This is a genomic window from Streptomyces albipurpureus (assembly GCF_023701525.1).
GTDB lineage: Bacteria > Actinomycetota > Actinomycetes > Streptomycetales > Streptomycetaceae > Streptomyces > Streptomyces albipurpureus.
Map to the genome: position 1 here is coordinate 190,274 of NZ_JAMQAW010000007.1, position 57,072 is coordinate 247,345.

Annotated in this window: 52 protein-coding genes, 4 pseudogenes and 1 riboswitch (1 of these 57 running past the window's edge); of the genes and pseudogenes, 31 read left to right on the top strand and 25 right to left on the bottom strand. The window is 67.8% G+C overall.

Annotation, left to right across the window (positions count from 1 at the left end; genetic code table 11):
• Window positions 1-243, top strand: a 243-nt coding sequence (locus NBG84_RS07950) for a tectonin domain-containing protein (protein ID WP_308312030.1), incomplete at its 5' end; no start/stop codon positions are given.
• Window positions 244-545: 302 nt separating this feature from the next.
• Window positions 546-1,010 (top strand): SRPBCC family protein, encoded by a 465-nt coding sequence (locus NBG84_RS07955; protein ID WP_250918582.1) that lies wholly within the window; start codon window positions 546-548, stop codon window positions 1,008-1,010.
• A 41-nt stretch (window positions 1,011-1,051) separates the two neighbouring features.
• Here the strand turns inward: NBG84_RS07955 and NBG84_RS07960 are convergent, their stop codons facing one another.
• Both NBG84_RS07960 and NBG84_RS07965 read right to left on the bottom strand, forming a co-directional pair.
• On the bottom strand, window positions 1,052-1,396 hold the full coding sequence (locus tag NBG84_RS07960; RefSeq protein WP_250918583.1) for a hypothetical protein: 345 nt from the start codon (window positions 1,394-1,396) through the stop codon (window positions 1,052-1,054).
• 545 nt (window positions 1,397-1,941) lie between these two features.
• The gene (locus NBG84_RS07965) at window positions 1,942-3,474 is read right to left on the bottom strand and encodes an alpha/beta hydrolase (protein WP_250918584.1); all 1,533 of its coding nucleotides are present in this window, start codon (window positions 3,472-3,474) and stop codon (window positions 1,942-1,944) included.
• A 1,032-nt stretch (window positions 3,475-4,506) separates the two neighbouring features.
• On the opposite strand from NBG84_RS07965, the gene NBG84_RS07970 reads away from it, so the two are divergent.
• Window positions 4,507-5,382: a hypothetical protein gene (locus NBG84_RS07970; protein WP_250918585.1), complete on the top strand. Its 876-nt coding sequence runs from the start codon at window positions 4,507-4,509 to the stop codon at window positions 5,380-5,382.
• Between the two features lie 815 nt (window positions 5,383-6,197).
• Here NBG84_RS07970 and gap read toward each other — a convergent pair.
• A complete protein-coding gene (gene gap / locus NBG84_RS07975; RefSeq protein ID WP_250918586.1) occupies window positions 6,198-7,196 on the bottom strand; it encodes a type I glyceraldehyde-3-phosphate dehydrogenase in 999 nt (332 codons plus the stop codon).
• 604 nt (window positions 7,197-7,800) lie between these two features.
• Window positions 7,801-8,187 (bottom strand): VOC family protein, encoded by a 387-nt coding sequence (locus NBG84_RS07980; protein WP_250918587.1) that lies wholly within the window; start codon window positions 8,185-8,187, stop codon window positions 7,801-7,803.
• 63 nt (window positions 8,188-8,250) lie between these two features.
• On the opposite strand from NBG84_RS07980, the gene NBG84_RS07985 reads away from it, so the two are divergent.
• Window positions 8,251-9,237: a helix-turn-helix transcriptional regulator gene (locus NBG84_RS07985; RefSeq protein WP_250918588.1), complete on the top strand. Its 987-nt coding sequence runs from the start codon at window positions 8,251-8,253 to the stop codon at window positions 9,235-9,237.
• Window positions 9,238-9,564: 327 nt separating this feature from the next.
• On the opposite strand, the gene NBG84_RS07990 is transcribed toward NBG84_RS07985, so the two are convergent.
• Window positions 9,565-10,521: a GlxA family transcriptional regulator gene (locus NBG84_RS07990; protein ID WP_250918589.1), complete on the bottom strand. Its 957-nt coding sequence runs from the start codon at window positions 10,519-10,521 to the stop codon at window positions 9,565-9,567.
• Between the two features lie 207 nt (window positions 10,522-10,728).
• Window positions 10,729-10,851 (bottom strand): LacI family DNA-binding transcriptional regulator, encoded by a 123-nt coding sequence (locus NBG84_RS41490; RefSeq protein WP_425608589.1) that lies wholly within the window; start codon window positions 10,849-10,851, stop codon window positions 10,729-10,731.
• Between the two features lie 122 nt (window positions 10,852-10,973).
• Here NBG84_RS41490 and NBG84_RS07995 point away from each other — a divergent pair, with 122 nt between their 5' ends.
• Window positions 10,974-11,837 (top strand): PhzF family phenazine biosynthesis isomerase, encoded by an 864-nt coding sequence (locus NBG84_RS07995; protein WP_250918590.1) that lies wholly within the window; start codon window positions 10,974-10,976, stop codon window positions 11,835-11,837.
• Between the two features lie 745 nt (window positions 11,838-12,582).
• Here the strand turns inward: NBG84_RS07995 and NBG84_RS08000 are convergent.
• Window positions 12,583-13,740 (bottom strand): N(5)-(carboxyethyl)ornithine synthase, encoded by a 1,158-nt coding sequence (locus NBG84_RS08000; protein ID WP_250918591.1) that lies wholly within the window; start codon window positions 13,738-13,740, stop codon window positions 12,583-12,585.
• 490 nt (window positions 13,741-14,230) lie between these two features.
• Between NBG84_RS08000 and NBG84_RS08005 the strand changes: the two genes are divergently transcribed.
• The 4 genes from NBG84_RS08005 (at window position 14,231) to NBG84_RS08020 (ending at window position 17,105) form a co-directional block, all read left to right on the top strand.
• Complete coding sequence (locus tag NBG84_RS08005) at window positions 14,231-14,704, top strand: NUDIX hydrolase (protein WP_250918592.1); 474 nt, start codon at window positions 14,231-14,233, stop codon at window positions 14,702-14,704.
• Between the two features lie 279 nt (window positions 14,705-14,983).
• Window positions 14,984-15,283 carry a DegT/DnrJ/EryC1/StrS family aminotransferase gene (locus NBG84_RS08010; RefSeq protein WP_250918793.1) on the top strand — a complete coding sequence of 100 codons (300 nt, stop codon included), beginning with the start codon at window positions 14,984-14,986 and terminating at the stop codon, window positions 15,281-15,283.
• The gene (locus NBG84_RS08015; protein ID WP_250918593.1) at window positions 15,276-16,283 is read left to right on the top strand and encodes a PP2C family protein-serine/threonine phosphatase; all 1,008 of its coding nucleotides are present in this window, start codon (window positions 15,276-15,278) and stop codon (window positions 16,281-16,283) included. Before NBG84_RS08010 ends, NBG84_RS08015 begins: the two co-directional genes overlap by 8 nt.
• Before the next feature lie 285 nt (window positions 16,284-16,568).
• Complete coding sequence (locus tag NBG84_RS08020; protein WP_250918594.1) at window positions 16,569-17,105, top strand: EF-hand domain-containing protein; 537 nt, start codon at window positions 16,569-16,571, stop codon at window positions 17,103-17,105.
• Window positions 17,106-17,233: 128 nt separating this feature from the next.
• Here the strand turns inward: NBG84_RS08020 and NBG84_RS08025 are convergent, their stop codons facing one another.
• The 5 genes from NBG84_RS08025 to NBG84_RS08045 all read right to left on the bottom strand — a co-directional run bounded on the left by NBG84_RS08025 (window position 17,234) and on the right by NBG84_RS08045 (window position 21,842).
• The gene (locus NBG84_RS08025; protein WP_250918595.1) at window positions 17,234-18,049 is read right to left on the bottom strand and encodes an alpha/beta fold hydrolase; all 816 of its coding nucleotides are present in this window, start codon (window positions 18,047-18,049) and stop codon (window positions 17,234-17,236) included.
• On the bottom strand, window positions 18,046-19,032 hold the full coding sequence (locus NBG84_RS08030) for a condensation domain-containing protein (RefSeq protein ID WP_250918596.1): 987 nt from the start codon (window positions 19,030-19,032) through the stop codon (window positions 18,046-18,048). The genes NBG84_RS08025 and NBG84_RS08030 overlap by 4 nt, the downstream gene beginning before the upstream one ends.
• Before the next feature lie 60 nt (window positions 19,033-19,092).
• Entirely contained in the window at window positions 19,093-19,320 is a 228-nt protein-coding gene (locus NBG84_RS08035; protein ID WP_250918597.1) for an MbtH family protein, read from the bottom strand.
• Window positions 19,321-19,389: 69 nt separating this feature from the next.
• The gene (locus tag NBG84_RS08040) at window positions 19,390-20,484 is read right to left on the bottom strand and encodes an ATP-binding cassette domain-containing protein (protein WP_250918598.1); all 1,095 of its coding nucleotides are present in this window, start codon (window positions 20,482-20,484) and stop codon (window positions 19,390-19,392) included.
• Entirely contained in the window at window positions 20,481-21,842 is a 1,362-nt protein-coding gene (locus NBG84_RS08045; protein WP_250918599.1) for a lysine N(6)-hydroxylase/L-ornithine N(5)-oxygenase family protein, read from the bottom strand. Before NBG84_RS08045 ends, NBG84_RS08040 begins: the two co-directional genes overlap by 4 nt.
• A 285-nt stretch (window positions 21,843-22,127) precedes the next feature.
• Between NBG84_RS08045 and NBG84_RS08050 the strand changes: the two genes are divergently transcribed.
• Together NBG84_RS08050 and NBG84_RS08055 are read left to right on the top strand one after the other, a co-directional pair.
• Window positions 22,128-22,856, top strand: a complete 729-nt coding sequence (locus NBG84_RS08050; protein WP_250918600.1) for a hypothetical protein — start codon at window positions 22,128-22,130, stop codon at window positions 22,854-22,856.
• A 160-nt stretch (window positions 22,857-23,016) separates the two neighbouring features.
• Window positions 23,017-23,238 carry a hypothetical protein gene (locus NBG84_RS08055; RefSeq protein WP_250918601.1) on the top strand — a complete coding sequence of 74 codons (222 nt, stop codon included), beginning with the start codon at window positions 23,017-23,019 and terminating at the stop codon, window positions 23,236-23,238.
• 269 nt (window positions 23,239-23,507) lie between these two features.
• Here the strand turns inward: NBG84_RS08055 and NBG84_RS08060 are convergent.
• Window positions 23,508-23,898: pseudogene (locus NBG84_RS08060) on the bottom strand (transposase); the annotation flags it as partial.
• 166 nt (window positions 23,899-24,064) lie between these two features.
• Here NBG84_RS08060 and NBG84_RS08065 point away from each other — a divergent pair.
• Window positions 24,065-24,469 (top strand): type II toxin-antitoxin system PemK/MazF family toxin, encoded by a 405-nt coding sequence (locus tag NBG84_RS08065; RefSeq protein ID WP_250918602.1) that lies wholly within the window; start codon window positions 24,065-24,067, stop codon window positions 24,467-24,469.
• 96 nt (window positions 24,470-24,565) lie between these two features.
• On the opposite strand, the gene NBG84_RS08070 is transcribed toward NBG84_RS08065, so the two are convergent.
• Window positions 24,566-24,811: a hypothetical protein gene (locus NBG84_RS08070; protein ID WP_250918603.1), complete on the bottom strand. Its 246-nt coding sequence runs from the start codon at window positions 24,809-24,811 to the stop codon at window positions 24,566-24,568.
• Window positions 24,812-25,110: 299 nt separating this feature from the next.
• On the opposite strand from NBG84_RS08070, the gene NBG84_RS08075 reads away from it, so the two are divergent.
• Complete coding sequence (locus NBG84_RS08075; protein ID WP_250918604.1) at window positions 25,111-26,013, top strand: hypothetical protein; 903 nt, start codon at window positions 25,111-25,113, stop codon at window positions 26,011-26,013.
• A 483-nt stretch (window positions 26,014-26,496) separates the two neighbouring features.
• On the opposite strand, the gene NBG84_RS08080 is transcribed toward NBG84_RS08075, so the two are convergent.
• Complete coding sequence (locus tag NBG84_RS08080; RefSeq protein WP_250918605.1) at window positions 26,497-26,763, bottom strand: hypothetical protein; 267 nt, start codon at window positions 26,761-26,763, stop codon at window positions 26,497-26,499.
• A 685-nt stretch (window positions 26,764-27,448) separates the two neighbouring features.
• A complete protein-coding gene (locus NBG84_RS08085) occupies window positions 27,449-27,889 on the bottom strand; it encodes a hypothetical protein (RefSeq protein ID WP_250918606.1) in 441 nt (146 codons plus the stop codon).
• Between the two features lie 602 nt (window positions 27,890-28,491).
• Window positions 28,492-28,558, top strand: a riboswitch (guanidine-III (ykkC-III) riboswitch).
• Window positions 28,559-28,569: 11 nt separating this feature from the next.
• On the opposite strand from NBG84_RS08085, the gene NBG84_RS08090 reads away from it, so the two are divergent.
• The gene (locus NBG84_RS08090; RefSeq protein ID WP_250918607.1) at window positions 28,570-29,853 is read left to right on the top strand and encodes an agmatinase family protein; all 1,284 of its coding nucleotides are present in this window, start codon (window positions 28,570-28,572) and stop codon (window positions 29,851-29,853) included.
• 525 nt (window positions 29,854-30,378) lie between these two features.
• Here NBG84_RS08090 and NBG84_RS08095 read toward each other — a convergent pair.
• The 3 genes and pseudogenes from NBG84_RS08095 to NBG84_RS08105 all read right to left on the bottom strand — a co-directional run bounded on the left by NBG84_RS08095 (window position 30,379) and on the right by NBG84_RS08105 (window position 32,509).
• Window positions 30,379-31,650 (bottom strand): right-handed parallel beta-helix repeat-containing protein, encoded by a 1,272-nt coding sequence (locus NBG84_RS08095; RefSeq protein ID WP_250918608.1) that lies wholly within the window; start codon window positions 31,648-31,650, stop codon window positions 30,379-30,381.
• 236 nt (window positions 31,651-31,886) lie between these two features.
• Window positions 31,887-32,237: pseudogene (locus NBG84_RS08100) on the bottom strand (Tn3 family transposase); the annotation flags it as partial.
• Window positions 32,238-32,314: 77 nt separating this feature from the next.
• Window positions 32,315-32,509: a hypothetical protein gene (locus NBG84_RS08105; protein WP_250918610.1), complete on the bottom strand. Its 195-nt coding sequence runs from the start codon at window positions 32,507-32,509 to the stop codon at window positions 32,315-32,317.
• 349 nt (window positions 32,510-32,858) lie between these two features.
• Between NBG84_RS08105 and NBG84_RS08110 the strand changes: the two genes are divergently transcribed.
• Window positions 32,859-33,101, top strand: coding sequence for a hypothetical protein (locus NBG84_RS08110; protein WP_425608596.1), 243 nt, complete (start codon window positions 32,859-32,861; stop codon window positions 33,099-33,101).
• Between the two features lie 121 nt (window positions 33,102-33,222).
• Here the strand turns inward: NBG84_RS08110 and NBG84_RS08115 are convergent, their stop codons facing one another.
• A complete protein-coding gene (locus NBG84_RS08115; RefSeq protein ID WP_250918611.1) occupies window positions 33,223-33,543 on the bottom strand; it encodes an EthD domain-containing protein in 321 nt (106 codons plus the stop codon).
• Between the two features lie 62 nt (window positions 33,544-33,605).
• Between NBG84_RS08115 and NBG84_RS08120 the strand changes: the two genes are divergently transcribed.
• The 12 genes and pseudogenes from NBG84_RS08120 to NBG84_RS08185 all read left to right on the top strand — a co-directional run bounded on the left by NBG84_RS08120 (window position 33,606) and on the right by NBG84_RS08185 (window position 47,110).
• A complete protein-coding gene (locus NBG84_RS08120) occupies window positions 33,606-34,217 on the top strand; it encodes a TetR/AcrR family transcriptional regulator (RefSeq protein ID WP_250918612.1) in 612 nt (203 codons plus the stop codon).
• A 270-nt stretch (window positions 34,218-34,487) separates the two neighbouring features.
• On the top strand, window positions 34,488-34,931 hold the full coding sequence (locus NBG84_RS08125; RefSeq protein WP_250918613.1) for a peptidoglycan-binding domain-containing protein: 444 nt from the start codon (window positions 34,488-34,490) through the stop codon (window positions 34,929-34,931).
• Window positions 34,932-35,870: 939 nt separating this feature from the next.
• Complete coding sequence (locus tag NBG84_RS08135) at window positions 35,871-36,503, top strand: SMI1/KNR4 family protein (protein ID WP_250918614.1); 633 nt, start codon at window positions 35,871-35,873, stop codon at window positions 36,501-36,503.
• Window positions 36,504-36,775: 272 nt separating this feature from the next.
• Window positions 36,776-37,065: pseudogene (locus tag NBG84_RS08140) on the top strand (hypothetical protein).
• A pseudogene (locus NBG84_RS08145) lies at window positions 37,062-37,253 on the top strand (nucleotidyl transferase AbiEii/AbiGii toxin family protein); the annotation flags it as partial. The pseudogenes NBG84_RS08140 and NBG84_RS08145, both read left to right, overlap by 4 nt.
• A 378-nt stretch (window positions 37,254-37,631) precedes the next feature.
• Window positions 37,632-37,817, top strand: a complete 186-nt coding sequence (locus NBG84_RS08150; RefSeq protein WP_250918615.1) for a hypothetical protein — start codon at window positions 37,632-37,634, stop codon at window positions 37,815-37,817.
• A 600-nt stretch (window positions 37,818-38,417) separates the two neighbouring features.
• On the top strand, window positions 38,418-38,669 hold the full coding sequence (locus NBG84_RS08155; protein WP_250918616.1) for an acyl carrier protein: 252 nt from the start codon (window positions 38,418-38,420) through the stop codon (window positions 38,667-38,669).
• A 29-nt stretch (window positions 38,670-38,698) separates the two neighbouring features.
• The gene (locus NBG84_RS08160) at window positions 38,699-39,646 is read left to right on the top strand and encodes a beta-ketoacyl-ACP synthase 3 (RefSeq protein ID WP_250918794.1); all 948 of its coding nucleotides are present in this window, start codon (window positions 38,699-38,701) and stop codon (window positions 39,644-39,646) included.
• A gap of 210 nt (window positions 39,647-39,856) precedes the next feature.
• Complete coding sequence (locus NBG84_RS08165; protein ID WP_250918795.1) at window positions 39,857-41,197, top strand: cytochrome P450; 1,341 nt, start codon at window positions 39,857-39,859, stop codon at window positions 41,195-41,197.
• Between the two features lie 133 nt (window positions 41,198-41,330).
• On the top strand, window positions 41,331-42,377 hold the full coding sequence (locus tag NBG84_RS08170; RefSeq protein WP_250918617.1) for a 3-oxoacyl-[acyl-carrier-protein] synthase III C-terminal domain-containing protein: 1,047 nt from the start codon (window positions 41,331-41,333) through the stop codon (window positions 42,375-42,377).
• Between the two features lie 19 nt (window positions 42,378-42,396).
• Window positions 42,397-45,018 (top strand): aminotransferase class III-fold pyridoxal phosphate-dependent enzyme, encoded by a 2,622-nt coding sequence (locus tag NBG84_RS08175; protein ID WP_250918618.1) that lies wholly within the window; start codon window positions 42,397-42,399, stop codon window positions 45,016-45,018.
• Window positions 45,019-45,553: 535 nt separating this feature from the next.
• On the top strand, window positions 45,554-47,110 hold the full coding sequence (locus NBG84_RS08185; protein ID WP_250918619.1) for an FAD-dependent monooxygenase: 1,557 nt from the start codon (window positions 45,554-45,556) through the stop codon (window positions 47,108-47,110).
• Window positions 47,111-48,146: 1,036 nt separating this feature from the next.
• On the opposite strand, the gene NBG84_RS40540 is transcribed toward NBG84_RS08185, so the two are convergent.
• From NBG84_RS40540 to NBG84_RS08195, 3 genes are all read right to left on the bottom strand, one after another.
• Window positions 48,147-48,278, bottom strand: coding sequence for a hypothetical protein (locus NBG84_RS40540; protein WP_285366480.1), 132 nt, complete (start codon window positions 48,276-48,278; stop codon window positions 48,147-48,149).
• A gap of 26 nt (window positions 48,279-48,304) precedes the next feature.
• A complete protein-coding gene (locus NBG84_RS08190) occupies window positions 48,305-49,699 on the bottom strand; it encodes an isopeptide-forming domain-containing fimbrial protein (protein ID WP_250918620.1) in 1,395 nt (464 codons plus the stop codon).
• A 716-nt stretch (window positions 49,700-50,415) separates the two neighbouring features.
• On the bottom strand, window positions 50,416-52,458 hold the full coding sequence (locus NBG84_RS08195; protein ID WP_250918621.1) for a serine/threonine-protein kinase: 2,043 nt from the start codon (window positions 52,456-52,458) through the stop codon (window positions 50,416-50,418).
• Window positions 52,459-52,737: 279 nt separating this feature from the next.
• On the opposite strand from NBG84_RS08195, the gene NBG84_RS08200 reads away from it, so the two are divergent.
• The gene (locus NBG84_RS08200) at window positions 52,738-53,280 is read left to right on the top strand and encodes a hypothetical protein (protein ID WP_250918622.1); all 543 of its coding nucleotides are present in this window, start codon (window positions 52,738-52,740) and stop codon (window positions 53,278-53,280) included.
• A gap of 434 nt (window positions 53,281-53,714) precedes the next feature.
• Here NBG84_RS08200 and NBG84_RS08205 read toward each other — a convergent pair whose 3' ends face one another.
• Entirely contained in the window at window positions 53,715-54,287 is a 573-nt protein-coding gene (locus tag NBG84_RS08205) for an RICIN domain-containing protein (RefSeq protein WP_250918623.1), read from the bottom strand.
• 442 nt (window positions 54,288-54,729) lie between these two features.
• Between NBG84_RS08205 and NBG84_RS08210 the strand changes: the two genes are divergently transcribed.
• Window positions 54,730-55,032, top strand: a complete 303-nt coding sequence (locus tag NBG84_RS08210) for a hypothetical protein (RefSeq protein WP_250918624.1) — start codon at window positions 54,730-54,732, stop codon at window positions 55,030-55,032.
• Window positions 55,033-55,094: 62 nt separating this feature from the next.
• A complete protein-coding gene (locus tag NBG84_RS08215) occupies window positions 55,095-55,919 on the top strand; it encodes a GNAT family N-acetyltransferase (RefSeq protein WP_250918625.1) in 825 nt (274 codons plus the stop codon).
• Here the strand turns inward: NBG84_RS08215 and NBG84_RS08220 are convergent.
• On the bottom strand, window positions 55,916-56,167 hold the full coding sequence (locus NBG84_RS08220) for a hypothetical protein (RefSeq protein WP_250918626.1): 252 nt from the start codon (window positions 56,165-56,167) through the stop codon (window positions 55,916-55,918). The genes NBG84_RS08215 and NBG84_RS08220 overlap by 4 nt on opposite strands.
• Window positions 56,168-56,617: 450 nt before the next feature.
• Here NBG84_RS08220 and NBG84_RS08225 point away from each other — a divergent pair, with 450 nt between their 5' ends.
• Window positions 56,618-57,072, top strand: the 5' portion of a protein-coding gene (locus NBG84_RS08225; protein WP_250918627.1) for an SDR family oxidoreductase. It continues 406 nt past the right edge of the window; the window shows 455 of its 861 coding nt (coding positions 1-455); its start codon is at window positions 56,618-56,620; its stop codon lies beyond the right edge, outside the window.

A 57,072-nucleotide genomic window follows, 5' to 3' on the forward strand; every position in this document is an offset into this window, starting at 1 on the left:
CAGGGCTCGACCGACTGGGTACCCGTCTCCGGCGGACTGACCCGCATCACCGCCGGATCCCGGACGACTGTGTGGGGGATCAACTCCTCGGACCAGATCTACCGCTACACCAACCACGACGCCAACCCCTGGGTCGGAATCCCCGGGGCCGCGGTGGACATCGGTGCCGCGTCCGACGGCACGGTGTGGTGCGTCAACTCCGGCGGCGGCATCTACCGCTACACCGGAGACCAGCCCAGCTGAGCAAGAACCACCTCATCGCTCAACGGCTTGTGCGACGGAGACGGGTCCCCGGGCTATCGGCCCGGGGACCGTTTCACGACGCGGTAGCCCGCACGGGAAACGACGTATGCAGGAGAACGCAGCAGCTAGTGAACGACGACGAACGCGGAGTCCACGTCACATCGCCACCTCGGTGGGGTGGCGAAGTAGATACTGGCCGCGCTCCAGAGCGTCCGGGTGTCGCGCGCCGGGCCGGGTGAAAGCCGCCGATCAGGCCGAAAGAGGCCGGTTGATTGGCTCACACCCTATGTACCGTGTGGCGTATGAGGTCTGTCACCGTGTCGATCGACGTACCGCAGACACCCGAGCAAGTCTATGACTTCCTTGATGTCATGGCCCACCACGAGCGGTTCACCAACCACTATCTGACCGAATGGCACTACAGCGGCCCCGGCCGCGGCATCGGATCGCGCGCCACGGTCACAGCCTCGCTGGGCGGCACGAAGAACGACGTCACCATCGAGGTCGTCGAGGTCGACCCGCCGCGGCATATCGTCGAACGGAACATCAGCGCGGCCGGCCAGCGCCTGGCAACCGGCACCTACGCCATCGAACCGCTGCCGACCGGCGGAAGCCAGGTGTCCTTCACCTACGCCTGGGAGCGCGCCCCGCTCGCTGACCGCCTGCTGGCACCCGTCGTCCGAGCCGCGATGCGGCGCGCCAACCGCACGGTCATGCACCGACTGGCCACCGAGTTGGACCGCCACGCCTCCGCTGCCGGATCCTGACTCCCGTACGTCTACGGGCTCCCCGAGGCCGCCCCTGCCGCTCACCCCGGGTGAGCCGTGAAGAGGAGGGCCACCATTGCCGTCACCACCGAGGTCAGACAGACCACTACCATCGCCGGGCGCAGCAGCCGGGACCGGGGGGACGACCGTGGGACGAAGACCCCGGCGGCGGCGGTCGTCAGCGCCAGCCACCACGACCACCGGGCAAGGTCCAGCAGAAAGGCAGACTGGGGCCAGCAGACCTGCTTCGCACAGGTGTCGAAGACGAACAGCCAGGAGACCGCGGCAACTGGGCAGAGGAAGAGCAGCCCGAACCAGGCGCCGAGGCGCCAGCCCTGATCGGAGGCGGCGGAGAGCGGGGCGCCCGCCCGCAGTTCATGGGACATGCCTCATTGGAGCACAGCCGTGAAGCGGGGCGGATATCAGCGCGGGTGATCGCTCGTTCCGGATTCGCGACCTCGGTAGGGGCTCCCAACGACACGCCGCGTACGGCGCGGTCGCCGTCATCGCTCCAAAAGCCACCGCCGTCGCCGCGCGATGTACCAGGGTGACGAGAGGCCGGGCCAGCTGGCTCCGGTGGAGCCGTTGCGGTGTGAGGGAGGCGAGAGGGGCAGGCGCCCGCTGGCAGAGAACGCCGACCAGGCCAGGGACTCCAGCTCGCACGGCGCATCGCCACCACCGTCCTCCAGCACCAAGCAAGCATGACGCGGATCGCAAGGTGCGGACCGGGGCCCACTCGCCAGCCCGATCCGGACGGTGGGCCGCCACCGGTGTTCGGCCCTGCGGCACGGTGGCCGCTGGGGCGGATAGTCGTCGGAGCTGCCGACAGATGGCTGTGGAGGGCCTCAGCGGTATCCGCACGAGTACACACCCGCCTTCCGGGTGTCCGACGGCGCGGCACGGCGCCGCGCCGTCGGCCCGCTGTCCCGGTTTAGCGCTTCCGGCCGACCAGGTAGTCGTCGATCGCCTGTTTCGCCTGGCGGCCGTCGCCGTAGAGCCAGTGACCCACGACGTCCAGGGTGAGCAGGGTCGCCTTCGGGAAGGCGCGTGCCATGCGTCGTGCACCCGGTAGGGGGGTCGCCATGTCGTGGGTGGCGTTGACCACGAGGACAGGCGGGAGGGCGCCCGGCGCCTGGGCGGGGCGGGGCTTGGTCGGCATGGGCCAACCCTGGCAGGCGAGGATGTAGTCGAGGGTCTGTGAGTTGTAGCGGACGATGGGGGCGGCTTTGGTGACCCGCTCGCGGATGGCCCGGTACTCGGCGTAGTCGCGGATCCGCAAGCTCTCGTCACGGCACAGCACAAGCCGTCCGTAGAGGTCGCCACTGAGGTTGTCCAGGTAGACCTCGCCCTTACCGGTGTGCAGTGCGGCCAGTCTTCCGGCCGTGGTTTCCGGGTTCCAGTTGCGGATGTCGAAGGAGAGGAAGTTGGTCAGCTGATCCGCGTCGACCTTGTTCCGCGTCGGCCCGTCCGGGCCCGGCTCACGGAGCGTGCCGGCGTCGGCGCGGGCGAAGAGGTTCTTGATGACGGCCATCAGGTCCTGGCCCTTCAGAGCACAGGAGGTGTCCTTCGCGCACCAGGCCGCCAACCGCTTCAGCGAGTTGTCGACGGTGACGCTGCCTTCCCTGAGGTAGCGCTCGGCATCCGGCCGGTCCGGGTCCATCGCGCTGTCGAGCGCCAGCGCGCGGAGGTTGCCGGGGAACATGCGCGCGTAGCGCTCGCCGACGGATGTGCCGTACGAGTGGCCAAGGAAGCTGATCTTCCGCTCGCCGAGGGCTACGCGGATGGCGTCCATGTCGCGGGCCACGCTCTCGGTGTCCATATTGCTGGCGAGCGGGCCCATCCGTGCGAGACAGCTCGCCGCGAGGCGCCCGTTGAGGGTGCGCATCCGATCGAACTCGGCCGCGTCGCGGGGGCGGGTCGGGATCGATTCAAGGATCGTCTCGTCGCAGTCGGCGCTCCGGCTGGCGCCGACGCCGCGCGGGTCGAAGCCGATGATGTCGAAGTGCTTCAGCAAGTTCGGGGAGTAGGAGCCCAGGGCCGGGTCATCCGCGTACATCGCCGCATCAACACCGGGCGTACCCGGCCCGCCTGGGTTCGTGACCAGGACACCGATCCGCTGCCCGGGGGCGGTGGCTCGGTGGCGGGCGACGGCGATGCCCATCTTCGGGCCTTTCGGCTTCGACCAGTCCACAGGCACTTCGACCGTCGCGCACTGCGCCTTCGAAGTGGGTTCGGGGAAGGGCGGAGTGGCCTTGCAGGGAACCCAGGTGAGCAGCGGGGTAGCCGTGGCTGCGGACGGGTCCTGGGCGACCGCCGTACCGGGTACGGTCAGGGCGGCGGCGGAGGCGGCGGACAGGGCGAGGAAGGCGGAGAGAAGCCGCCGCACCCCGGTACGCGGATTCGGGTTCGGCTTGGTGCTCGACTGCGGCTTCGGGATCGGGATCTTGCGCATGCTCGTATTCACCCGAGGCATCGTCGCGGCCCCGCATGGTGGCACCTTGATGGACACATGATGGATACGTAACAGCGTTCCCGGAAGGGGGACTTCAAGGGCAGAACCGGCGCACCGGCCGGGCGGCCGCCTTGTACTGTGCGGATGCCATGCGGGCGCGGAGGGTTTCCCTGGAGAGGCTGGCGAAGGTGGGCGGGCCGGGGCCCGGGCCCTGGCTTCTCCTCGTTCATTCCGCGAATCCTGAGGCACTCCTCCCCACTACCGTTGTTCGGCGCCAGATCCCTGTTCACCACACCGACAGCGCCGGGCGTTGGTCCCCGCCGTAGTCGGCGACTGGATCGCCGCAAGCGAGGATGCGGGTGGGGAGCAGACGGCATCCCCGGTGGTGAGCTCCAGTGGCTTCGCATGCGTGGGGAGCGACGGGCTGCGGAGGGTGTGAGCACGGGGGTCGCTGGATGGCGGCCGACGGGGCGGCACCACTTACCCACGCGATCTTCAGTACCTCGTGGACACAGTCGTCCCCGGCCCGGCCGCGGTGCGGGAACCGGCCGGCGACGGTGCGCCGCAACCACGAGCTCGGGCGGTCGGGGCGTCACTCAGGAGCCGGCCTCGATGGTGGCCGGTGCCGTTCTTGATGACCAGGCGGCAGTGGGGCGCCTACGCCCATGGGCGGACTCCACCCGGAGGCACTTTCCAGGGGCATCCATCGGATTGTCCCCATCTCGGCCGGGTACCCAGTCGGTGCCGGTAAGCGGTGCCGGCTGCGGAAGCGACATCGTCCACGAGGAGGACCGAGCCAGATCCGATGAGACGTGGGGCGGCGTCAGCCGGGCTGGTCGTGGCCACGGCAGTCGATGCCTGGACACGATCCCGAGAGTTCACAGTGAACCGGCAACGCACATTACCCGTAAAGGCCAGCCCCAGAGGTCCGGTCACATCGACAGCCACCGGTCTCCAGTTGAGCAGAACGTGCTGGCACTCCTTCAAGGGCCGGAACGGCCACTCTCTCCATCCATCTCGGTGCCTTGATCTCCAGGAGGAGTTATGAGATCGACCAACCTTTCGCCTCGAAACGGCCGAGTCGTCGCCGCAGTGGTCTTCGCGCTCCTCACGGCCCTAGCGCTGACCGCATGCGCAGGCGCGCGGACGGTCGTCGTCGGGGCCAAGACCGCCGTGGGCGTCGCCCGCATCATTTCCCAGCAGGGCAGTGCTCCGGTGATCCGCCAGTCGCCCAGGTTCAAAGTGACACCGGTTGCCAGTCCGCGCACCGCAGCTGAACTGGCCCGGCTACTCGGTGCGAAACCCAAGAACGCGAAGCCTCGGATACCCGCCTCGCCGGCAGCTTCAGGCGGCGAGCCGATCCCCGCGCCCAACGACTCCCTGTGGAAGTTCGTCATCAAGCGAGAGGTCAAGGGCAGGACCGAAGCAGAGGTGTATCAGGTCGACGGCGGGAAGAAGTTGTTCGTGTACACCAATGGCCGGACCTCGCAATCCCTGGAGCCCGGGAGGAACTTGATCGTCATCGAAGCTCTCACGGACAGTACGGTCGTGGCCCTGATGGACAGCGACACGGAACCCGTACGGAGAACGGGCACCTTCTTCATCAGCCTGGCCCTCAAGAACGGACGTGAGTTCGACTTCGACCATGGCAAGAGGTCGGGCAAGAGCAAGAAGGGAGACCTTCGTGTCGGGTTCGCCACGAGCGCGGTCAACGGCGCCCGAATCGCGGAGATGGGCAAGCGGCCGTCGCTGGCCGACTGTCTCACGGTGAAGCCGGGCGACTGGGTCGAAGACATCCCGGCGTACACCGTGCCATGGGGCCACTACTGCCTCCTGACCAGCGAGGGCAGGTTCGGCACGGTCAACTTCCAACTCGGCAACAACACCTACACCGTGTGGCAGACGGCCCCGGAGAAGTAGCCGCACCTTTCTTCGCGCGGTGAGGCTGATCCCGATGGGAGGAGGTGACACCCGTCGCTCTCGCTGCGGGTGGCGCCTTTCGCCAAGCCGAGTCGCAGGCGAAAGAGGCGCACTCCCCCGGGAGGCGATGCAGGGCAGCGCGGCGGCACGCGACAGGTCGAACGGCACCCGTCAGCGGGGCAGGCTGACGGGTGCCCTGCTATGGCTCGCACACAAGTGCCTGTGCGGTTCGCTCATCTGCTGCCGACTGTGGGGCACGGCGGTGTTGCCCATCGGTCACCGGGCGTTGTGATGTCTGCACGAGGAGGAGAGAGGAGGAGGCTCGAATCCATCGGGACTGCCGATCAGCTCCGCGACCTGGCCGCCGCAGGGCACGTCCAGGAGGCGCGGCCTCCCTCGTAAGGGACGAATGGTAGGTCGGGCTGGCTGGCTGCGGATCAGCTCCGCGAGTGACGGCAGAGTCCGTCGGCACATGTTCCACGAGCATGGGCGGGGCATCTCAAGTGGGTGGCGAGGCGAAGGCGGCAGTGGCGCGCAGGATCGCGTGACACCTCGGGAGGGGCGACGCCGCCCGGCGCCTCGGCGAGTGCGGGCCAATCCTCCTCCTGGGCGAATCCGGGCTGGTGGTCGGGCGAAATGACCATCAGACAGGAGGGTCCGCCGCCTGAGGCCGAGCTACGCGCACAGGACGAACAGCGCCTCGATCGGACCCGAGACACCTGGAACACCCTGTGCGAAACCCGACCCCCGCGGGGGACTCTGCCCGGGGCAAGACGACCGAGCTGGCGGTGGGCGCGGTCACGCCCCGTTTCCCATCAGCTGGCGGCGAGGAGTTCAAGCGTGTCGATCACGCGGTGCGAGAAGCCCCACTCGTTGTCGTACCAGGCGACCACCTTGACGTGACGTCCGTCGACGCGGGTGAGCGCCGAATCGAAGATCGACGAGGCTGGATTGCCCGTGATGTCGGACGATACGAGCGGGTCGTCCGAGTATTCGAGTACGCCGGCGAGCGGCCCACGGGCCGCGGCGCGATATGCCGCCAGCACGTCCTCACGCGTCACCTCACGAGCGACGGTCGTGTTCAGTTCGACGATCGATCCCACCGGCACCGGCACGCGGATCGAGTCGCCCGACAGCTTGCCGTCGAGCCTCGGCAGCACGAGGCCGATCGCCTTGGCTGCGCCTGTGGTGGTCGGCACGATGTTGACGGCGGCCGCGCGAGCGCGGCGGGCGTCGCGGTGCGGACCGTCCTGAAGGTTCTGCTCCTGCGTGTAGGCGTGCACTGTGGTCATAAAGCCGTGCTCGATGCCAGCAAGGTCGTCGAGCACCGCGGCCAGTGGCGCCAGCGCGTTGGTCGTGCACGAGGCGTTCGACACGATCGTGTGCGCGGCCGGGTCGTAGGCGTCGTTGTTGACGCCGAACGCGAGTGTGACATCCGCGCCGTCCGCTGGCGCGCTGATGAGTACCCTCTGCGCACCCGCGGCGATGTGGGCGCGGGCGGCGGTGGCGGAAGTGAAGCGGCCGGTGGCCTCCAGCACGATGTCAACGCCGAGTTCGGCCCATGGCAGTTGAACCGGTTCGCGCTCGGCGAGCACGGTGATGCGACGGCCGTCGACGACGAGGTCGTTTCCGTCGGTCCTCACGGGGCGGCCCAGCCTGCCCGCCGCCGTGTCGAAGGCGAGCAGCCGGGCGAGAGCGGCGGGCTGTGTGAGGTCGTTGACGGCGACCACTTCGAGGTCACTGTCACGTTCGAGTAGTGCGCGCAGCACATTGCGTCCGATACGGCCGAATCCATTGATGGCGATACGAGTCATGAGTGGTGTCCCTTCGGGGTTGCCCTCAGGTTCTCGCGCGGTGTCAGCCGGTGACAGCGGCGTGATCGCCATGGTCCGAAAGGATCGCGCCAGGCGATGGCAGCGGGTTGGAACCCCCGTGACCAAGACGGTGTCGGCTGCCGTGGGTGTGGAGGCCGGGCTGGTTCACATGATCACGGGGGTTGTTGGCGCTCTGTGATCCCATGGAGGGCTGGTGCCTGTGCTCCCGGCCTGGCTGGTAGAGCCTTTGTGGGTCCGGTTCGCCGCGCTCACTGCTTCAGCGGCGGGCCCGTCGCTGCCCCTGACAGCAACGCCAGCACACGCCGGGAGCCCGCCTCCACCCGGCGGACGCCCCGAGGCGTGCCTGCGGCGCGGATATCCTGGTCAGCAGCGGACCGGCAGCACCGTCTCCCGGCTGATCCGCTCCACCAGCCTGCCGGTCCGCGGTGAAGGCCACCGCGCCGAGCGGCAACGGGAATGCGCGGTCCGCTCGGCTCGGTCCTGGCTGATCAGGCAGATCTCCCGGCTGGGGAAGTCCCACGGCCCATCACAACCTCATGAGTCCTGCGGGTCCGTGGTCGTCCTCATCGTCGGCCGATGGCGTTCAAGCCTGGGTGGAGATGCAGAATGGGTGGCCCGCGGGGTCCAGCAGGACCCTCCGCTGCTCGGGGTGTGGTTGAGCCGAGGGCTCCACGGCGCCCAGGGCCAGCATCCGTGCCTGAGCCGCCTCCAGGTCGTCGACCCCCAGTTCCATGTGTGCCTGCTTCCCCTGGGAGGGGTCCGGCCAGGTCGGACGCCGGTAGTCGGCGACCCGGATGAAACCCAGTCCCGGTGAACCCTCTCGGCCGAGCAGGACGAAGTCGTCGCTGGAGTAGACGACGGGCAGGCCGAGGGCCTCGCCGTAGAAGCGGGACAGTTCGGCGGGGTCGGGGCAGTCGAAGTCGACGGACAGCAGACGGATCGTCGGTGCGGTTGCGGTTCCAGTACTCATGAGCGGGAGACTAGGACGAGACCAGGACAGATACGGTCCTGGTCATGAGGAACACTGGGGGATGTGATCAGCACTTCCGCCCGCCTGCTGCGACTGGTCTCGCTGCTGTCCACACGACCGACCTGGACCTGCCGCGAGCTGGCCGAGCGGACGGCGGTCACCGAACGGACGGTGCGGCGGGACGTCGCCCGGCTGCGGGAACTCGGCTACGGCATCGAGTCCGACCCCGGGCCCTGGGGCGGCTACCGCCTCGGCGGCGGTACCCGGGTGCCGCCGCTGGTCCTCGACGACGAGGAGGCACTCGCCGTGGCCGTCGCCCTGCGCGAGGCCGCGCTCAGCGGCATCCTCGGCAGCGACCAGGCAGCGGTGTCAGCGCTGCTGAAACTGCGGCAGGTCCTGCCGGCCAGGATCGCGGACCGGCTGGGCAAGATGGACGCCACCTTCGTCCACACCCCCAGGCCCGAGGGGCCTCAGATCTCCCCCGACCTACTGCTGGAACTGGCCGCGGCCTGTCGCCGCGGTGAGCGCACCCGTCTGTCGTACCGCGACCACGCAGGCAAGGACAGCGTCCGCGACGTCGACCCCTACCGTCTGGTGCACACGGGCCTGCGCTGGTATTTCGTCGCCCGGGACGTGGCCCGGGACCAATGGCGGACGTTCCGGGCCGACCGGGTAGCACAGGTACGGTCGACCGGACAGCCGGTCGAACTCATCGACCCGCCCGACCCGGCCCTCCTTGTCTCCCACGGCATCGCGAGCGTCGTGTACCCCCTTTACGGGAGAGTCCGGCTCCCGCACCCCATGGACCAAGCACTGCGGCTGGTGCCACCGACGATCGGCACCCATCACCCGGACGGACCCGATGCCACCATCGTCGAGATCGGCGCCAACGACTCCGATCAGCTCGCCCGGTACCTCCTGGGCCTGGGCACCCCACTACGGGTCCTCTCCCCGAACGACGTCCGGGAGGCTCTGCTGCGCCGTACCCGGGAACTGTTCGAGGACAACGAGGGCGACGAGGACAACGAGGACGGCCAGTCCTCACCCTAGGCGTCGCGCCGGGACCTGAGGCCTGAGCCTCAACCGGTGTCACCACACTCGCCGGAGATGAACCGGCCGACCCACAGGGCCTTCAGCCCTTTGTCGAACACGATCCGGTCTGGGACCCGCCGGCAGTGGCACCCCGGAGGGCCGCCCAGGTCACAGGCCAGCCGTTCCGGCACGAGCACAGCGAACCGGGCCCGCAACGACTCCATCCACCCGTTTCGCCGTACGGGCACGAGCTCCCCGGAAGCCGGCAGAGCGCCAGCAAACGCGTGACCGCTCGAATCCGACCTGCCTCCACGGGTCACGGACGCAACCATCACGCGCGGGTTCCTAGTCACCTTGCGCGAAGGTACGACGGTACTCACTCGGTGTGGTGTCGAGGATGCGCTTGAAGTGCAGCCGGAGATTCGCGCCGGTGCCGAGACCGACATCGGCGGCGATCTGCTCGACGCCTCGTTGCGAACGTTCGAGTAGCTCGCGGGCGACGTCGATGCGGGCGCGCATGACCCATTGCATCGGTGTGTACCCCGTGTCCTCGACAAAGCGCCGCGAGAACGTGCGCGGCGACACCTGTGCGTGCCTGGCGAGCACTTCAAGGGTGAGGGGTTCGCCGAGCCGGTGCAGCACCCACTCCCGGGTGGCGGCGAAGCGCTCACCGAGTGTCTCGGGCACGCTGCGCGGCACGTACTGCGCCTGACCACCGCTGCGGTAGGGGGCGGCGACCAGGCGCCGGGCCGCGTGGTTCGACGCGGACACCCCCAGATCACCGCGCAGAATATGCAGGCACAGGTCAATGCCCGAGGCAGCACCGGCCGACGTCAGCACGCTGCCCTCGTCGACGAACAGGACGTTCTCGTCGACCTGGACCAGCGGACGCTTCGCCGCCAGAGCCCGTGTGTAGTGCCAGTGCGTCGTAGCGCGCTTGCCATCGAGCAGGCCGGTGGCGGCAAGCGCGAAGGCGCCCGTCGAGATGGCGGCGAGCCGCGCGCCCCGGTCATGGGCGGCGATCAGTGCGTCGATGACGGCCTGCGGTGGGTCGTCCCGGTCCGGGTACCGGTAGCCGGGGACGAACACCGTGTCAGCCCACGCGAGTGCGTCGAGACCGTGGGCGACGTCATACGACAGGCCGTCGCCGCCGGTCACGAGACCGGGCGCCGCGCCACACACCCGTACCTCGTACGGCATGCTCGCGCGGTTCGTGAACACCTGCGCGGGAATACCGACATCGAGGGGTTTCGCACCCTCAAGCACAAGGACGGTGACGTGATGCGGCGATGGGGCGGGCACGGGGAAGAGGATACGCGGGGGTACGGAGCAGACGGGAACGCCGTTCGCCGTGGCCAGTACTTCCGGCACAGCAGCCCGGTTGCGTATGCGGGGCAGGTAGGAGGGTCGGGCGGTAGGAGCCGCGGCCGGCGCACTGGAGGGGGCTCCGACATACCTCTCCCCCGGCCTTGGGATTGCCGGGCTCGGTGCGGCGGACATGGGGGACGGCTACGGAACTGGGGGCGGTGTCCGCAACGCCCGCGAGACCGTCGCGATCCCGACACCTGCCCGCCGGGCGACCTCGTAGCTCGTCGCCGATGGGTGCTCCGGGCGACCAGCCTGCTCAGACATCCTGACTCTCCGTGATCAGCCGGTCTACGCAACCCTCCGGCGGCCCGGGTCCAGATCCGATGGACCGGTGTCGTCAACAACCATCGTTTGCATCAACTCCGTGATGGCGGGAGTGTGACCGCATGGCTTTCCCGACAGCTACCGATGTCCTGCGCTACGCGGCGTTCACGTCCCACCCCGACGGGGGAAATCCGGCCGGCGTCGTCCTCGATGCCGCACAACTCGACGAGCAGGAGATGCTGGCGATCGCCGCCGCGGTCGGATACTCCGAGACCGTGTTCGTCACCGCCCTGGACCAGCGGCAACGCCGTTTCACACTGCGCTACTTCAGCCCCCTCGCCGAAGTCGCCTTCTGCGGTCACGCCACCATCGCCGTGTCGGTGGCACTCGCCGAGCGCATCGGCCCCGGTCACTTGGTCTTCGACACGGCTGCTGGCGAGATCAGGGTCGAGACCGGAGCAGACGGGGGCGGCGCTGTGCGGGCGACGCTCACCAGCGTCCCCACCCGATCCGCTCCGGCGCAGGACGCCGAGGTGGATGCCACGCTGTCAGCCCTGGGTTGGGAAAGGGGCGACCTCGACCCGGCGTTGCCACCGCACGTTGCCTTCGCTGGCAACGATCACTTGGTGCTCGCGGCCGGCTCCCGTGCCCGACTGGCCGACCTCGACTACGACTTCGAGGCACTCGCCGGTGTCATGCGGGTCTACGGCTGGACGACGGTCCACCTGGTCTGGCGCGAAAGCGACGACCGCTTTCACGCCCGGGACCCGTTTCCCATCGGCGGAGTCATCGAGGACCCGGCCACCGGAGCAGCGGCCGCCGCGTTCGGAGGCTACTTGCGTACGCTCAACCTGGTGAACACGGCGGGTGTGATCGCGATCCGCCAAGGCGAGGACATGGGGAGGCCGAGCGACCTGATCATCGAGGTGGATCCGCAGGACGCTCGGGTGCGGGTCACCGGCCATGGTGTACCGATCGCCGAGTGATCGCGGCCAAGGAGCCACTCGGATCTGGGCGGTCATCGGGGCGGGCTCCACCGTGCGGGGTCGTCTACCGTGGTGCAGCGCCCCGGCCCTGACCGTCCCTCATGCTGTCGCTGGACCGCGCACGCGCCGCCTCGCGGGAGTGAAGCCGAGTTCTGGAACACCAGATCAGCCTTGAACACCAGACCGATCGTCTCCGGAAGGGCCCAGCCTCTTCATGGGGATCTTCAGGGATCGTCGCGACACGTCGTCGGCCGTTCAGGCCGTGAGGGGGTGGGGCGAAACGCTCGGCTGGGGTCTCCCAGCCGGGCGTTTCGCCCGGGCAACCGTCGAGTTCGGAGCTAGGACGGCCGACTGACCCGCGGCCGTCGCGCAAGAGCGTGCCGGTCATCGGGTTGATCCCGATGATTCGGCAAGCGTCCTCGTCGCTCACGCCCTGCCGCATGAGCTCGGAGTGTGCAGCCCGCTCCGCAGGGAGCGTCCTCGGCCCTTGAGGGGCTTCCACTCCTTCGGATCTGGACTTCCATCGCACCCCCCTGAGCCGGGGTGGCCGCGACGGCCGCGAGCACCTGAAGGCCGGTCCGGGGCCTCGTCCCCGCGCGACACCGGGACGGACCATCCCCATCGGGGCTGAGCGCAGACGCCCTACCCGTGACCCGGGTCCGAGGTTCGCCACCGGTTCGGGTGTGTCGCGCTGGTGGACCGAATCAGCTCCTCACACCGCCCGGTCTCAACATGGCCGCTGAGCTCAGCGGGGTCGCCGAGGCTCGGGAGCGTGGGGATAGGCGGCTGACCGGTGCTGGAAGGAGAGGATCTTCGGGTTCTGGATGACGCCGTCGCGGATCTCGATGGCCTTGCTGACCGTGACATCGGTGTCCCATGCCCTGGGTCCGCTCATGACCGTGCGCAGGTACGGAAGGAGCGCTTCACTGATTTCCCAGGTGGCGGAGTTCCACAGGTGGGACGGGCTGTGGTCCACCGCGTAGTAGTGGCAGCCTGACCCCACCGTGTGCATGGGCTCGCCGAAGGTGGTCGGGCGGGCCCATCCGAAGCCCATGCCCTCGTCGCAGGCGACGTCGACGAAGAAGGTCCCCGGCCGGAACAGAGGGAGGTCCTCGTTGCTGACGAACATGAGCGGCGCGTCGGTGTCCTGAAGGACGCAGTTGACGATGATGTCGAACCCGGCCAGGTACTCCGCCATCGGCACGGAACCGGCCGGGGTGGATACCCGCAGACGGGTCGGATCGTCCTCCTGCTCCTCGAAATGCCCCATCACGACCGAGGGCATCGGCGAGGCCACCGCCGCGGCGGCACGCTGGGTGAGCACCGTGACGTCGGAAACCCCCATGGCTCCCAGTCCCGTGACCGCTCCGCGCGCCGTGGCGCCGAAGCTTATGACGGCCGCGCGCAGCCGGCGCCCGTAGCTGCCGGTCAACCCGCCGAGTTGCAGGGCGTGCAGCACCGAGCAGTAGCCGGCGAGCTCGTTGTTCTTGTGGAACACATGGACGCTAAACGCACCCGTGGAGGTCCAGTGGTTCATGGCTTCCCAGGCAATCAGGGTCAGCCGTCGGTCGATGGCGATCTGGGTCATCTTCTCGTCCTGCACACAGTGCGGCCACCCCCACAGCACCTGGCCCTCGCGCAACTCGGCGATGTCGTCGTGCATCGGTTTCGGCAGTACCACGACGTCGCTCTCGGCGAGGAGCCGCTCACGGGAGCGCAGGCCCCCGACGAGTGGTCGAAGAGTGTCGTCGGCGACGCCGAAACGTCGGCCGTAGCCCTGTTCGAGGAAGATTCTCTCGCGTACGTCCGGGGCGATCCGGTCGAGGTGGCGGGGGTGCAGCGGCAGCCGGAACTCGTTCTCCTTGTTGGAGGAGGCGAGTACTCCCAGACTCATCAGACTCATTTGGGGCGGCTCATTTCCGACCGGGCGCAAGGCGCTCGGGCATTGCCGTTCCCCGAGGGCGACGCCGAAACGGATAACGGCGTGCGAGGTGCGCTCGGTAGCGCCACCGTACCCCCCGTCCCGGCCCCGGAGCGGCTGGCGCTCATGTGAGCTGGGAGATTCCGCAGGTCGGTCTCCTAGCACGGCGGCTCGGGAGATCATTTCGTTTCACCTTCTCTGCTGTGAGCGGCGCGTACCAACTCGGGATGGCCGGCGCGCCGCGCGGTCCCGAACCAGGCCTCCCCTCCGGGGCGGCCTTGCTTCCTGGCTGGACGAACCACCGCGCCCGAGGGAGAAATCAAGATCAAGAACCCGTCGAAGGGGAAGTCGATCGCAGCGCGCGGACAGGTCACCGACAAACCGGACCGGAAAGTCCCCGTGCCGGGCCCGCGAGGCCAGCGGTGCACAGATCTTTGATCTTGAGATAGCGTCCGCTGGGGGAGGTAGGGAGATGAGTTTCCGGCTGGCGGCGTACGGAGTGTGCATCGAGGACGGGCGGGTGCTGCTCGCCTGTCATACGGCGCGGAAGGGCGAGATCAACTGGACCCTTCCGGGCGGCAGGGTCGAGCAGGCGGAGGATCCGTTCGATACGGTGATCCGGGAGGTCGCCGAGGAGACCGGCCTTGACGCGGTGGTCGAACGCATCCTCGGCGTGGACTCAAGGATCATCCCCGCGGCGGAGCGCACCGTCCCCGGCGGGTCAGACCATCAGAACGTCGGTATCTTCTATCAAATCCGGATCACCGGTGGCCGTCTGCGGCCCGAACCGAACGGCGAAGTCACCGAGTCGGTCTGGACTCCGCTCCCCGACGTCCCTGGCCTGCGCCGATCATCCCTGGTCGACATCGGCCTCGCCCTGGCCCGGACCCTTCCGGCACCCGGCCGCGTTGCTCCCGTCCCGGTCGGCGGCCTGATCCAGCACTGAGGCGAATCCGCCTACTCGCGAGGTCCAACGGGTGCCGGTGGAGGGACCGACGTCGACACCCTGGCCGCCGGGAGGCCCTCCTGGTCACGGCGGTGGTCAGCAGGCATGTGGTCCTGGTTCCCGCACTCATCCGGGTGGCCGGCGCGGTGCTTCGCGCCGGTCTGGTGCCCGTACTCGTCGACATGGACCCGGGTACGGGGTGTGTCGGACCGGAGCACCTCGATCTCGGGATCGGCGCGAATGCGTTGACGGCGGTGCACTGGGCGTGTGCCAGTGCGGATGCCCCGGCCCCTGGTGGAAACCTGCTCGCCGCACGGCATCACCGTCGTGGAGGACGCGGCTCAGACACACGGCACCGAGTGGCTCGGGCGCCCAGCCGGAACCCATGGGCCGTCTCGGCTGCTTCAGCGTGCAACGGCCGGATCGTGGTTTAGCCGCGGACCGGTCCGGTTAGGACTGGGAGCGCACCCGACGTCGACTTGCACGGGGGACCCGGGGGATGATGGATCGTCTCACCGTTCGGTGGCCCTCCGCACGGTGGTTTCCGCTCGCCCTGATCACCGTTGCGGCCGTGGGTGATGCGACGACCCCGGTCCCCTATACGGGCGTGCCCCTGATCGCCACCGCGTGTGTCCTGGCAGGCGCGACCCTGACGTTCCGTGGTGCGCTGTGCGTCGGAGTGTTCGCGCTCGGTGCCACCGTGCTGGTGGACTGGCATCTGGGGCTGCTGAGTTCTCCCATGGGCTGGGCAGAGGTCCTCAACGTCCTGCTGGCCGCTCTCATCGGCCTGGACCTGAACCGGATGCTCGCCCGCCACGACAGACACCTGGCCGCGGCCCGGTCCGTGGCCGAAACCATGCAGCGCGCGGTCCTGCCCACCCCGCCCCCGCACATCATGTCGCTCGGGGTGGCAGCCCGATACGAAGCCGCGGACGCCGAAGCACGAATCGGTGGCGACGCCTACGCCATCCAGGACACCCCCTACGGAGTCCGCATCCTGATCGGAGACGTACGCGGCAAAGGACTCGGAGCGGTGTCCGCCACGTCCACCCTGATCGGAGCGTTCCGCGAGTCGGCCCACTACCTGCCCGACATCGGTGAACTCGCCCTCAGGCTGGAACACGCCCTCGAACGCGACAGCGCCCAGCACCCGCACGATGACCAGGTCGAGGAGTTCACCACCGCCCTCATCGCCGAGATCGACCACCGCAGCCGCACCCTCCAGGTGATCAACCGGGGCCATCCCGACCCCTACCTCATCCGCGGCGGCCGCATCACCGCACTGACCGCCACCACGCCCGACCTCCCCCTGGGGATGGGAGACCTCACCGCCCAACGCGCGGAGGCCGACCACTTCCCCCTCTTCCCCGGCGACGTCCTGCTCTTCGTCACCGACGGCGTCACCGAGGCCCGAAACCACCACGGAACCTTCTACGACCCCGTCACCGACCTCCATCTCCTCACCACCGAACCCACCACACCCACCGCCGTACTCGACGAACTCGCCAACGGCATCCACCGCTGGACCGGCGGCCCCCGCGACGACGACATGGCCACACTCGCCATCACCGTCACCTGAACCATCGGTACGAGGTGGATGGAGCGCGGCGGCTTCGCCGGGCTGGTCGGCGCGGTCACCCGCCGCACATCATGTGGTATCCGCCGCACGCGTCCGGGCCCCGGGAGCACGACGACTTTCCCCGTCATGGGCCGTGTTATGCGCTGCGCCGGCGGTTTGCCTCCGATGGTGTGCACTAGCCGGACTTCGTCTGACCGGGACCCGCGGCCGCCCGGATAGTGGGTCCATCACCGGGGGCCTGTCCCCGGCGGACTCCACACCCCCGGAAAGCAAAGGTGTCACCCCATGCCCACCAACGAGGCCACCGCCCGCGCGCAGCTCGTGTTCTCCCTCTTCGACGCCGACGGCAACGGCTTCCTTGAGCCGGCCGACTTCGACCTGATGGCCCGCCGGACGGTCGCGGCTCTTCCGGCCGCCGACGCGGAGGCCGGGCAGGCACTGCTCTCCGCCTTCCGACGGTACGGTGACACGCTGGTGACCGAGCTGGACGCCGACGGTGACGGACGGATCAGCCCGCAGGAGTTCACCGCCGTCGTGCTCGATCCGCGGCGATTCGACGCAACCGTCGACGCGTTCGCGAACGCCCTGGCCGCGATGGGCGATCCGGACCGCGACGGATTCGTCACCCGGCCCGACTTCCTCGCGCTGCTGACCGCCATCGGGTTCGCACCGCACAACATCGGTGAACTGTTCGAAGCCTTCGGTCCGGTGGACGGCGACCGGATCCCCGTCACCACCTGGGCGGACGGTATCCGGGACTACTACCACCCCGAAAAGGCCGGCATCGCCGGCGACCGCCTCGTCCCGAGCACGACCTCCTAGCGCCTGGGTCGCCCGCAGCGGCACTGGGCGGAGCGCGTAGCGGCCGGCCACCAGTTCGCGCGGACAGGGCACCCTGAAGGGCGCGGTTGCCAGCGGCTTGAGTGCCATGGCAACCGCACCCATGGCTCTCAAGCTCCTGTCAGGAACTCCACGAGGAGCCGGTTCACCTCCGCGGGGCGTTCCAGGTATCCGAAGTGCCCGGTGTCCGGCAGTACCTCTGCTCGCGCACCTGGAATGACCTCGGCCATCTCCCTCCCCAGGTGCGGTGGGGAGAGCCGGTCGTCGGCGAACGAGAGCACCAGGGTCGGCGCGGTGATCGCGGCGAACGCGGACACGCTCGGGGGGAATCCGGTGAGCGCAGCGGCGAACTGCGCCCGGACCCCGGCCGAAGGCGTCGGTGGCGCCATGCCCAGGATGGCCAGCCAGTCCTCGGCCTCGATCTCCTCCCGCAGGCTGGCGGGGGACAGATTCGCCAGTGCGCCCAACGCCGCCCGGACCTCCTCGGGGAGGATGACTCCGTGGTCGTGGAGGGCGATCTGAGCACGGGAGAACGCCGAGAGCGCCGCGTCCGTGCGCCCACGGGTCGCCAGGAGGGCCAGTCGGTTCACCAGATCGGGACGGGTCAGCGCGAGATGTTGCGCCACCCGGGCGCCGAGGGAGGTTCCCACCACATGGGCGGGGCCCTGGGCCACCTTCTGCACCAGGCCGGCCAGATCGTCGGTGAGATCGTCCAGGGTGAATCCCTGCGGGCAGGGGGAACTACCGCCCACCCCGCGGGCATCGAAGATAATGACCCGCAGCCCCGCCGCCACCAGCGCGGGCACCTGATGGGCGCGCCACACCCGACCCGGTGAGCCCGCCCCCATGACCAGTACGACCGGCTCTCCGCTGCCGAACTCCTCGTACGAGAGGGTGATTCCCCCCAGCTCGATGGACCCTGTCATGCGTCTTTCCCTTCGTCTTCCGCGACTGCCACGGCGAGCGCGTCAAGCGCCCCGCGCCAGAGAGCCGCCAGCTCATGGATGTCCCCCGCATCGCAGATACCGGGCTCGTATCGCCACAGCGCCTCCACCACCGGGCCATCCACCCCCGGATGGACGGCGCACACCAACTCCAGCGGATACGGCTGGGCGGCGTCCGGTTCGCTGTCCTGGGGGAAGACCTCCCGCAGCGCGTCATCGACCACCAGCGTCCAGGGCTCGCCGGGTGGCGCCGTACTCGCCACCACCGTCGGCTCGTCCACCCCCGATAGCATCTCCCGCCATCGCCGCAATGAACCCTGCCGGTCCCGCCGTTGCAGCCATCCGATGTACTCGGGGTAGGCGGGTGAGGGCAGAACGGGCTCGCAACCGTCCCCCTGATAGCGGTCCGCGAGCTCGCGCCAGAACAGGGGTACCGACCATCCATCGAGCACGATGTGGTGGAAGACGACCAGCAGCCGGTGGTGATCGGGGCCCAGCGCGGCCAGGGTGGCCCGCAGCGGGGGCCCTTCGGCGAGGTCGAACGGCTGGTACTGGGCGGTGCGCACATAGGCCTGGAACTCCTGGGCGGTCATCTCCACCTCCCGCCAGGGGAAGTCCGCGACCGCCGGGACCAGCTGCACGGGATGCGGCAGCCCCTCGTCCCAGAACCGGGCGAGCAGCTGGGGGTGACGGGCCAGCACCTCGGTGAGGGCGCGCCGCAGCCGCTCGGTGTCCAGTGGTCCATGGAAGTCGGTCAGTACGGCGATGGCGTAGATGTCCGCCGGGCCGCCGGTATCGGGCTGCTCGGCGTGGCCAGGTGGGCGCGCCGGTGCGCTGTGGAGCATCCTGTTGAGTGAGTACAGCCCCCGTTGGAGGGGGCCGAGTGCCAGGACGTGGGCGATGTCCTGCTTGCCGCTGGGGGCCACCGGGTGTTCCTCACCTCTCGCTGACGATCGGTCGTTCATGGGCGGGTACGCGTTCCTCGGCGGGGGCCGGCCGTGGTGCGAGACGGCCGGCCCGGACGGTCATCGGGCCGATGCGTCGGCGGCCATTGCCTCGCGCAGGCTCAGTGGACGCATATCGGTCCAGTTCTCCTCGATGTACTGGAGGACCTCGGCGCGGGACGCCTCACCGAACACGGTCCGCCAACCGGGGGGTACCTCGCGGAAGACGGGCCACAGGGCGTACTGCTCCTCGTCGTTGACCACCGTGTGGAACCGGCCGTTCTCGTCGTCGAAGGGGTTGGTGGACATGGTGTGTTCTCCCTGGTGTGAGTGGTTCGGCGATGGGCCCTGTCGGGCCGCCGCCCTGTGTCGATCGGGTCAGCGGGGCGTGAGCGTCCAGGAGTCCGCCTGTTCGCGGAGTTCCACGAAGCGGCGGTAGGTGCCGTTGTGTTCCAGCAGTGCGGTGTGGGTGCCGGACTCGGTCATCCGCCCTTCGTCGAGGACGATGATGTGGTCCGCGCCGCGGACCGTCTGAAGCCGGTGCGCCACCACCAGGACCGTACGGTCCTCGGCGAGTTGGGTGATGGCCTGCTGCACCAGCCGCTCGTTCTGCGCGTCGAGTGAGGAGGTCACCTCGTCGAGCAGGACGATCGGGGCGTCCTTCAGCAGGGCGCGGGCGATCGACACCCGCTGCTCCTCGCCCCCGGAAAGGGTGGAGCCGCCCTCTCCCACCCGGGTCTCCCAGCCGTCGGGAAGCCGTTGGATGATCTCGTCCACCCGGGCCAGCCGGGCTACCCGCTCCAGTTCGTCCCGACTCGCTCCGGGGCGCGCCAGCGCGATGTTGTTCTCGATGGTGTCCTCGAACAGATACGGGTCCTGTGACACCAGGGACAGTTGCCGCATCAGCGTCTCGGTGCCCAGGTGACGGATGTCCCGACCGCCCACGAGCACCGTGCCCTCGCCGGGGGCGAGGTCATAGAACCGGGCGAGGAGGGACAGGACCGTGGACTTGCCCGCCCCGGAGGGCCCCACCAGCGCGGTCAGGGTGCCCGGGGCGGCGCTGAAGGAGAGTTCGCGGAGCACCGGCCGGTCGGGCTCGTAGCCGAAGGTCACCGCTTGGAACTCGACGGTGGGGGCGCCGGGCCGTGCGGCGTCCTCCAGCGCGGCCCAGCCGAGCTCCAGGGCCCATCGCTGATGGGGGTCCATCGTCGTCGCCTCACGCTCCGGGATGACGAACAGTTCGGCGTCGAAACGCGCCACATCGCCCAGGTAGGAGCCCTGTACTGACTGCTGTCGCAGTCCCGGCGGGATCGCGCTGGGGTCGAACCGGCCGTCCGGTGCCCGCCCATCGGCCCGCCGTCCGTCGAGCAGCAGTCGCCAGAGCTCCTGCGGCGACTGTGCGCCCGGCACTCGGCAGGCGAGCCCGACAACAGCGATGCCGGCGCCGTGACCCGGGGGGTCGCGTTCGCTCACACCTCACCGCCGCGGAGCATCGCCGCGGAGGCCGCCGCATGGTCCAGGCCATCGAACGCGGCCATCTCCCGGCGGCCCGCCCGGCCGGCGGGCCCCGGAACTGACGCGCCGCGCCGGGGTGCCGCGGCGTCCGCCTTGCCTCGATGTGTCGAGCCCAGCACCCGGTCCGAGAGCAGCCCCAGTGAACTGAGGTTGGCGAAACCGGGTCCCTGTTCGTATCCCGCGAGGGTCGGCAGCAGCAGTCGGGGGCTGATTCCGTCCAACGCGAGGTCCTCACCGATCCGCCGTTCCAACGCCCGCACACCGTCGGTGGTATCGCCGACCGCCCGGTACACCGCTTTGCGCGCCACGGTGCCGAACAGGTCCAGGAACCAGTCGGGGCGTGCCCCGGTGGCGTCGATGACGACGTCGAAGCGCGGCACTCGGTCCGGGCGCCCGGGGTTGCTCAGTACGAGTTCGGTCTGTCCGTCGACGCGGGCCAGGGACACCACGGTGCCCTGTCGGTGCTCCACCCGGGCGTCGGTGGTGATCGACTCGATCGCCCGGGGTGAGAACACGCCCCGGTCGGTGCGGGCGATGACGTCCCTGCGGTCCTTTTCGGACAGCTCGCGCCAGCGCTCGGGGCTGGAGTAGAGCGCGTTCTCGAAGTAGCCCTCGCCCCGGCTGTAGACCACCGGCTGCGGGCTGATCACGGTTGTGGGGCCGGCGTGTTGGTGCATCAGGTACTCCACGATGGTGGCCGCGGTCTCGCCGCCGCCGACCACCGCCACACTCGGCTCGGCGACCTCCGTGTCCAGGCCCAGCCGCCAGAACTCCTCCACGCTGCGGGTGGCATCGCCCGAGAGCAGACCGTCGTGCGGACCCGGGCCGCTGATCATCAGCTGGTCCAGATAGAGCCTGGCCTCGTCGCCCGCTACACCAGCCTCGCCAGTGACCTCCCACCGCCCACCGACGATCTCCAATCCGCAGACCAGGCCACGCACCAGGGAGAAGTCCATCTGGTCCGCCGCCCAGCGCAGATAGCCGGCCCAGGTGGAGTGGCGGGGGCTGGGCCGGCCGCTGTCCACCCAGGTGGCGTACTCACCCCGCGACACCAGATATCGGGTCCAACTGAACTGCTGCATACGAGCGTTGACCTCGGTCGCCAGCGGGCCGTACCCATCTGACGCGTAGGGGAACCCGAGGTCCTTCTCCGGGCTGGTGGACAGTCGGGGGCGACCGTTGGTGCGCCCTCCCACCGCCGTCCAGTTGGCTCCCACGCCATGGGGTTCCACGAGCCCGACGCGGTGAACGCGGCATCCCGCCGGATGATCGAGAAAAATGACGCCGGGTGCCTCGGCGAGGTCCAGGTCCGCCACCGCAGGATCGCCCTCTACGCCAAGTCGAGGCAGGGGCACCCATTGCCGCGCATCGAACCCTGACCCAGGTCGCGCGGACAAGGCGCGAACCGCGCCTGCCACATCGGGAACGAGCTCCACACAAGGGCGGCCGATTCCCCTCCGGTCCCGGCACCGCGGCGAGGATGACCCCTCGTCACGGACGGCGACCGGCCATCCCCACCAGCTCGGCGAACCCGCCGAAGTGTTCAGCGCATCCGAGTGCCGCTCCCCCTGCCGCCCGGTTCGACCGGGCAGACTGTCGGGGTGGACGACTACCGCCCGGTGGACCGGGACCTCGCTTGCGAACAGTACGGCCGCCTGCGCGTGCAGACCACCGATCTGGGCCCGGCTCGGTGGCTCAGCGAGGACCCCCCTGGGCCCGGCGAATTCGGCACGGTGGCCAGCATCGCCGCGCCCGGATTCCCCGCCTACGCCCGGGTGTTGCACCCGGCATCCCTGAACGAGCGGCCGGTTCGCTGGGCCGTGGTGGCCGCCGCCCACGGGCGCGAGGTGGCCGCGGGCAGCGGCTGGCACGAGTTGATCGGGATGGATCGCGACTACCACAACGCCTCCGTCTACGGCCTGCCCGGCGTCTGGGACGAGCATCCGTCCGAGGGCCCGACCCCGCCCACCCTCGCCCGGAGTCTGATCCCGGTGCTGGCGCGGCACACCCAGGCCGCAGACAACTGCTGGTTCGGCCTGTGGATCGGCTACGGCCGATGGGATTTCGACCGATTTCCCCACTTCGAGATCCCCGGCCGGGAGGAGGTGCTGCTCGCCGGGACACTCGCCGAAGCCGTTTCGCCGTCCTCCCTGGACGAGTTCGCCGAGCTGCCCGATCTCTGGTGGCCGCAAGACCGCGCCTGGTGCCTGGGCGGCGATGTGGACCTGGTGAGCACCTACATCGGCGGCTCCCCGGCGCTCATCGCCGAACTACTGGCCGCCCCGGAACTTGAGGCATACCCGGTCGCGCCCGGCGATCAGGTCTACTGAACCATCCCGCGCCGCCGCTGCGGCCCTGTCGCCGCCATCGCCCGGAGGGACCCGTTCGGGCGCCACCGAGGCGCGGCATCCCCCGGTGAGTGGCATGTCTCGATCATGCTTGCAAGGGTGCCTGGCAAGGCGGTGCCCAACGTGATCAAAGGAGAACCGGATGCCCATTGACGCCGTCGCGCGGTTCCTGGCAGCCCTGAGCCCGGAGCACCGGGAGGAAGTCAGCAGCAGACCGGGCGACGAGCAGGAAAGGCTCGCGGCCGCCTGGGAGGCAGAGCTGGAAGGAGATGATCTCGACACCCTGGACGAGCTGTCGCCTCCCGCCGCCGAGAGTGAAGCGGCGAGGCGCATCGTTGAGGCGACGACACCGGAATCGGAGTAGACGCACCCGTCACCACCCAGCCCATGTCCAGACATCTGGGGTCAGTTCGCCTGAGCAGATCTCCCCGTCTCCGGCGGGGTCTCAGCGATTCAGGGTGGACCGCTGGGCGGGGAAGAATCATGGGTCGCCCTCGCCGCTCCCGGCGAGGGCGCTGTTGTCGAGCACACGTGGCTCACCGTTGACTTGCAACCCGGAGCACAGGTCACCGGTCACGACGGCACCGTCGCCGTGCACAACGATGACCAGTTCGTGCCGCCTGGCGTGGGCCTGGCCGATCCGGTGCGGTGGCCGGCGCAAACGAGATAGACGGCGACCTGCGCGTTCTCGATCCTGCCCGCAGCCGCAGTGCCGGTGTACTGGCGCTGGCCACCGACGGTGTCGGTGCCCTTCTTCACGTCCCCGGTCTCGTCGACCACCAGAAACACCTGGTCGTCCCGCAGATGCTCCACCACGTAGGCCCGCACGTCGTCGCGGACCTGGTCGGCGTCCCACTTGGCCCGCCCGAGTAGGTGCTGCATGCCGTCCAGGGTGCTCCCTCCGGCCCACTCTGCGATGGTCCAGCAGTTCTTCGCGCGGCAGGTCCGACAGCAGCCCGAGCACCAACCGCCCGACCCGACGTCGGGGTTCGACCCGTGCGAACCGGCCCGCGATCCGGGCCATCAGGCCCTCGAACGCCTCCTGCCAGCGGGCAGGGTCTACGCTGTGGCCTGCGGCCACCGCATGATCTTCAGTCTTCACACACCGATGACCAACGGTGGCCGCACCCGTCTCCACAGCGCGTCAGGGTCGCGCGGCGTCTGCCTGCCGTCATGTGTCTGGAGGACTTGTGCAACGTGGCGAAGTCTGGTGGGTCCAGTTCGACGAGCGGAGGTTGGTCGTACTGCTGTCGGGAGACGACACGTCCGGGATCCGGGTGATGCAGGTCGTCGCTCCTGCGGGCGTCGACATCAGCGGTCTGGGCATCGAAGTGACGGTCGGCGCCGGTGAAGGACTGCCGTTCGAAGGCGTGTTGCGGGTCGCGTTCCCGCGTCCAGGCCTCACGCCGTGCACGTGGCTGACCACTGTGTCCCGGGACGACCTGATAGAGCGGGCGGCCGTCCTGTCCTCCGCGAAGCTCAGCGAGATTGACGACGCCCTCCGACTCGCTGAATTGGCGCAGGAGCGGACCCCGGCCACGACCGCGAAGCTCAGCGAGATTAGGGATGCCCTCCGTCTCGGTGAACTCGGGTAGACGGAGAAGGAGCCGACGCCCGCGACGGCGTGGGCGATCTCGGGCGAGATGATCGACGCTGGCCACCTGCCGCCTCGGCGCCTCTCACCACCGAGATCACGATCTACGGCTGGAGTACGAGGAGAGACCCTTAGCGGCGGCCGTGGTCGCGAGGTGCAGCCCTCGATGCATGGCGCAGTCAGCCACCGTTCCTATGGGGCGGTGGCTGCACCGGAGGGCGAAGGGACCGTTCGGGGCGGCTCCGGCGAGTAGGCGGAGTGCGGTGGACAGGGCCATGAAGAGGCGGCCGATGGAGTGGGTGTTGGCGGTGGGGTCGGATCCGACGTTGGGTTCGACGAGCATCAGGGTGCCGGTGGGGCTGATGGCTGTGCGGGTACCGGTCAGGACGGCGAGGGCGTCGCCCCTGTCGTGGAGGCAGTTGAAGAGGGGTTGAGGTCGTAGTCGCGTCCGGCTTCGGCGAGGTCGGTGGCGGCCAGGGCGTCGAAGCGGGCGCGCTCGCCTGAGTCCGCGTTCCTCGGCGATGGTGCGGGCCCGGTCGAGGGAGGGCTGGTGGCAGTCGCAGCCGTGCAACCCCGATGCCTTGACTCGCTTTCGCTGGATCGTCTCTCCTGCTGAAGAGCGATCTGTCCTATCGTGCTGCGATGGACTCGGAGCGCGCTTCCCATCTGGTACTTCATGGTCGTCGAGGTGTCACCGCTCGGCTGGAGTCGGGGGTGTTGGTGGTGCAGGATCGCCGGGTACGGCGTCGGATACCGATCACCGTGATCGAGCGGGTGGATGTTCGGGGGCGGCGGGGCCGGGTCCTGGCTGTGGTGTTGCTTCGCGAGGAGGGCACGGAGCTGGCGGCAACGGAGCTTGTGCAGTGCCGCAGCGCTCCGGCTGTGGATGCCATGGCCGCCGCCCTGCGCACGGAGTTGTCCGTGCGGGATGCGGTAGAACGGCGGAGCGGCGGCACCAGCCAGGTGACCGTGGAAGAGTTGGACCGCCCGAGGCGTCGGAAGACACCCCGGCTGAGGACGGTCGCCATCGTCCTCTATCTGCTGGTCCTGGCCTGGTTGGTGGCCGTGGTGGTGTTTGAACCGGGACTTCGGACAGCTACCTCGGCTGGGTTCGCGTTGCTCTACTGGGTCCTCTCGCCCGGGCTGGCAGGCCTCAGCTATGCGGTGGCGCCCGCGGTGTGGGAGATGACCGAAGGACCCTGGCGACTCAGGGCGCGCGGGATCACCGTAACGGGCCAGCTGATCCGGACCTACCATTCCGGTGGCGTGAACTACGTCTACGCCTTCACCGACACCCACGGCGAGGAACGCACCTGCGACAGCCCAGACGGAGGCCTCTCGCAGGTGGAGATCGTCTACGACCCCGACCAGCCCAGCTTCTCCGAGGTGAGGAGCGCCATCAGAGGGAATCTCATCTTCGGATTGGTGTTGTTTTTGATATTGGTAGTGCCGCTGACCGTCGGCACGGTGGTCCTCGGCTTCCTCGGTCTCGACGAACTAGCCGAGCTGGTCGCAACGGTTGGACTCCGGCCCCCCATCGGCTGACCTTCGAGAGTGCCCCTTGCCGGCGCCCGCGAAGGTGTCTCCACCGCGCAGGACACCTCCCGACCGCGACGCTACACCGTGCGCCCCGTCCTCGATCTCCCCCACCAGACCGCCGACCGCCCCCTCGGTACCGGGCCGGGGCAGCCCACGTTCTTGAGGGCGGCCCGTACTTCGTCTCCATCAACGAGTAAGCCGCCGAACCAGGGTTCGGCCATCGCAGCGGCAGACGCCGCGGCCCGGAATGAGGGGACGGTCGGCGTCATCGCAGCTTCGACGTGTCGCCCTTCACGTCCGGGAGCGTTGGAGGCACGTTCTCCGTTCCAACGGCCGATTCGACACCCCGGAGACACCGCCGCCGGTCAGACAGCGGTGGTCACACAGCCCGGGCCGGTGTCGTTCGTACGTTGTCGACCTCAGCCTCGGGATCGGCCTGTCCGCTCGAAAGCGGACAGGCCGCACGGACTGGATCGTCGGAGAACCCCGCTACTTCCCTTCGCGCTTGTAGCGCCAGTAGAGCAAGGCGAATGACACCATCATCACCAGAATTCCCAGGACGATTGTGGCGACCGGGTTGTCTTCGAAACCTATGCCTACTCGTGCGAGGGAGACTTGACACAACCTTTCAGAGCCATGCTCCCGGACGAACGGTAAGCCGGAGGTGGAGACCTGCGGCGGCACGCGGTGCTCGCTGACCAGCCTTTCGGCACCGTCGATGTAGCCGAGAGCGGTGTACCCGAGGTCGATCTCCAAGCCGGCTCACCACCTGGTCCAGCGAGTCCCATCACAGCCCCGGCCCCACCCGTCCCTCTTCTCAGGCTTCCCACGGCCTCGGTCTCCCCTACAGGATTTCCCGGTGCGATGGATTCGACGCTCAGGCCAGTGCCCATGGCGTCCGCTCCGATCGCCACTCGGAACGGATTCCGAAGCCAGTGCCGCAGGGGCGACCACGGTTCCGACCAGACCGAACCCCTCGCCGAACGAGAGCAGCCCAGTGGATTCGACGCGGTCGACGGGGTTGCTTCGGCGTAGCTGCGGCACGGTAGCGGTGGTGGGCGCACCCGCTGCACACCGCGGGGGCTGGAGTCGTAGGTACCGATCTTCGGTTCGGTGGCGTCGGCGAGCCCGGCGCCGCCGCCGATGCCCTCGGTGAGGTAGTAGGGAGCACCGCTGGTGTTCATGGAGTCGCGGATGCCCCCGAGTTCCCGTTTGAATCCTCGGTCCACGCCCCCGGTACTGGTGGCGGAGAGCCCGGGGCCGTTGTGGGAGAGGGCTTTGTCGAGCCGGATGGGTTCGCTCTGGTCGGTGGAGTGCTTGGCTCGCTCGGACCCGCTGGAACCGCGCTGACTGTTCGCCAGCTCGGTGAGACCCCGTGCGATGGTGCTGGGGTGGGTGCCCATCGCCTTGATCCGGTTGTGGCCGATACAGCCGACGCGCACTACGCCGGTTTCCGGTACCGGCTGATGCGGGGGACGTTCACCACCAGCGCTCTGTCAGCGGTGCCGTACGACCAGCAGACCTGTTTCACCGTGTCGGGCCGGGGCGAGGAGTCCGGCGAGGGGGCGAGTCGACCGAGCCGGAAACCATCACCACCGGTCAGCCAGTAGATGGCGTTCATCGCCGCGCGAACCGGGGCCGCGCCGTACCTGATGTGACGCCAGAGACTGCCGTTGTTCGTGTAGTTCATCCGGTGGGTCCCCGTGCGCTGCGTCCGGAGTTCGCTGTGATCCAGTCGCTCAGACATCGCGTAGCGCACCAGGTGCTGGGCACCGCTCCCCGCGGGTGTTGCCGTGTTCACGTTGGCCACATAGTCGAAGTGGGAGCCGATCAGCTCCAGTCCGTGCCCCCCTCTCCCTGCGGCAGAGTCGGTCCGAGCCAAGCCAGGAAGGGAGAGGACGGGCGCATGTCCTGGCGCTGCTGGCCGTGGACGTCGCCACAGAAGTAGGTGAGGAGTCCGCCACGGTGGGGCGTACCAAGCGTCACAACATCCTCCACGTACAGCTTGGGAGGAAAGCCCTCCTCGCCGCGCTGGGTTCCGGCCAGGGCCGCGCGCGATGAGTCCGCCCATCGAGTGGGATTTCACATCGACGCTCTTGCCCTTCGATGTGTACCGGCGGTGGGTGTCCCAGGCGAGCTGCATCCCCAGGTACTTGATGGAGGTGTCCGCGTCACCGTCCCTCGCGATGTTGATGGTGCAGCCCCAGCCGAAGGCGGTGGCATAGAAGCCCACCTTGACGAACTTCCCGGTCCAGCCCCAGCCGAAGGCGGTGGCATTCCCCTGGCCACACACCAGACGAACGGTGTCGTCAAGGCGTATGACCTACCGCCGCCACCTGCCCACACCTGAGGCACAGCCCCGGCCGCGCGCACCCCGAACTCTGACAACGTGCAAGTGGTGACGCTCACCGGTACGGCCGAGATCTACGTGCCCTATACACCGGGTATCTGCTGAACTGTTGGTGCTTCGGTGCTACGGTGGCTGAGAGGTGCTACCAGAGCACCCGCCGACGAGGGTGGCCGTACCGGTTCCGCGTAAAGACGGCCTCGTTGGAGGCTGAAATGCCGAAAACGCCCAAGCCCCACAAGCAGAAAATCAGCAAGCCGTCATCGGGGAATGACTCGCGCCATGATGGCCAGGGCGAGTCCCCCGGCTCTGGCCCCGGCCATTCACACTCCCACTCACACAGCCACTCGCACAGCGACGCCTTCGCCACGAAGGAAGGCAAGTGGGCGCAGGATGCCGAAGAGCGGATTTCACTGTTCCGTCATGACGAGGAAATCGAGCGGGGTCTCGCATTCGGATTGCCCGGATCACCGACGCTCGTCGACAAGACGATTCCCACGTTCTCTCGCGGGGAACTGCCGCACTTCGCCGGCGAGCGGGGAACCTTCCTCAAGACCCCATTCCTGGAGGACGTCAACCAGGTCGAGGACGCCGAGGTTGCGGTGTTCGGGGCGCCTCTCGACTCCGGTGCCACGTACCGGCCCGGAGCCCGATTTGGACCGCAGGGAATTCGACGGTCGACGAACCTGTTCGGCACCTACTGCTTTGAACTGGGTGTCGATCTGCGCGAACAGCTGAACATCGTCGACATCGGGGATGTGTTCACCATCCCGGGTAATCTGGAGAAGTCGTTCGACCAGATCAGCCAGGCGATGGCGCATGTGTACCAGCGCGGAGTCTTCCCGGTCATCCTGGGCGGCGACCATTCCATCGGATACCCGACGATCCGGGGAATGGCGCCGTACGTCGACGGCAACATCGGCATCATCCACTTCGACCGGCACGTGGACACCCAGGAGACCGACCTGGATGAGCGAATGCACACCACGCCATGGTTCCACGCGACGAACATCAAGAATGCTCCTGCGACGAACCTGGTCCAAATCGGCATCGGTGGCTGGCAGTCACCACGAGCCGGAGTCAAGGTCGGGCGTGAGCGAGGCACCACCATCATCACGGTGGGGGATGTCGAACGGGTCGGTATCGAAAGGGTCGCGGAAATCGCGCTCGAAATGGCGTGGAAGGGCGCCAAGGCGGTCTACCTTTCCTTCGACATCGACGTCATCGACGCGGGCTTCGTACCCGGGACCGGCTGGCCTGAGCCAGGCGGTCTGCTGCCAAGGGAAGCTCTGAACCTCATCAGAATGATTTCGGCCCCCGGCCTCGCCGGACTGGAAGTCGTTGAATGCGCTCCTCCCTACGACTGGGCGGAACAGACGGCGCTGCTCAGTTCGCGCGTAATCCTGGATTCCCTCGCGATCCTGGTCAGGGAAGGCCACCTCGGCAAGAAGGCGGCACTGAACGACCGGCACGCCTGGGGCCCGAGAGCCGCAGTCTGAGGCGGCGCCCGCCAAGAGGCGCGACGGCTCTGGCCAACGGACGGAGCCTCCTGCTCAGACGGCAGGGCGGACGCAGCCCGGAATGCGGTGGCTCCCTGCTGCACGCCCACCATCAGCCGCAGTCTCCCGAGGAGTGGGGGCAATGGCTGACGACGGTCAAGAGCGGGATCCGCCGCCGGCGGATTGCCGTTCGCGGAGTAGAGCTGGAGAACCGACGCATTGTTCATGCCTCCTGCCTGCCCCGAGAAGAACGGAAGCGGCAGCCAGCGCCCACATGGAGAGCCCCTTATCCCAACCTGTATCGCCAGGAGGACTTGCTTGAGCCGCTTGCGGTGAGGCCGGGGTGCGACACGAGGTCGCACGGGTTGAGTGAGCTTCACCGAAGGAGGTTCGGCAGATGCGGGTGGAACCGGGTGTGAAGTGCCCCTGACCGGCCTTGGGCTGGGGTAAGTCCCTTCGGTCGGTCAGGGGCTCATCATGTACGTGGGCCACGGGAGTTCCGTCCGGCCGGGCGGTCACCGGTTCTCAGGGGGTGCAGACAACGCCTGTGCACTGGCCGGGTTTGGCGTTGTCGCTGGCCAGGTTGGCTCCGCCGTCGACGTTGCCCGGGTCGGCGAAGATGCCCCAGCTGTCGTTGCCGCGGGCAGTGTTGCCCTGGATGGTGTGGACCGCCTTCGAGACGGCGATGCCGTCACCCTGGTTGGCGTTGGCGGTGTTGCGAACCAGCCGGTTGCCGGCCCCGGGCGCCGCGTCTCCGACGACGTAGATGCCCCGTGAGCTGTTGCGGTTGGCCTGGTTGAGTTCGAGGTGGTTGTTGAGTGATTGGGCCAGACTGATGCCGTCCCCGGTGGTGTCGTTCGCGGAGTTGGACTGGATCAGGTTGTTGTCGGAGTCGCTCAGTTCGATGCCGCCGGGATTTCCGCTGACGTCGTTGCCGGTGATCGTGCTGCCGTGGGACGACTGAAGGGCGATTCCGCTGTCACCGCTGCCCTGGAGGGTATTGGAGAGAATGCGGTTGCCGGTGGAGCCGGAGACCGTCAGTCCGGCGTCCGCGTTCTGGGCGGACGAGTTGCTCTGGACGAGATTGTCGTTCGAGCCGAGTTGCAGGATGATCGCGGCGTCGCCGCTGGTGCCGACGGTGTTGGTCAGCAGGGTGTTGCCGCTGGAGCCTTCCAGGACCAGGCCGGCGTCTCCGCTGCCGGTGATCTGATTGGCTTCGAGTCGGTTGTCCGCGGAGTTCTGAACGAAGACACCCTCGCCCTGGTTGGCGCTGATGGTGTTGTCGGCGAGCACATTGCCGCTCGACCCGCCGGCTATGGTGACGCCTCTCTGGGACTGTCGGTCGATGAGGTTGTTGCGTACCCGGTTGTTGCTGTCGGCGTTGTTGAGCTCGATGCCGGAGAACTCGTTGTGCCGGACGGTGAGTTTCTCGACGATGTTGCCTGACGTGCCGGGGTTGAGTTGGACTCCGTGGTCGAACTCCTGCACATAGGCGGAAGTGCCGCTGTTGGTGACGACAACATCGCCGAACCCGTTGTTGCGGATCCCGGCGCCCAGGCCGACGCCGTCTACGGTGTGTCCGTTGAGGTCGATGGTGATTCCACTGCTGCCGACTACCAGACCGTCACCCGGACAGTTGAGCAGGTCGGCATCGAGAACGACGCTGGTCGTGACGGTCTGGCCGCAGGAGAGATGTGCGGCGTGTGCCGTCTGCGCGGGCATCGACACGCTGATGAGAGCGGTGGCCCCCACCGCTGCGAACCACCCTGAAGACAGCGTCCTGGAAAAGCGAATCATGCCGAGACTCCTTCTGCTATGATCATCCGGGATTGGCCTGACATGTAGGGCACTGACCGAACCGTTGAGGGTCTACGCTGAGGCGTACGGTCGCCCCCGCACAGCGTCAAGCGAAGGCATGCTGAAGGCGATTAAGCATTAAAGAATGACCTAAAACGGACCAAGATTGACTGAATAGGTCATTCGCCGCGTGGCTCTCGGTCCGGCCCAGAGCATCCTGGACGAAGTGCCCGCGACTTCACCCGGGTGGCGCCCCGCTTGGAAGAGTTCTCCGCGAACACCTCCCGCCGCCGCATCCGGTGCAGCTGCTCCAGCGCACAGAACGCGTACGCCTGCGAGTCCACCGTGCCCGAATCCAGGTGCGACGCGGACAGCACCGGCCGCCACCAGGAGCCGGCGGGCAGCCCGGTGTCGACCTCGGCAGGGCCGACCTTCTTGCGTCCCATGAGGTCCGGCAGCGACTTCAAGGCGGTGCGGACGGGCAGGCCCTCCGGGGTGGTCCCGAAGTCGACCACCGTCACCAGGAGCATCAAGAACGGTCACACGGTGCCGAACCGGGTGACGAGCCGATTCCGCCATGCCTCGCCCTGGTTCGTCTCTGTCTCGGCGGACCTGACGGACACCCACTTCACCCCATCGCCGTAGACAGACGGGGAAGAGGCGCTCACGGAACTGGCGGACCTCGACACAAGCGCTTCTCCACCCCTGCCAGCGCGAAGTCGCGCAGACGCTCGAACGTCGAAGTGCTCAACCCGGTCCTCGCGAACAACAACTTCACCCGGGCGGCGAAGCCCTCGATAGTGTCGTGCGGCGGCAGGCGCAGAGGCGGATCGTCGCGGTTCTCGGGCCGGCTCTCCACCGCCGGATCTCCACCGGTGACCTCCTGCTCCTGAAGCGGCTTTGTCTAGCGAGCTCCGGGTGGTGCGCATGGTCACCCCAGGGGCGCGGAGACAAGGCGAACGGTGCGGATGCACCCCGCGAAGAGCACCAGTTCCGGTAGGCGGCACCCCGTCAGGTACGGGGCTCTCGGCATCCGGAGCCGCCCGGCGGCGTCTTCGCCGAGTCGGCCGACCACGGACTCGGCCGGTCCCGGGGCGGGCTGACCAGCAGGATTCAACTTGCCGTCGAACAGGGCCAGAAGCCACTGCCCGTCGTGATCACGGCCGGGCAGCGGGGATTCCCCGCAGTTCGAGCCGGTCCTGGAAGCGATCCGGGTCCCCCGGCTCAGACTCGGTCGGCCGCGCGAACGCCCGGACCGGTTTCGTGCGGACAAGGCATACGATTCCCGAAAGAACCGCGCCTACCTGAGCAGGCGCGGAATCACGGCCACAATCCCAGTCCCCGACGGATCGGGTCCGCAACCGCCGGAGACTGGGCTCCAAGGGTGGTCGGCCACCGAAGTTCGACAAGGCCGACGACAAAGAGCGTCACGCGGTCGAATGCGCCATTAACCGACTCAGAAGACACCGGGCCGTCGCCACGAGAGACGACGAACTCTCCGTTCGCCACGAAGCGCCCGTACTGGTCGCGCCATCAAGAGTGGTTGTGACCGGCCCGATCGCAACGCTCCCTTCAGACCAGTTGCACCCTGCGGTCCAGAACGGCCGAGTGAATGCCCACGGACGTGTCCCGCATGTAGGCCGCCCGCAGTCCGTGCGCCCTCTGGTACTCCTCGGTCGCAAGAGCCTCGCGCATCTTCTCCTCCGACTCGAAGCCGATCCGCACGATCGCGTCGATCGGCTCCTCCTCTCCGTCCGCCGCGAGATCTGCCAGGTAGTACTGCACATACTCCTTCACCTGGGGAAGCGCCACATAGGTCGGCCCGTACTCCAGTTCCATGAACCGGCGGAAGTCCTCCGTGGACACCTCGGGACGCTTCCTGATCACCGTCATCAGCCTCAGCATGCCGCCACCCCTCTCCTGAACACCTGTTCATTGCAAGTTACCATGAACGGGTGTTCAATGAATCGGTGACCAAGGAAGACAACCGCGACCTGCGCTCCGAACTCGTATCCGCCGCCATCGCCATGCTGGCGGAGCCTCAGGCGGTGGCCGTTCCGTCACTGCGCTCGATCGCCCGGACCTGCGGGGTGGCCCCCTCAGCGGTGTACTGGCACTTCCCCTCCGAGGCGGACCTGCGCTCAGCGGTACTCGACGCCGAATACGCCTCACTGATCGAAACAGTCGAGTCGGCCCTCGACGCCGCAGACGACGTTGACGACCATCTGTTCGTCGCCGGCGACGCCTACATCGCCTGGGGCACAGCGCACCCGGGCGCGTACCAGCTCCTGTTCGAGAGCAATGACGCGCTGCCGGAGACCAGAGCCGCGCACGGCCCCCGTCTCCAGGCTCGCATCGTCGAACTCGCACGGCTCGTCGACCCGGACGCCCCCTTCGCCTCCGCACTCCTGCTGTGGTCGGCATGGCACGGTGTCGTCTCCCTGCGGCTCCACAAAACCGAGTGGGACTGGGGCATGACCCCGCAGGAGGCGAATCGCCGACTGGTCCAGGCATTGGCGACCAAGAGGGCCAACACCGCCGATGCGGATGCCCCAACCGCTCTCTAGGAAGCGGCCTTGCCAGTCGCAGCAATCAACGAGTCGCCGTGACCAGCACTTTCGCAACAGGCCCTAGATGCGACAGGTCAACCTCGCCCCGGCCCCAGGAGTGCCCCGCCGTATGCCGCGCGCAAATCACGCAATGCGTCGTCCCTTGGCCAATAGTTGCGTTGCCGGTAGCGTCCTATTGTCCCAACTAGTGTCCGTAGAACGGAAGTTGCCCGGACCGTGTGCGTGTTGACCCGGCACGAGCCGGGTCAAGTCCTACGAGGAGGAATCATGAAACGAGCCATCACCACCCTCGCTGCGACCCTGCTTGCGATCGGCGGGGCCGCCATGAACGCCACGCCGGCAGCTGCGGCCACCCCGACATGTAACACCGTCAAAGCCGCACAGGGATACAACGGGTTCCTCATCCGAGTGCCGGCGTACTCGGCGACCGGTTCCATCACATGCGCGCTCGAGCAGGGCAACTCGGGCGCAGCAGTGCTGGAGCTTCAGAGAGCGCTGAACAAGTGCTTCTACAACGCCTACGGATCCAGTAAGACCTACTGGCCACTCGCAGAAGACGGCGACTTCGGCCCCAACACCAAGAAGGCACTGACCGAGGCACAGGACTACCACACCGACGTGCCTGCCGACATTGACGGAATGTACGGCCCGATCACCCGCAACATGCTGCTGTGGCGGTCGGCTACGCACAGCGGCTGCTGGTTCTTCTAGGGCCAGTTCTACGGGCCAGCCTCGCTGGTGTTGATCACGTTCCCAGGACGTGGTGATTGATGAACGAGCAGTGCGTCCCGGCTTGAGCCGTTGCAGCGATAGGCATCAAGCCGGGACATCCCGTCGCCGTGTCCGATGATCACGAGGTGCGGGCGACCGCGGCGACCGGCACCAGAAGCCGCGGCGTCGGCTTGGCAGCGGCTTTCGCAGCGCCGTACGGGGTGATCGCAAGCGACGGGCGGCCCTCGACAGGTACATCCTTGCCCGCACGAGCATCGACAACGGAACCCTGCACGGAGTGTGTGGGCAGTGAGCACGACGTGTTCAGGGCCAGCCGAGAGCCAGACGAGTTCGACTTCGACGCGGTTGGCGTCGACGCGGTATGCGATGGAGACGCCCGCGTGCGGCATGGCTAGTCGGCGACAACCTCCGCTCCATCAAGGACCTCACCGACGTACACGCAGCCGCCGACCTCTTCCACGTGATCTAACCCCGGCCCGCCGCCCCGCATGGACAAAGGAATCCACCCACCGCACACGGCACAGAGAGCCGTTGGCTTGTTGCCGGGTTACAACAATGTCTGTGTCTGTAGCTCAACCACAGGAACGCCCTCTTCCGCTGACGAGTGATGTCGCCGATTTCCGAGAACACCCCGGTGCTTGATTCGGGACCCTGGTTGTACTTTGCACGACGAGGGCGCCGGGGTGCTGCCGAAGTCCAAGGTCGTTCTGTACGCGGCGATCCGCCGTGACGCCAGGACCGGCATGTCGCCGCGGGCGCTGAAGCGGAAGTACCGTGTCGGCTACGAGACCGTACAGCGGACGTTGGTCTCGGCGTGGCCCGGCGCCCGAGCCGAACAAAGGCCGCTGGCTGAACCCGTTTCATCGGCCGGCAGGGGCCTCGATCCGACTTGTCAGACGTGTGGGGCAGGATGGCACCATGGCACGGAAGATCTTGCCCCCGTCGGAGTCCTGGCGCCTTATCGACGCCTGGCTTGAGACGCACGTGGCCGCCGATTTCACGCTCCTCAATCCACCAGCGACATCGAACGAGATCCGACACGCGGAACAGGTTCTCGGCGCCCGACTGCCCGGTGATCTCGCTGAGTCTCTGCGATGCCACAACGGTCTGAGCACCTGGACATCCATCCTGCCGGAGCAGTCTCCGCTTGCAGTGAGCGGCATCGTGGAACACTGGCAGACCTGCATGACCGTCGCGGCGGAGAACGACGGCCTGACAGCTCGCCCCTGGGACGACGAGCCTTGGTGGCACCCACGCTGGGTTCCCTGGGCTGAGAGTGCCGATGGCGCGGCGCAGGTGATCGACCTGCGTCCTGGCCCGGACGCGGGGCGTCTCGGCTGGGCAGGCCGCAGCGGTGGCGGCGACTTCACCGATTCCTGGCCTGATCTGGCGAGCCTTCTCCACGCGGTCGCGCAAGCTCTGCATGAAGGCGGAGGCGTCCGCGGACTGCATCCCTACCTCACCACTCAAGGCGGGATGTGGTGGGACGAAAACGATTGCTTCCAACTGAACGGTCACTCGCTGAGGGCCGCCCCAGTCGGGCTGTCCTAGCCAGCAGACTGCACGCGAACCACCCGAGCGTTCCTGCTTCTCCCGAACACGCCCAAGGCGCCTGACCCGCCATCGTTCTCAGAACGCATCGATAACCGTTCTTCTCGGTGACCTGCGCAGCCATCGGCTGACTCTCCCGGCTCCGCTCCACACCGCCGGTTCACAGGGTGAAGAAGAGTGAGCACTGCCCACCCTGATTGCGGCTCACTGGCGTTCTGTGCGAGCAGTACGGCAACGCGCCCGGCTGACGTCGTCCCCGCGGCACTGTCGCGATAGAGGGGGTTGGCCACCCGAACCTTCCCGGAAACCCACTCGTCGACCTCCCGGTGCACATCGCCTGGTCGGGCTGCGATCGTTCGACCTCGACCGGGCCGGGTCCCGGATGAGCCTCTACCGCACTGTCCTCGCCGAGGGCCAGCACGACGACCTCACCGCCTTCCTCAACCGAGACCTTCTGATCAGCCAGTGGCCCGTGCTGCGCACCCTGATCAGCCGCACGGTCCGCGACGTCTGGGAATCCGCCTTCACCGACCTCACACCCGGGGCCGCGGCCGCCGCGTGAACCTCAGCGCACCGCACGGCCAGTTCCTCGCCATCGGCACCCCGTACCCGCCCGTGGTCACCGCGGGCTACGCCGTCCAGGCCCACGGCCTGGTCGAGCGCCTCAGCGAGGACCTTGACGTCGCCACCGAGAACCCCGCGCCCGTGGCCGACATCACCCGTGCCGTCGCCGAACGACTCACTGACCGCTGACCACCCAGCGGCGGATTCAGTAACGGAACCGAGGATGTCCCCCCGTTCGTGTGTGCGGCCTCCCGTGCTTGAGGGGACCGGTGTTCGGCCGCGTACCGTGGCGGCGATCACCGCAGTCGGCAGATGGTCGGGATGGCCCTGGCCTGACCGTGTGCCCCGCAGGTTTGGGCGTTGTACGGGGTATCCCTGCTCTCGCCCGCGTTTCCCGCGCGCTGCGGTGCGCCTCCCCCTGCCCTGCGTGACCTGTGGCGGGGCGCCTTCGGCTGCTTCCCTCCCTCGCGGAAGCGGGCCGCGCCAGACCATCCGTTTTCCACACACCGATCGTGGGACAGCCCACCGCCCTGCTCTGTGGACACCGGCGTCCACCGTACGAGGGTGCTGTGCATCGATCAGCGCGATCCCGTCGTCCTGGGTGAGGATGGCCCGGCTCTCTCACACGGGAACCTCAACGCGCGGGGGCGTTGCAGTATCCGTGCTTCAGTCCTGGCCGGCGACGGGGTGCGTCCGCTGCGCGACCCGGTCAGGGTCGCGCTCGGCAAGGATGACGGTATGTCGGACTGACGGCCATCGCCCCAGCCCCATTCGCGTGCTGCCGCTGCTCGGCAGCGTGGATCGGGCACCTGAAACGGCCGACGTCAGTGGCCGGTGGGGGTGGGCGAGGCTTGCTGCATGAGGCTGCTCGGGTGAGCACTTCCGGCCAGATGACGCTCAGTACAAACCATGACGTCGCGGCAAGGTCAAACCGGTCGCGGACGCCCCCGGACCATCCCCGCGGGACAACACCTGCCCCAGAGATTCACCGACCGCAACTATCCCGCTGGCGCGGGTGGCCCGGACTACTCCTGGCCCGAGTCGCACCCTGACGCTTGAGATTCCGGGCAGCACACAGCGCGGGCTGTTCGACCGGCTTGTTTGTGAGCGAGCCAGGATGTGGCCGTGCAGCAGAAGAAGGACTCTCGCGCATTTTATCGGGACTGACAAGCATTTACCGCGGATTTCGCGTGGCCGCATCCTGGACAAGGTGAGTGCAATCACCGGCGGACGTCACAAACATGACGAGCCTCTCTCCGTTTCGTATGAATTTATGACGTAGACGCGTTCGAGTGACGGACATCCGAGGGCTTCTCAATCGAGATTGGAGAATCCATGACAACCTCTGAGATGGAAAAGCTCATCACCATCCTTGTGCACGGAGAAAACCACCCCGCCGATCGAGTGGTGACGCTTTCGGAAGCCGATCTGGACAAGTCGTTCGACCAGTTGGACGTCGACTCGCTGGCTCGAGCGGAAATGGTGGAGACGATCAGCGACACCTACCAGATTCAGATCAGTGATGAGCAGGCAGGGGAACTGGGAACTCCACGCGCGGTGTTGGAGTTCGTGGCAGCGCACGGCACACGGAAGGATCTGTGACCACCGACGCTGGGCGGTCGTGCAGGGTCATGGCTGCGGGCGCGTACCGGCCGCCGCGGGTGGATTCCCTGGCGACGGCCGAGCAACTCGGGCTGAGCCGGGAGTGGATCGTGTCACGGACGGGCGTGGAGTCCCGCTGTGTGGCCGGACCGACCGAATCGGTGGTCACCATGGCTGTCCGCGCCGCGCAGGACGCACTGACCACAGCAGGTGTTTCAGAGGAGGTGGTGGGGGCCGTTCTGGTCGCGACGTCGACCAATCCGCAACTGTGCCCGGCCATCGCTCCTCAGGTCGCCGCAGCTCTTGGCTTGCGGGTGGCCGCGTTCGATATCAACATCGCCTGTTCCGGCTTCTGCTACACGCTGCACGTGGCCAGATCACTGATCGTCGCCGGCAGTTGCGACACGGTGCTCGTGGTCGGCGCGGACAGGATGCTGGACATGGTCAACCCCAGCGACCGGGCCACTGCCCCGGTCTTCGCCGACGGGGCGGGCGCGGTGCTGGTCACGGCGACGGAGGGGCCGCCCGGAGTGGGACCGGTGGTATGGGGCTCGGACGGGAGCCGAGCGACCGCCCTGGAAATGCGCCCAACCCTGTTCGAAGCCAACAACAGCTCATTGCGGGCGGAGTTGAAGATGGACGGTCTCGCGGTTACCCGTTGGGCCTGCTCCACCGTGCCGGCCGTTGTGCGTGAAATCCTGTCGGTGACCGGGATCGGCTGGGAAGACGTGGCCATGTTCATCCCGCATCAGGCGAACTGGAAACTCATCCAGAAGATCGCAAAAGCCCTCGACCTTCCCGAGAAAGTCGCGGTGGCCGACGATGTACGGCTCACGGGCAACACCAGTTCCGCATCGGTCCCGTTGGCCTTCCACCGTCTGCTAGCCACCGAGCCTGCCCGCTCCGGTCAGTGGGCGGTGCTGGTCGGATTCGGCTCGGGCCTGGCCTACGCCGGACAGGCCGTCCGCATTCCCTGAACGAATCGATATCCAGAGATCGAGCAGCGATGGGCGGGAGTCCGACCGGGGCAACCAGAGGAAGCCCCGCGCCGATGCGGGCTGCGATCACTCGGGCTGACGTCCTCGGCTTCGGCTCGCTCAGCTCAGCTCAGCTCAGCTCAGCTCAGCCTGCCGAGGAGAGCGCCAAGCCGCGTTCATGCCTGCCCGGAAAGGAGAACGACTACCTTGTTGATCAGGACGATCAAAAGTGGCGAGGCGCAGAGACCGCTCCCACCCGGTCCCCGCCTGCCATCGCCGGTACAAACAGCCATCTTTACCTGGAAGCGCCAGTTATGGGCGAGCAGACTGCGCGAAAAGTACGGTGACGTGGTCGCGCTGAAGGTCTTTCCGTGGGGTCCCGTGATCCTTGTCTTCAAAGCCGAGTACATCGGGGCCATGTTCGGCTCGCCACCGTCCAGATTTCATGGCGGTGAAGGCAACCGGGTACTGGTGCCGGTGTTCGGCGAGCACGCGCTGATCACTTCGGACGGTGACCAACACCGGCGACTGCGCAAGACGCTGGCGCCGCTGTTCGGCAAGGCCGCTGTGCGCGGCTACCAGGACGCGGTGCGTGAGCTGACCGAGCGCGAGCTGGAGCGATGGCCTATCGGGAGACCTTTCAAGAGCCTCGACCGGTGCCGCGTGCTGATCCTCGACATCATCTGGCGAGTCATCTTCGGCCTTGACGACAGCCCGGACGACGGGCGTCTCCGCAGGCTGGTCGGACGACTTCCGGTCGTGGATCTCGTGATTCTGATGGGGCTCAACAGCCCCCGAGCACGACGCTTCGGGCCATGGAGGCGAGCGGCGAAGATGCTCGACCGAATGGACGCATTGCTCTACGAAGCGATTGAGCGGCGGAAGGCCGCACCGGACCTGCCGCAGCGTACCGATGTCCTGTCCCGACTGATCAGTCTTGAGGGTGCGGAGCGGCTGCGCCCCGTCGAGATTCGCGATCAGGTCGTGACGCTGCTGTTCGCGGGTCACGAGCCCACCGCCACCGCATTGGCTTGGACCTTGCATGAGCTGGCCCGTAATCCGCGGGTGGCGAGCGATGCGACCCGGGCCGCGCTCATCAACGATTCCGCGTATCTGGAAGCCGTGGTGAAAGAGTCACTGCGGCGACGCCCGGCGATCTTCGAGTCCATCTGGACCCTGGCCGAGGACGTCGAGTTGGCCGGTCTCCGGCTGACCAAGGGAGCCACGGTGATGCCGATGCTCGGGGTCGTGCACTCGGACCCCGCGAACTACCGAGCACCGGATGAGTTTCGCCCCGAGCGCTTCCTGGAGGACGAGATTCCCCCGCACGCATTCATTCCGTTCGGTGGCGGTGCGCGCCGATGCATCGGAGCGCACCTGTCGGTGATGCAGGCCACCGAGGTCTTGCGGGTGCTGTTGTCCAGTCGTGTCATCACCACCGATCTGGACAAGCCTGAGGAACCAGTCGCCAGAAACGTCACCATCTCGCCCGGCGAAGGCGCACGAATCATCGTGCGGCCACTGGCCGAGATCCGGCGAGAACCGTCGTGACCGCAGTGCCAGGTCACATGGGTCCGAACGACAGACGGTGTCTCCCCAACGTCGGGTGCGCCACTACCCAACAGTTCACGGATCACCCGATGACCCGACACCGGGGTTCCCAGGGATACAGGAGTGCTGCGAAATGAAACTCCGTGCTGTATCGGCCGCACTTCCCTCTCGCAAGGTCACCAACGCCGACATCCTGGAACTCATCGGCGAGCACAGTGCCGATCATTTCACCGGTGACCTGCAAAGAGTGCAACGCAAGGTCGGCAACCTGCTGAGCTACACGGGTTCGGACACCCGCTACTGGCTTGACGCCGACGAGCGGCCCATCGATCTGCTGCGCGCCGCCGCGGATTCCGCGATGGCACAATCCGACATCGCTCCTGAACAGGTCGAACTGTTGATCTACACAGGAGTCGGGCGTGGTTTCCTCGAGCCCGGAGGCGCTTACCACTCGGCAGCCGCCATCGGGCTGCGCAACGCACACTGCTTCGACATCCTCGATGCCTGTATGAGCTGGACGAGGGCCGTGCAGCTCGCCGAGTCCCTGTTCCGAACCGGGCAGTACCGCAATGCCATGATCGTCAATGCCAAATTCGCCGTGAGTCGCGGTGGTGCGGTGATGCCTCATGTGTTTCGGCTGGAGCGACTCGAAGATCTGCTCTCAACCCTGCCTGCCTACACCCTCGGTGAGGCGGCCACCGCCACCGTACTCACCGCGGATGACGTCAACGAACCATGGCGGTTCCGTTTCATTTCACGGCCGGAGCTCGCGCCGTTGTGCAACATCACTCTCAACGGCTACGAGGGCTACTGCGACCCCTCCGACAAGCTGGCCCACAACGGCGTCGGTGTCTTCACCTCCTTCGGCTTCGATATGCACGAGGTGGGCAGGGACGAGGTGCATGCGGTGTTCGATCAGCTGAACCCACCGGTCGACGAGGTGGCCGCGTTGTTCACTCACGCGTCGAGCAAGCGCCTGTGGCAGGACTTCGCCGACACGATCGGGCTGGGCTCGGTGATCCACCACGTCTACGACCGGATCGGCAATGTCGTGTCGGCCTCGGTGCCAGCGGCCGTCGCTTCCGCCATCGGAACAGGGCAGTTGCGGCCAGGGCAGCGCGCGGTCGGTCTGGTGGGCAGCGCGGGAATGTCCTTCGGCGCCTTCACCTTCGTTCTCTGACCACCGAACAGGAGCCGATGTGTTGCCACATCTGGCCAAAGCGGCCTCCGCGATCGTGGTAGGTACGGCCGAGTACTGGTATGCGTGGGTGCGCGCACGCGGTGCCGAGACACGCAACCAGCGTCGCGCCCACGCCATCCTGGCCTTCCTGACGCGAATGGGCCCGCTCTACATCAAGATGGGCCAGATCGCCGCCACCCGTTCGGATCTGCTGCCGGCCGAGTGGGTGAGCACGCTGCGGAGTCTGCACGACCAGACCCCCCACATGTCACCTCAGCGCACCCGTCGAGCGATCGAACGAGAGTTGGGCGATTCACTCGAATCCGAATTCAGCGCTTTCGAACTGCGGCCAGTGGCAAGTGCGTCAGTGGCCCAGGTGCACGTCGCCCACCTGCGTGACGGACGCAAGGTGGCCGTCAAACTGGTCAAGGACCGGGTCCCCGCACAGATCGAGGAGAGCCTCCGCACGCTCGGTGCACTCGTCAAGCTGGTGCACCGCCTTGTGCCACGGGCACGGAGGCTCAACCTTCCCACACGCTTCGACGAACTTGCGCGACTGCTCCGGCCGCAGGCTGACATGAAGCACGAGGCAGGCCAGCAACAGCGCATTCACGCGAACTTCGCCGAGCACCCGTATGTGCGGGTGCCTGCCGTGTTGCCGGAGCTGGTGACCGAGCGGATGCTCGTCATGGAGTTCATGGATGGCATCCCGGGAAACCGTGCCGAAACAGTCGGGTTTCCACGCGAGAGGCTGGCCCGTCGGCTGCAGGACGTTGTTTACACAATGCTGTACATGCACGGACTCAGTCACGGAGATCCGCATCCGGGGAACATCCTGTTCACCCCCGACGGCGAGTTGGTACTGCTTGACTTCGGCGTCACCGTGGAGCTGAGTGAACACGAGAAATGGGGCCTGTCCTCGTTCTACTACGCCTGCATCCGCAAAGAGTGGAACCTGGCGAGTGAGCGTTTCACCCGGCACTTCGTGCTGACGAGCCCCGAACTGGAAGCACAGCGAACCGAATATGATCGGCACATGGTGGAAATCCTGCGCCATCACTTCGACATCAGCTCGACCCAGTGGTCTTCCATGGCCTACGTCGGCGACGTGCTGAAGCTGCTGGGGAAATTCCATGCCCAGTACACCACCAACTTCACCAAAGTCGAGCTGGTGTTCCTGTCCAGCGAAGGATTCGTCACACAGATCGACCCCGACATCGACATCTGGTCCAACGCGCGTAAATTCACCGACCGCTACTCCCCCTACATGAGCGCGGAGGTGGAGAGCCGATTCGCGGCTCACTTCGCCCAGCAGATGCCGGCCACACTGCGACTACGCGAACGCGCCCGCGACACACTGGTAGCCCCCGGTCACGCCGACCGCTACTTCTTCCCGAGCGCCTTCCCCGTCTTCGTGCGGCAGGCGACGGGCGGTCGTGTGCGCGACTTCGACAACAACGAATACCTCGACCTGTGCGGTGGATACGGTCCACATCTGCTCGGCTACGCGCACCCGGCCATCAACGCGGCGATCTCCGCGAGCCTCGAAAACGGACTGGTCAACGGCATCGGAAACCCCCACGAAGTCGAGCTGGCCGAACTCCTCGTCGCTTCCCTCCCCTCGGCGGAGAAGGCCCTGATGTGCAATTCCGGCACCGAGGCCATCCTGTTCGCCATCCGGATGTGCCGCGGGTATCGGCGGCGCAACAAGGTCGCCAAGTTCGAGGGGCACTACCACGGCTTCTCCGACCAGGGCATGGTGAGCTCCTGGTTCCGGTTCTCCGGAGAAACAGACCGGCCAGAGCCCATCGCGGGATCGCTGGGCACCGATCCCGGCACGGTCGACAACACGCTGGTGTTGCAGTACGGCGATCTGCGCGGTTTGACGCGGCTCCGTGAGAACGCCGACGAACTGGCCTGCGTGATCTTGGAACCGATGCCGACCTCGGTGGTCACACTCGACGTGCCCTTCCTCACCGAACTGCGAGCACTCTGCACCGAACTGGACATCCCACTGATCTTCGACGAGGTGGTCAGCGGCTTCCGGGTCGCCTACGGGGGAGTCCAGAACATGGTCGATATCCATCCCGACCTCACCTGCCTGGGCAAAGTGATCGGCGGTGGCCTACCGTGCGGTGCGGTGGTCGGCCGCGCCGCGTTCATCGACATGGCGAAGAGCTCCCAAGACCCGTTCTACGACTACGAGAACAGAGTCTTCGCCGGTGGCACACTCAGCGGCAACTCCCTGACCTGCGCCGCAGGCGCGGCCGTCCTACGACACCTCGACGCGAACCCGCAGCTCTACACCCAGTTGGAGAACAACACTCAAAGGCTCGCCGCCATGCTCCGCCAGTCCACGAGCCGTCGCGGCATCGCCTGCCGGATCAATGCCCGCAACTCCATCTTCTCGCTCACCTTCAGCCATCGCGAAGCGCGGCTCTATCGAGAACGCATGGCAGGCAGCAACTTCAAGGCCACCATCGCGCTCGCCTACTACATGCGAAAGCACCAGGTGTACTTGCCGGAACTACACAGCTTCCTCATCAGCGCCGCCCACACCACCGAGGACCTGGACCAGGTAGCCAGCGGCTTTGAGAAAAGCCTCGACGAAATGCTCGCTGATGGACTCTTCGTGGTCTGACGCCGGTCAGGGTTGGTCTGGTGAGTTCGATCGCGGGAGCCGGACTCGCACGCTTGACCAGCGGGCTCTGGCCTAGTAGTGCTTTGTTAGGTGGTGTCGCCACGCTTTTGTCACCCGAAGGCCGAGAGCGCTGCCGCACGGGACCGCTCGGCGTGACGTGCGAGAGCGGTACGGCTCGTGGAGGTCGCCTTCTCCCGTTGTTTCATGCCGCAATGCGAATGAGACCCGCGGCTGCAGGGCATGGGCTGATCGCCGCCGCCAGCGCGGAGATGGCCCGCGTCTGGGGCGGGATACCCGCAAAGGCCCTGGCCGCCGGCGGCCGCGTCCTCGCCCTGGTCACAGAGCGCGCCAGCGTGGAGCTTGCAGCGCCTACCGCCCGGCCAACTGATCGAGCCGATCGAGGACCGGCGGGGGCGGGTGAGTTGGCTGAGGAGGAGCGCGGATGGCCTGCTCTTCCCGTCCCTCATCGCGGGGTTGGCTCCTTGACACCGCGGCGCTTTTTTGGCCTTCTCGGCCCTCGGTCATAGTCGGCGCCATGGACTATGACGTAGTGGTGGCCGAAGGCGGCCCGGTCGGACTGATGCTGGCCTGCGAGCTCCGGCTCGGAGGCGCGCGGGTGGCCGTCCTGGAGCGCCTCACCGAAGTGGATCCGACGATCAAGGGCGGGGCGATCACCACGCCCAGCGCCGAGGCGCTCTACCGCCGGGGCATGCTGCCCGCGCTGGCCGAGGTGCAGCGGCAGGCGATGGACCGCTTCCAGGCATTCATCCGCGAACGGAACGGCGGGGACGGACGCGGGGCCGCGGGCCAAGGGCTCGGGTTCGTCGGGCACTTCGCCGGAATCATGCTGCGCGCCGACCTGGTCGACCGTACGGAGCCCGGCCTCGGCGACGCCGGACCCGCCGCCGAGATCGCTTTCGTGGCGCAGCAGGACATCGAACGGCTGCTCGGCGGGCGGGCGGACGAGCTCGGCGTCGACGTGCGCCGGGGAGTGGAGCTGACCGGCTTCGACGCGAACGACGGGGCCGTCACCGTGCGGACGGGCCACGGGGCGATACACGCCGGCTGGCTCGTGGGTTGCGACGGCGGCCGCAGCACGGTCCGCAAGCTCGCGGGGTTCGCCTTTCCCGGCACGGACCCGGAGATCACCTGTCACCAGGCGGTCGTGGAGATGACCGGAGCCGAGGACCTGACGGTCGGCTGGACCGCCACGGACACCGGGGTGTACGCCCACGGGCCGATGCCGGGCCGCGTCGTCACCGTGGAGTTCGACGGCCCGCCGGCCGACCGGGACGCGCCGGTCACCACCGAGGACCTCCAGGCGAGGCTGCGCCGCGTCTCCGGCGTGGAGGTCACGGTCACCGGGGTGCGGACCGCGACCCGCTTCACCGACCACGCCCGCCAGGTCACCGAGTACCGCAAAGGCCGGGTGCTGCTGGCGGGCGACGCGGCGCACGTGCACTCCGCGTTCGGCAGCCAGGGGCTGAGCCTGGGTATCGGGGACGCGATGAACCTCGGCTGGAAGCTCGCCTCGGTGATCGGCGGCCGGGCGCCGGAAGGGCTGCTGGACACCTACACCGCCGAACGGCACCCGGTCGGCGCGGGGGTCCTTGGCTGGACCCGTTCCCAGGTCGCGGCCATGCGCCCGGACCCGCAGTCCCGGGCCCTGCGCGAGATCGTCAGCGACCTGGCGGAGACGGTCACGGGCACCACGTACCTCACCGCCCGGCTCAACAGCGTCGGGGTGCGCTACGAGCTGCCGGGCGAGCACCCGCTGACCGGCCGCAGCGCCCCGGACCTCGAACTCGCCGACGGCAGCCGCCTCGCGGACCGCCTCCACGGCGGCCGGGCGCTCCTGCTCGACCTCACCGACGACCCGGAGCTCCGGGTCGTCGGTGAGGGGTACGCCGGCCGCGTCGACACCCTGACGGCCGGCTGCCCGTCCCGCCCGGAACTTGCGGCGGTCCTCGTCCGTCCGGACGGCTTCACCGCCTGGGCGGCCGACGCGGGGGCGCCGACGTCGACGGCTGGGCTGGCGGAGGCGCTGGAGGCGTGGTTCGGAGTGCCAGAGGGTGCGGTGGCGCCGGGCTGATCCGCCGCTCTGCTGACTGACTCGAACACGGGCCGATTGCACCCACGGCCGCCGCGCCCACCCAGTGTGGCGGCCGCCCGCACCCCAGTCCCGGCCCAGCAGTCCGGAGCCCTCACCGGCCGCCTACCGCACCGCCGCCACGCCCTCCGCCGGTGCTAGGCCCCCTGCGAGCCAGTGACCAATGCAAACATCACCGCCGGGACAACCCCGGCGGTGAAGGTCACCGCACCTGGGTCACATCTCTTCGGCCGTGTCCGGATCGCGCAGCGAGCGCAGGCCGCCCGGCAGTTCGGGAGCTGGAACGAGTACCGGCCGAGCCCGCGTGACCGCCTCGGCCTTGAGCCGCTCGTGCCCGGTATCCCTCCCAGACGAACACCGCGAGGACGGCGTACGGCCAGTTGGGCGTGTGCGGGGTTCGGGGCGGACGGGCATGATGTCTTCCTTCTCCCGGTCTTCGGCGCCAGGGTGGCGTCGAGACCACCGTGGCGCGGGCCGAGAGCTTGATTGGTGGATCCAGGCTGTCCGGTGGATTTGCTGGATGAGGGCGTCGCCGTGGCCCTTCGTACCCACGGAAGAGGGAGCCGGAAAGTGGCAGGTGTACACCCTGGACGGGGCTATGGAGAGTTGAGGGGGCTTCCCAGGAGATCAAATGAGGTCGCCTCCCAGCTGCGGTCTTGGTCGAAGTCGCCGGACTCACTCTCAAGGGCTTGAGGGAGCGGCTGACCACCGATCGCGAGCAAACCCGCACCACTTCCCGGACCCGCCCAGCCCCGATCCGTCGGGCCCGCCGAACTTCTGGTTGTCCCCGGCTTGCCGCAGTAGGCGAGCAGGTGTCCGGGGACGGGGGCGGTGCCCGGCCCGCACCCGGGTGGCGGGCCAGGCGTCCGGCTCACCGGGATGCGGAGTGGTGGTGAGGACCAGGAGACGGGGACGCAGCCAGCGAACTGCCCGAAAGCCCGGAGGGCCAGGCCGCTGCGGACCCTGTTGGCGCATTCGGCCGCTGTGCGCGCTGGGACGGGTTCATGGACTCGCTGCCTCAGAGGACGGTCGGAACCCTGAGCGTGTGGATGACGGTTCTACCGGCGGACGAGTACGGCCCCCCGGGGCCCCACTCCCGGCCATCCACCTCCGCAGGGGTGGGCCGGGAGTAGTTGTTGGCGGTGGCCATCGCGGCATTTTGGTGCGGGACTGTTCCTAGCTGGCGCAGGGGTCGCAGCAGGAGGGCGCCGGTTCGACACAGACGCTGACGGTGTCGGTGTTGTTGGTGGTGCCGGGGTCCCTTTCGTTGCCGGTGGCAGTGGCGGTGTTGCTGACCAGGCCGGCCCTGGTGGCCTTGGCCCGCAGCACGAGGGTGGCGGTGGCGCCGGTGGCCAGTTCGCCCACGGTCCACTGCCCAGTAGCCGAGGCGTAGCTTCCGGAGTCCTCGGCGGACAGGAAGGTAAGGCCGTCGGGGAGCCGGTCGGTGACGGTGACGCCGGTGGCGTCGTTCGGGCCGGCGTTGTGGACGGTGATGCGGTAGGTCACCGTCTGGCCGACGGTGACGGTGGTGGCGTCGGCTGCCTTCGCCACGGACAGGTCGGCAGCCGGTTTGACCTGTGTGACCTGCTCGTTGGAGGTGGCCGTCAGGTGCTCCGGTGTGTCACCGAGCCGGTTCTCGTAGGAAGCGGTTGCGGTGTTGCTGATCTGCTGGCCACCGCTGGCCCGGTCGATGGTGGCCCGGTACTCCACCATGGTCCCCGCCGACAGGGTCTCGGTGCTGGGCAGGCTGCCTCCGTCCGCGGCGGTGGCGCCGTTGCCGAGGTGGAAGACGACCTTGTTCCCCTGGGCGTCGTAGTACGCCTGGTCGTCACCTTGCGCGTCGCTCTTCGCTCCGGCGTTCGGGCCGCCGACGATACGCAGGGAGCCGGGCAGGTACGTCGTGCCTTGGGGGATCGCATCGGTCAGGATGAGGTTCTCGGCACCGCCTCCGCCCTCGTTCTTGGCGGTGATGCGGTAGGTGACGACGTCGCCCACCTCCAGCGGCCCCGCGGGAATGGCGGTCTTGTCGAGCACCACGTAGGCAGCGGTCCCGAAGAAGATGCCGTCCAGGAAGTTGCCGATGCCGCGGTTGCCGCCGGCGGCGGAGATGGAGCGGAAGGCGAAGCGCGTCAGCGTCTGGCCTGCTGGGACGGTGTAGGTGCCGGTGTAGTAGCCCCAGGCGGTGTTGCCGTCGGTGAAGCGCCTCTGCTCCACCGTGGAGCCTGGCGCGCCGATGTCCAGGGCCATGGTGTCGTCCCCCTGCCGACCGCGGTGATACAGCCGCCAGTACAGCTTCGTACGGGGGGTGGTCGGCAGGTCCTGGTAGAGCGTGGAGACCTCATTGGCGTTGAGTTCGGCGAACTGAGCGCCGTGGGCTGCCGGCACTCCTTGAAAGCCCGAATGCCACAACTCGATCCTGTGATCGGAGGCGGTGGTGAGCCAGCCCGGGACCCACTTGGACGCCTGTGTCTGTGAGGCGTCGGGCAGGATCTCCACACCAGTGACTACGGGTTGCTCAAAGCTGCCGTTGGCCAGGGCGACCCGGAGCGGAGCAGCAGGAGGTGTGGTCATGGTTCTTCCCCTTGAGTCGACGCTGCTGGAATGCACCGCCGATCGACCGCACCTCTGCGTGCCGTGGCGGAGCGGAAACATCCCGTAGCGCATCGCATCCGAGTGAACACGTAAAGTGGCGAGTGATGGGGTTTGGCCAATCTCGCGAGTCACGTTTGCGGAATCCGCCCCCGGAGCCACTCCCCCCACGCTGTCATGCATGGGGCCAAGACAACCGCAGCCACCACACATGTCTCCCAACTCTCTCCCGCCCGCCCTGTCATGGCCGAAGGTCTCCGTTGAACCACTGCGGATATCGCTGCTCGGAGTGAATCGACCACCGGCGAAGTTGACGCTCCTGGCGCGGCGACACGGCGGAGTAGGAACGACGCAGTAACCGGGGTTGAACATGACGACAGCCCTCATGACACATTGTGGTCGTGGGGCTGACGTTGTGTCTGGAAGGTTATCGGCATCGTTGCACACCAGCGAGTCGACGGTTCCTGACGAGACGGCGCGCCGGATTGGCCAACACTATCCACTGCGGCCTGGCCCTCCGGGCTTTCACGTTGCTCTTCACCGGATACACCCGGCAGGTTCCCTGCCCGGCCCAGGCCGCGTCGCTCCAGTTCCCACCGAGCCGACAGTGCCCGTTTCTGTGGGAGTCGTTCTCGACGCGCGCCCAGGGCTGCTCTCCGCTGCCCTCTTCCTGCCGCGCCAGCCTTCCGCAACAACTCTTACGGGGTGCAGACGCCCGAGCCGATGAACTGTCGTCCGCCGATGTACGGGTCGTAGGCGGCGACGGTCCAGCGGGTGTAGTTCCACTTCTTGTCGGCATTGAACTCAGCCGTGAGCTTGCGGCAGACGGCCTCCTCAACGGCGCCTTGGAGGTTGGACTGGGAAGCACGACTGCCAAAACGGTTGTCGGGGTCGGCGGTCCACACATAGGCGGCGTTCTCGACGGGATCGAAACCCAGGTTGATGCCGTCGCTTGTGCTGAGCGGTTCTTCGTTCGTCTGCGCGGTGTTGCGGTTCCACGTAGCGGTGATGTCCTTGACCGCGGCGTCGGCGACGCGGATCTCCCCTGTGGCACTGCTGGGAATCTCCGCGGTCACCATGCCGGACTCGTCGCCGCGCCACTGGCCGGCGATCTCACTGAAGCAGCCGCCGGTGGCCTTTCCATATCCGAGCATCGCTGCCTCGGTGTCCGCGTCGGACATCTTCCAGTGGATGGAGAAGCGACCGTAGGGCCAGCTGGTGGGGCTGTCCCCGAGCTGGTGGGCGAGGGCCGTGCAGGCTGCCATATGACTGGCGCGTTGAAACATCTGCTGGTAGTTCTCCGGGAGTTGGGGGACCGGTCCGCCGGTGACGATCACAGTCTGGGCGCGCAGGTTGAAGGTGATCTCGGGCTCCATGAACTCCAGGCCCTTGGTGGTCAGCATGGACGTTATGTGATTGCGGATCGCCTGCTCGGTGTTCTGTTCCCGGGGATTGGCGAAGCGAGTGCTGGTCCGCCATTCGTCGGGGTGCGGTTCGGATCTGTCGCTGCCCCGGGTGAAGGTGGGGCGGACTGCTCCTGCCAGTGGGTCCACGGGAACCTTCACGGTTCGTGGATCGCGTGGAGACGCGGTCCTGGTGGAGCCCGGACTGGCGGAGGCCGTGGCCTCGGCGGGTTTGTCAACGGGTGCCGCAGGACTGGCCACGCCCTTCGCCGGGATGTGCGGCCGGTCCTGGCCCGTGGAGTCCAAGGCCACGATGGCGCCCGCGACAGCCGCGCTGGCGGTGGCCACGGCGATGAGGCCGATGAGCGCGCGTTTACGGGCGGACATGGTCGGGACCTGCCAGCCGGGGTCCTCCACGCTGGGCACGTGCCACTCGGTGGTGATGAGGTCGCTGGCGCTGGTCGGTTCTGACCCGCTGTCGGCGGCGAGTACCTGGGTTGCCTGGGCGGAGAGGAGACGGGCGCACTCCTGCGCCGCGGAATCGGAGGTGATGCGCTGGTCGGGGTTCTTCGTCAGTGCCTTCGCCACTGTTTCGCGCAGTCCCTCGGGGAGGCCGTCGAGGTCCGGCTCGGTGGACATGATGCGGTAGGCGACCACGTCGGGAGAGCCCGTGCCGAACGGGAGTCGGTCCGTGGCCGCGTAGGCTACGAGGGCCCCCCAGGCGAACACGTCGCCTTCGGGCCCGGCGGATCCGGTGCGGTAGTGCTCGGGGCTGATCCACCCCGGGGTACCGGTCATCACACCGGTACGGGTCACGGACGTGCCGTCGGCGGCGTGGGCGATGCCGAAGTCCAGCACGAGGGGTCCGGCAGGCGTGAGGATGACGTTCTGGGGTTTGACGTCCCGGTGGATGACACCGGCGGCGTGGATGACCGCAAGAGCCTGCGCGGTTCCGGTGGCGAAGGCGTAGAGGGTGCCGCCGGTGAGGGGACCGTGGGCTGCCAGATGCTGGTCAAGGGTGAGACCCGGGGCGTATGCGGTGGCCAGCCAGGGAGTCTCGGCATCGGGATCGGCTGCGAGGAGGGGTAGCAGACAGGGCCCCTGGACGCGTGCGGAGAGCTGTACTTCGCGGCGGAAGCGGGCACGGAACTCGGGGTCCTCGGCGTGCGAGGCGTGGACGAGTTTGATCGCGACCCGTAGCCCGCTCGGGTCAAGACCGGCGTGCACAGTGCCCATGCCACCCGAGCCGAGACGGCCGACGATCCGGTAGGGGCCGACCCGGGTCGGGTCACCGGCGCGGGCGGGCTGCAACCGGCCGTCAGACCGAGCGATGCTCACAGGGCATCCATTCCTCTTCTGCGATGGAGCAAGGGAAGGCTGAAGCGGCGATCGGAATGAGCCCGCCCAAGCCTGGCGGCTGGATGGTATCCGTGGGCCATCACCCTGCGCGGCGCCTCTCACGCATCGGGCACGGCGCTGTCCCCGTGCCGAGGCCCGGTGGCCGACCGGGCCTATGCCCCGGGGTCTGTTGGAGACCAAGGGCTAGTGTCCGGCGGATCTCCAGGTCGGCGTTCTGCCGTCCGTGCGGAGGTATTCGATCACGCTGCCGTAGTCTTCGTGGTCATGTTCACGTGGTGGGACGTCCTCGCGGACGAACAGCGGGCGCGGTGGACGTTGGATCCGTTCGTGAGCGTGGGGCCGCTCCGTTTCGGCATGGGACCCGGTGAGTTCTCGGCTGCGCTGAGCGATCATACGGCGGAATCCCAGCGGCACACGCATCGCTATCCGGTGGCCGATGCCGTGATCACGGAGGGCGACTATCGGGATTTCGGCTTGAAGCTGTACTACCGGGAAGAACGGCTGGCTGGCGTTGTGGTTGACGCACTGTGCGGGCCTCAAGTTTCAGCAGACGGCGTGGCGTTGGTCGGTCGGGTCGCCTCGGCGTTGGAGCGGTGGATGGTGGACCGAGCCAAGGCCCGAGAGCCCCATTCGGAACTGTCCTACCTGGAGGCGGGCGTACCCGGCTCGGACTCACTGGGCGTGGTGATCGATGTGCAGCAAGCGGGCGACAGCCTGCTCACGCGGCCCGTGTTCATTCCCTCCGAAGCCATGGACGACCTACCCCACTTCCTTCCGAAGGAGGCATGGTCAGTTTGCTGAGCATGCCTCCTCGAACAGTGTGCCCTCGACTTGATGCCGACTGTCACCGCTTGAGCCAGAGCGGGTCGAGGCATACCCGAGACGCGGCCCGGAGATCACCGATCCGGTTCCCACACCAGCAGCGAGCCTTGCTGGCACAGGTACTGGACGGGTCCGTTCCCAACTCCGGTGCCGCCCCAGGGGGCCCGCTCACCGACCAGCCTGAGACTCTTGGCCCACCGGCTCTCTCCAGGTGACACCGATGGGACGGGACGAGCGGCGGACCAGCCATCGACAGCGGGCCTCCGGGTACCGGCACAGCGCCTTGGACGCAGTCCCGAGTCTGGAACGGCTCGCCCGCCGCATGTCCACCGGATGACCAAGCGTCCCCTTCCCCCATGAGGCGGGAAGGGGACGTTCACCGTCGGGCCGGGGCCCCAGATGTCAGGTGGGGATCACGGGGCCGGTTCCCACACCGGCAGCCACACCTCGTTGTCCTCGCCGTCCGCGCTGCACGTGTACTGAACGAGTTCGTTCCCCTCGCCGGTGCCACCGCGCACGTTCAAGCACTTGCCGCTGGACTTCGCGACCACTTGGTAGCCGTTGCCCTTGCGGACAAGCCTCCACTGGTCGTTGTCATAGTCGGTGGAACAGGTGTACTGAATGATCCTGGCGTTGTCCTCGTTACCGCCGTTCCGAACATTGAGGCACTTTCCACTACCTACCGATGCAAAGCGGTAGTGACCGGCCCCGCTGTCACGCGCCTCCCACAGTTCATTGCCCTCACCTCCACCCCACGGCCACTGCTTGACCGGGGCGTGATCCGCCTGCGACGCCTCCCACACATTCGCGGCCTGGCCCGGATCCGACGCCAGCCGCAGACTCAACCGCTCCACCCCCGCCGCCGCCCGCGCCCCGGGCACCGCCGAGCCAGCGGACGCCGTCGCGCCGGCCGGTGCCAGCGAACCGAGAACCAGCGCACCACCGACCAGAGCGGCACCTGTCATACGCCGTGCCCACACAGACATAAGGACTCCTCTCGGGTGCGGGCCGCACCGCACGGCCCGCACCCGAGCATCACCCCGCCGACGCACCCGCCGGACGACCATGCTCAAGGACAACCCGATGGAATGACGGACACGCTCACCAAGGTGACGGACACACCGGGACGTTGGCGCTCGGGCTGGCGGTCGTCGGCCGACGCGGTGCCTCGGCGGTCGACCTCGATGGGGCCCCGCCGATGTGGAGGCCGGCCGGTGACGGGCCCTGACGCGGCGGGCCGGCTCCTACCTGGCGGTGGCGAGGCAGGGCGCTGTGACAGCGGTGATGGATGACCAGGCTGGGCAGCACCCGGTCTACTGGCGCCCGTTCAACGACGGAGTGAGGTGGGCGACCATCACAATGCCGCGGGCCCAGTTGGACTGCGTTCCGGTCGACCGGATCCACGCATGCGCTCGCGGCGGTGCGGACGTGAACAGGATGGAGTTCGTCGGCGAGACGCTGCGGGCCACGCTGGAGGCACTCGCGGTCGCGGCCCCCGCATGGTTGTCCGGCCTGGTCACGACCGAGTGGGCCGATCGGTACGGACGATGCGTGGACGGCAACCGCTTCCCCAAGGAAGAGGATGCCCGTGAGCAGTGGTCTGGCAGGCCGCCATCCGGCCACGGAGACTCCACGAGAACCCACTGGGTGGACGATGCGACCACCGCGTCAGCGACGAGAGCGCCGACGCCCTCCACCCAAAGGGGCACCGATGAGGTCGGCACGCACTGATCCGCAGATCTTGACAGCCCGGCCAGGTGTCCCCGGCCAAGCGCTCCCCCATGATGGAAGACATGGCGACCCAGAACACGGTGAAAGCCCGAGCACTACGCCAACGCCTCGCCGGGCGGGCCTGGCGCTGGCCATTCATCGTCGAGCTCACCGTCCGCTACCGAGCAGGGTTCGCCTACCTCGACGCGCTGCTCGACAGCGGCGACGAACTCCCGCTGTGCCGCCTGCGCGACACTGGCGACCCCGACCTGTGGGGTTTCGCCCTCTACACCGTCAGCACCGGCCGCTACGAGGACGCCGTGCTGCCTACCGGCCACCCGGCCGGAACCCCCGAGGAAGCTCTTGACTGGTCCTGCGGCCTGTATCTCGGCGTCCCGGTCACAGCACGCCTCGCACGAGGGGAGGACCTCACCGCTGCGGTGGGCATCTGGCGCCAAGCCAACACCGCGCGCGGACGACCGCCCACCAAGCAGCGCGTCGCCCGGGTAGCGGACAAGCTCGCCGATCCCGATGCCCTCGTCCTGGTGGCCTCGGTCGGCGATGAGGTGCTCGGCATGGCCTTGGCCGAACCGGGGCGCGACCAGGACGGCCACGGCGGACGGATGGAGGAGCTGTGCCACATCTCCATGGTTTTCGTCCACCCCGACCACTGGGGGCGACGCATAGGCCTGCTTCTCCTCGAAGGCATCTCAGGGCACGCCAAGAGGCAGGGGTACACACACCTCCAGGTATGGACCGGGGAGAGCAACGACCGGGCACAACACCTCTACCGACGTGCTGGCTTCACTCCCAGCGGACGCACCCTCCTCCTCGGCAGCGGGGAACCGGTACTCCATCTCGCCCGCCCTGCCTCACTCCCCCCAACGATCGACGCGGTACCGCGCTAGGTCGGCCGGGGCAGCGGGAAGAGGGCAGCCTTGTGGGCGGATGGGAGGGCGTCCACTCCGAGCAGACCCGCGATCGGGTAGCGACGGCGGACGGCCAGCAGGGCGAGGACTACCGTGCCCAGAAGAATCTGAACCTCCCTGGGGAGCGAACCGATCAGACCCCAGTCAAGGTGCGGGTCGGAGAGCATCAGCAGTGCACCGCCGATCACTTCGGCGAGCGCATGCCACAGGCCGCCGGATCTTCTCACCGGAAGCCGCGAAAGGACTGCGGGAGGTGAAGGTCATCAGCCCATGGCGAAAGGCCCGGCCGGCCCTGTAGACCGGTACCGCACCCACGACGCGTACGGCCGTACATCATGCCCGTACGCATCGAGGCGTCGGCCCGCACCGTGGGGCATCCGTGTAAGGCCGCTGTCCGCTGGTGAGTTCGGTAGGCCGCCCCGGGAAGAACCAGTCGGTACGGCCGGTCGTGGTGGTGGTGGTGGCCGGTGCATCGTTGACCCATCGGGAGTCCTGTGCCGAAGCCGTCGCTCTTCCGTGATATCGACCCGGCCCGGTGCTGCCGCCGGTGGCATGGCTTTGTCGGGTCCAGACGGACCGCTCAGAGCAACGATGAACGCGAGCGGACGCCCGCTGCATCCGGCTGCCTCGCACAGGGCCGCCGCGGCTCGACCGTGCACACCCCTACGGTGGCAGGCATGACAGTTCTGATCGTCGGCGGCAGCGGCTTCCTGGGAGCCGAGTTGGTCCGGCAGGCGAGAACCGCTGGGCACACGACCGCCGCGACCTACGCGACTGGGCCCGGCGACGCCGCGCCCGATTCCTGGCACCACCTTGACCTGCGGAACCTGGAAAGCCTGAACGCCCTGATGGCTGAGGTGAACCCGCGGCTCGTCATCAACGCATCGAGCGGTGACGCCGACTGGGCGGTCACGGCACAGGGGCCCATCCACCTCGCGTTGGCGGCGGCCAGACACGAAACCCGCATGGTGCACGTCTCCAGTGACGCGGTCTTCTCCGGCATCGGCCGGACACGCTACGACGAGACCAGCCTTCCCGACCCCCTCACCCCGTACGGCGCGGCCAAGGCGGCCGCAGAGACCGCAGTGCTCGCCGTACACTCCCAAGCCGTGGTCGCCCGCACCTCGCTCAT

Bases quoted from the DNA above. Each gene is read 5' to 3' on its own strand.
- NBG84_RS07955 (WP_250918582.1), top strand. From the start codon at position 546: ATGAGGTCTGTCACCGTGTCGATCGACGTACCGCAGACACCCGAGCAA.
- NBG84_RS07960 (WP_250918583.1), bottom strand. From the start codon at position 1,396: ATGTCCCATGAACTGCGGGCGGGCGCCCCGCTCTCCGCCGCCTCCGAT.
- NBG84_RS07970 (WP_250918585.1), top strand. From the start codon at position 4,507: ATGAGATCGACCAACCTTTCGCCTCGAAACGGCCGAGTCGTCGCCGCA.
- gap (WP_250918586.1), bottom strand. From the start codon at position 7,196: ATGACTCGTATCGCCATCAATGGATTCGGCCGTATCGGACGCAATGTG.
- NBG84_RS07980 (WP_250918587.1), bottom strand. From the start codon at position 8,187: ATGAGTACTGGAACCGCAACCGCACCGACGATCCGTCTGCTGTCCGTC.
- NBG84_RS41490 (WP_425608589.1), bottom strand. From the start codon at position 10,851: ATGTCTGAGCAGGCTGGTCGCCCGGAGCACCCATCGGCGACGAGCTAC.
- NBG84_RS07995 (WP_250918590.1), top strand. From the start codon at position 10,974: ATGGCTTTCCCGACAGCTACCGATGTCCTGCGCTACGCGGCGTTCACG.
- NBG84_RS08000 (WP_250918591.1), bottom strand. From the start codon at position 13,740: ATGAGTCTGATGAGTCTGGGAGTACTCGCCTCCTCCAACAAGGAGAAC.
- NBG84_RS08005 (WP_250918592.1), top strand. From the start codon at position 14,231: ATGAGTTTCCGGCTGGCGGCGTACGGAGTGTGCATCGAGGACGGGCGG.
- NBG84_RS08010 (WP_250918793.1), top strand. From the start codon at position 14,984: ATGCCCCGGCCCCTGGTGGAAACCTGCTCGCCGCACGGCATCACCGTC.
- NBG84_RS08020 (WP_250918594.1), top strand. From the start codon at position 16,569: ATGCCCACCAACGAGGCCACCGCCCGCGCGCAGCTCGTGTTCTCCCTC.
- NBG84_RS08025 (WP_250918595.1), bottom strand. From the start codon at position 18,049: ATGACAGGGTCCATCGAGCTGGGGGGAATCACCCTCTCGTACGAGGAG.
- NBG84_RS08030 (WP_250918596.1), bottom strand. From the start codon at position 19,032: ATGAACGACCGATCGTCAGCGAGAGGTGAGGAACACCCGGTGGCCCCC.
- NBG84_RS08035 (WP_250918597.1), bottom strand. From the start codon at position 19,320: ATGTCCACCAACCCCTTCGACGACGAGAACGGCCGGTTCCACACGGTG.
- NBG84_RS08055 (WP_250918601.1), top strand. From the start codon at position 23,017: ATGCCCATTGACGCCGTCGCGCGGTTCCTGGCAGCCCTGAGCCCGGAG.
- NBG84_RS08070 (WP_250918603.1), bottom strand. From the start codon at position 24,811: ATGCTCGTCGAACCCAACGTCGGATCCGACCCCACCGCCAACACCCAC.
- NBG84_RS08075 (WP_250918604.1), top strand. From the start codon at position 25,111: ATGGACTCGGAGCGCGCTTCCCATCTGGTACTTCATGGTCGTCGAGGT.
- NBG84_RS08090 (WP_250918607.1), top strand. From the start codon at position 28,570: ATGCCGAAAACGCCCAAGCCCCACAAGCAGAAAATCAGCAAGCCGTCA.
- NBG84_RS08095 (WP_250918608.1), bottom strand. From the start codon at position 31,650: ATGATTCGCTTTTCCAGGACGCTGTCTTCAGGGTGGTTCGCAGCGGTG.
- NBG84_RS08115 (WP_250918611.1), bottom strand. From the start codon at position 33,543: ATGACGGTGATCAGGAAGCGTCCCGAGGTGTCCACGGAGGACTTCCGC.
- NBG84_RS08125 (WP_250918613.1), top strand. From the start codon at position 34,488: ATGAAACGAGCCATCACCACCCTCGCTGCGACCCTGCTTGCGATCGGC.
- NBG84_RS08135 (WP_250918614.1), top strand. From the start codon at position 35,871: ATGGCACGGAAGATCTTGCCCCCGTCGGAGTCCTGGCGCCTTATCGAC.
- NBG84_RS08155 (WP_250918616.1), top strand. From the start codon at position 38,418: ATGGAAAAGCTCATCACCATCCTTGTGCACGGAGAAAACCACCCCGCC.
- NBG84_RS08160 (WP_250918794.1), top strand. From the start codon at position 38,699: ATGGCTGCGGGCGCGTACCGGCCGCCGCGGGTGGATTCCCTGGCGACG.
- NBG84_RS08170 (WP_250918617.1), top strand. From the start codon at position 41,331: ATGAAACTCCGTGCTGTATCGGCCGCACTTCCCTCTCGCAAGGTCACC.
- NBG84_RS08185 (WP_250918619.1), top strand. From the start codon at position 45,554: ATGGACTATGACGTAGTGGTGGCCGAAGGCGGCCCGGTCGGACTGATG.
- NBG84_RS40540 (WP_285366480.1), bottom strand. From the start codon at position 48,278: ATGGCCACCGCCAACAACTACTCCCGGCCCACCCCTGCGGAGGTGGAT.
- NBG84_RS08190 (WP_250918620.1), bottom strand. From the start codon at position 49,699: ATGACCACACCTCCTGCTGCTCCGCTCCGGGTCGCCCTGGCCAACGGC.
- NBG84_RS08205 (WP_250918623.1), bottom strand. From the start codon at position 54,287: ATGTCTGTGTGGGCACGGCGTATGACAGGTGCCGCTCTGGTCGGTGGT.
- NBG84_RS08215 (WP_250918625.1), top strand. From the start codon at position 55,095: ATGGCGACCCAGAACACGGTGAAAGCCCGAGCACTACGCCAACGCCTC.